General features: G+C 68.9%; 59 protein-coding genes, 1 tRNA gene and 6 pseudogenes (2 of these 66 running past the window's edge). 34 read left to right on the forward strand and 32 right to left on the reverse strand.

The window, feature by feature from the left end; all coding sequences use genetic code 11:
* Positions 1-19, reverse strand: partial view of a hypothetical protein gene (locus L2X99_RS08855; protein ID WP_236123982.1) — the 5' end (the start) only. 137 nt of this gene lie to the left of the window's left edge; the window shows 19 of its 156 coding nt (coding positions 1-19); it begins with the start codon at positions 17-19; its stop codon lies off the left edge, out of view.
* A 149-nt stretch (positions 20-168) separates the two neighbouring features.
* Here L2X99_RS08855 and L2X99_RS08860 point away from each other — a divergent pair, with 149 nt between their 5' ends.
* The 3 genes from L2X99_RS08860 to L2X99_RS08870 all read left to right on the forward strand — a co-directional run bounded on the left by L2X99_RS08860 (position 169) and on the right by L2X99_RS08870 (position 3,051).
* On the forward strand, positions 169-1,407 hold the full coding sequence (locus tag L2X99_RS08860) for an MFS transporter (protein WP_236123980.1): 1,239 nt from the start codon (positions 169-171) through the stop codon (positions 1,405-1,407).
* On the forward strand, positions 1,404-2,420 hold the full coding sequence (locus L2X99_RS08865; RefSeq protein WP_236123978.1) for a DUF2804 domain-containing protein: 1,017 nt from the start codon (positions 1,404-1,406) through the stop codon (positions 2,418-2,420). Before L2X99_RS08860 ends, L2X99_RS08865 begins: the two co-directional genes overlap by 4 nt.
* A 133-nt stretch (positions 2,421-2,553) precedes the next feature.
* A complete protein-coding gene (locus L2X99_RS08870; RefSeq protein WP_236123976.1) occupies positions 2,554-3,051 on the forward strand; it encodes a DUF6328 family protein in 498 nt (165 codons plus the stop codon).
* Here L2X99_RS08870 and L2X99_RS08875 read toward each other — a convergent pair.
* A complete protein-coding gene (locus L2X99_RS08875) occupies positions 3,033-3,851 on the reverse strand; it encodes an Fpg/Nei family DNA glycosylase (RefSeq protein ID WP_236123974.1) in 819 nt (272 codons plus the stop codon). The two genes, L2X99_RS08870 and L2X99_RS08875, sit on opposite strands and share 19 nt — an antisense overlap.
* 195 nt (positions 3,852-4,046) lie before the next feature.
* Here L2X99_RS08875 and L2X99_RS08880 point away from each other — a divergent pair, with 195 nt between their 5' ends.
* Complete coding sequence (locus L2X99_RS08880) at positions 4,047-4,343, forward strand: Fe-S cluster assembly protein HesB (RefSeq protein ID WP_236123971.1); 297 nt, start codon at positions 4,047-4,049, stop codon at positions 4,341-4,343.
* 50 nt (positions 4,344-4,393) lie between these two features.
* Here the strand turns inward: L2X99_RS08880 and L2X99_RS08885 are convergent, their stop codons facing one another.
* The 3 genes from L2X99_RS08885 to L2X99_RS08895 form a co-directional block, all read right to left on the reverse strand.
* Positions 4,394-5,434, reverse strand: coding sequence for a tellurite resistance/C4-dicarboxylate transporter family protein (locus L2X99_RS08885; protein ID WP_236135877.1), 1,041 nt, complete (start codon positions 5,432-5,434; stop codon positions 4,394-4,396).
* Positions 5,435-5,495: 61 nt separating this feature from the next.
* Entirely contained in the window at positions 5,496-5,855 is a 360-nt protein-coding gene (locus L2X99_RS08890; RefSeq protein WP_236135878.1) for a DUF488 domain-containing protein, read from the reverse strand.
* A 271-nt stretch (positions 5,856-6,126) separates the two neighbouring features.
* Entirely contained in the window at positions 6,127-6,690 is a 564-nt protein-coding gene (locus tag L2X99_RS08895) for an alpha/beta fold hydrolase (RefSeq protein WP_236123967.1), read from the reverse strand.
* 251 nt (positions 6,691-6,941) lie between these two features.
* On the opposite strand from L2X99_RS08895, the gene L2X99_RS08900 reads away from it, so the two are divergent.
* Both L2X99_RS08900 and L2X99_RS08905 read left to right on the forward strand, forming a co-directional pair.
* Positions 6,942-7,598, forward strand: coding sequence for a dihydrofolate reductase family protein (locus L2X99_RS08900; protein ID WP_236123966.1), 657 nt, complete (start codon positions 6,942-6,944; stop codon positions 7,596-7,598).
* A gap of 16 nt (positions 7,599-7,614) precedes the next feature.
* Entirely contained in the window at positions 7,615-7,956 is a 342-nt protein-coding gene (locus L2X99_RS08905; RefSeq protein WP_236135879.1) for a YciI family protein, read from the forward strand.
* Here the strand turns inward: L2X99_RS08905 and L2X99_RS08910 are convergent.
* Positions 7,950-8,345 (reverse strand): ribosomal maturation YjgA family protein, encoded by a 396-nt coding sequence (locus L2X99_RS08910; protein WP_236123962.1) that lies wholly within the window; start codon positions 8,343-8,345, stop codon positions 7,950-7,952. The two genes, L2X99_RS08905 and L2X99_RS08910, sit on opposite strands and share 7 nt — an antisense overlap.
* A 26-nt stretch (positions 8,346-8,371) precedes the next feature.
* Entirely contained in the window at positions 8,372-8,686 is a 315-nt protein-coding gene (locus tag L2X99_RS08915) for a hypothetical protein (RefSeq protein ID WP_236123961.1), read from the reverse strand.
* Between the two features lie 134 nt (positions 8,687-8,820).
* Here L2X99_RS08915 and arfB point away from each other — a divergent pair, with 134 nt between their 5' ends.
* The 3 genes and pseudogenes from arfB to L2X99_RS08925 all read left to right on the forward strand — a co-directional run bounded on the left by arfB (position 8,821) and on the right by L2X99_RS08925 (position 10,381).
* A complete protein-coding gene (arfB, locus tag L2X99_RS08920; RefSeq protein ID WP_236135880.1) occupies positions 8,821-9,264 on the forward strand; it encodes an alternative ribosome rescue aminoacyl-tRNA hydrolase ArfB in 444 nt (147 codons plus the stop codon).
* Between the two features lie 84 nt (positions 9,265-9,348).
* Positions 9,349-9,516, forward strand: a pseudogene (locus L2X99_RS18260) (LD-carboxypeptidase); the annotation flags it as partial.
* A 64-nt stretch (positions 9,517-9,580) separates the two neighbouring features.
* Positions 9,581-10,381 (forward strand): LD-carboxypeptidase, encoded by an 801-nt coding sequence (locus L2X99_RS08925; RefSeq protein WP_329608159.1) that lies wholly within the window; start codon positions 9,581-9,583, stop codon positions 10,379-10,381.
* Here L2X99_RS08925 and L2X99_RS08930 read toward each other — a convergent pair whose 3' ends face one another.
* From L2X99_RS08930 to L2X99_RS08945, 4 genes are all read right to left on the reverse strand, one after another.
* The gene (locus L2X99_RS08930; RefSeq protein ID WP_236123957.1) at positions 10,382-10,711 is read right to left on the reverse strand and encodes a winged helix-turn-helix domain-containing protein; all 330 of its coding nucleotides are present in this window, start codon (positions 10,709-10,711) and stop codon (positions 10,382-10,384) included.
* Positions 10,708-11,145 (reverse strand): hypothetical protein, encoded by a 438-nt coding sequence (locus L2X99_RS08935; protein ID WP_236123955.1) that lies wholly within the window; start codon positions 11,143-11,145, stop codon positions 10,708-10,710. The genes L2X99_RS08930 and L2X99_RS08935 overlap by 4 nt, the downstream gene beginning before the upstream one ends.
* 156 nt (positions 11,146-11,301) lie before the next feature.
* Positions 11,302-11,592: a hypothetical protein gene (locus L2X99_RS08940; RefSeq protein ID WP_236123953.1), complete on the reverse strand. Its 291-nt coding sequence runs from the start codon at positions 11,590-11,592 to the stop codon at positions 11,302-11,304.
* Between the two features lie 11 nt (positions 11,593-11,603).
* Positions 11,604-12,083 (reverse strand): carboxymuconolactone decarboxylase family protein, encoded by a 480-nt coding sequence (locus L2X99_RS08945; protein WP_236123951.1) that lies wholly within the window; start codon positions 12,081-12,083, stop codon positions 11,604-11,606.
* Between the two features lie 125 nt (positions 12,084-12,208).
* On the opposite strand from L2X99_RS08945, the gene L2X99_RS18540 reads away from it, so the two are divergent.
* Complete coding sequence (locus L2X99_RS18540) at positions 12,209-13,144, forward strand: LysR substrate-binding domain-containing protein (RefSeq protein ID WP_442923524.1); 936 nt, start codon at positions 12,209-12,211, stop codon at positions 13,142-13,144.
* Positions 13,145-13,234: 90 nt separating this feature from the next.
* On the opposite strand, the pseudogene L2X99_RS18545 reads toward L2X99_RS18540, so the two are convergent.
* Positions 13,235-14,050, reverse strand: a pseudogene (locus L2X99_RS18545) (LysR family transcriptional regulator); the annotation flags it as partial.
* 139 nt (positions 14,051-14,189) lie between these two features.
* Between L2X99_RS18545 and L2X99_RS08955 the strand changes: the two are divergent.
* The 3 genes from L2X99_RS08955 to L2X99_RS08965 all read left to right on the forward strand — a co-directional run bounded on the left by L2X99_RS08955 (position 14,190) and on the right by L2X99_RS08965 (position 15,541).
* Positions 14,190-14,603, forward strand: a complete 414-nt coding sequence (locus tag L2X99_RS08955; protein WP_236123945.1) for a VOC family protein — start codon at positions 14,190-14,192, stop codon at positions 14,601-14,603.
* Positions 14,604-14,679: 76 nt separating this feature from the next.
* Positions 14,680-15,114 carry a YdeI/OmpD-associated family protein gene (locus L2X99_RS08960; protein ID WP_236123943.1) on the forward strand — a complete coding sequence of 145 codons (435 nt, stop codon included), beginning with the start codon at positions 14,680-14,682 and terminating at the stop codon, positions 15,112-15,114.
* A 37-nt stretch (positions 15,115-15,151) separates the two neighbouring features.
* Entirely contained in the window at positions 15,152-15,541 is a 390-nt protein-coding gene (locus tag L2X99_RS08965) for a VOC family protein (protein ID WP_236123941.1), read from the forward strand.
* An 80-nt stretch (positions 15,542-15,621) separates the two neighbouring features.
* On the opposite strand, the gene L2X99_RS08970 is transcribed toward L2X99_RS08965, so the two are convergent.
* The gene (locus L2X99_RS08970) at positions 15,622-16,473 is read right to left on the reverse strand and encodes a hypothetical protein (RefSeq protein ID WP_236135882.1); all 852 of its coding nucleotides are present in this window, start codon (positions 16,471-16,473) and stop codon (positions 15,622-15,624) included.
* On the opposite strand from L2X99_RS08970, the gene L2X99_RS08975 reads away from it, so the two are divergent.
* Positions 16,472-17,263 (forward strand): hypothetical protein, encoded by a 792-nt coding sequence (locus L2X99_RS08975; RefSeq protein WP_236135883.1) that lies wholly within the window; start codon positions 16,472-16,474, stop codon positions 17,261-17,263. The genes L2X99_RS08970 and L2X99_RS08975 overlap by 2 nt on opposite strands.
* Here L2X99_RS08975 and ychF read toward each other — a convergent pair.
* Together ychF and L2X99_RS08985 are read right to left on the reverse strand one after the other, a co-directional pair.
* Positions 17,215-18,288 carry a redox-regulated ATPase YchF gene (ychF, locus tag L2X99_RS08980; protein WP_236123935.1) on the reverse strand — a complete coding sequence of 358 codons (1,074 nt, stop codon included), beginning with the start codon at positions 18,286-18,288 and terminating at the stop codon, positions 17,215-17,217. The two genes, L2X99_RS08975 and ychF, sit on opposite strands and share 49 nt — an antisense overlap.
* A gap of 37 nt (positions 18,289-18,325) precedes the next feature.
* Positions 18,326-19,069, reverse strand: coding sequence for a class I SAM-dependent methyltransferase (locus L2X99_RS08985; RefSeq protein ID WP_236123933.1), 744 nt, complete (start codon positions 19,067-19,069; stop codon positions 18,326-18,328).
* Between the two features lie 59 nt (positions 19,070-19,128).
* Between L2X99_RS08985 and L2X99_RS08990 the strand changes: the two genes are divergently transcribed.
* Together L2X99_RS08990 and L2X99_RS08995 are read left to right on the forward strand one after the other, a co-directional pair.
* Complete coding sequence (locus tag L2X99_RS08990; RefSeq protein WP_236123931.1) at positions 19,129-19,722, forward strand: 3'-5' exonuclease; 594 nt, start codon at positions 19,129-19,131, stop codon at positions 19,720-19,722.
* 206 nt (positions 19,723-19,928) lie between these two features.
* Entirely contained in the window at positions 19,929-21,509 is a 1,581-nt protein-coding gene (locus tag L2X99_RS08995; protein WP_236123929.1) for a DNA recombination protein RmuC, read from the forward strand.
* Between the two features lies 1 nt (position 21,510).
* On the opposite strand, the gene L2X99_RS09000 is transcribed toward L2X99_RS08995, so the two are convergent.
* Positions 21,511-21,804, reverse strand: a complete 294-nt coding sequence (locus L2X99_RS09000) for a hypothetical protein (protein ID WP_236123927.1) — start codon at positions 21,802-21,804, stop codon at positions 21,511-21,513.
* Positions 21,805-21,945: 141 nt separating this feature from the next.
* Positions 21,946-22,932 (reverse strand): class II fructose-bisphosphatase, encoded by a 987-nt coding sequence (gene glpX / locus L2X99_RS09005; protein WP_236123925.1) that lies wholly within the window; start codon positions 22,930-22,932, stop codon positions 21,946-21,948.
* A 184-nt stretch (positions 22,933-23,116) separates the two neighbouring features.
* On the opposite strand from glpX, the gene fbaA reads away from it, so the two are divergent.
* Complete coding sequence (fbaA, locus tag L2X99_RS09010) at positions 23,117-24,145, forward strand: class II fructose-bisphosphate aldolase (protein WP_236135884.1); 1,029 nt, start codon at positions 23,117-23,119, stop codon at positions 24,143-24,145.
* 98 nt (positions 24,146-24,243) lie between these two features.
* Here fbaA and L2X99_RS09015 read toward each other — a convergent pair whose 3' ends face one another.
* On the reverse strand, positions 24,244-25,005 hold the full coding sequence (locus L2X99_RS09015; protein WP_236135885.1) for a GntR family transcriptional regulator: 762 nt from the start codon (positions 25,003-25,005) through the stop codon (positions 24,244-24,246).
* 240 nt (positions 25,006-25,245) lie between these two features.
* On the opposite strand from L2X99_RS09015, the gene ehuB reads away from it, so the two are divergent.
* The 4 genes from ehuB to ehuA all read left to right on the forward strand — a co-directional run bounded on the left by ehuB (position 25,246) and on the right by ehuA (position 28,329).
* Entirely contained in the window at positions 25,246-26,130 is an 885-nt protein-coding gene (ehuB, locus tag L2X99_RS09020; protein ID WP_236123922.1) for an ectoine/hydroxyectoine ABC transporter substrate-binding protein EhuB, read from the forward strand.
* A 220-nt stretch (positions 26,131-26,350) separates the two neighbouring features.
* Positions 26,351-26,974 carry an amino acid ABC transporter permease gene (locus tag L2X99_RS09025; RefSeq protein ID WP_329608160.1) on the forward strand — a complete coding sequence of 208 codons (624 nt, stop codon included), beginning with the start codon at positions 26,351-26,353 and terminating at the stop codon, positions 26,972-26,974.
* The gene (gene ehuD, locus L2X99_RS09030; RefSeq protein WP_236123920.1) at positions 26,868-27,530 is read left to right on the forward strand and encodes an ectoine/hydroxyectoine ABC transporter permease subunit EhuD; all 663 of its coding nucleotides are present in this window, start codon (positions 26,868-26,870) and stop codon (positions 27,528-27,530) included. Before L2X99_RS09025 ends, ehuD begins: the two co-directional genes overlap by 107 nt.
* Positions 27,514-28,329 carry an ectoine/hydroxyectoine ABC transporter ATP-binding protein EhuA gene (gene ehuA, locus L2X99_RS09035; protein WP_442923507.1) on the forward strand — a complete coding sequence of 272 codons (816 nt, stop codon included), beginning with the start codon at positions 27,514-27,516 and terminating at the stop codon, positions 28,327-28,329. The genes ehuD and ehuA overlap by 17 nt, the downstream gene beginning before the upstream one ends.
* A 22-nt stretch (positions 28,330-28,351) precedes the next feature.
* Here ehuA and L2X99_RS09040 read toward each other — a convergent pair whose 3' ends face one another.
* Together L2X99_RS09040 and L2X99_RS09045 are read right to left on the reverse strand one after the other, a co-directional pair.
* On the reverse strand, positions 28,352-28,861 hold the full coding sequence (locus L2X99_RS09040) for a DUF6264 family protein (protein ID WP_236123919.1): 510 nt from the start codon (positions 28,859-28,861) through the stop codon (positions 28,352-28,354).
* Positions 28,858-29,899, reverse strand: a pseudogene (locus tag L2X99_RS09045) (4-hydroxy-3-methylbut-2-enyl diphosphate reductase). Before L2X99_RS09045 ends, L2X99_RS09040 begins: the two are co-directional and overlap by 4 nt.
* Before the next feature lie 256 nt (positions 29,900-30,155).
* On the opposite strand from L2X99_RS09045, the pseudogene xseA reads away from it, so the two are divergent.
* The 6 genes and pseudogenes from xseA (at position 30,156) to L2X99_RS09075 (ending at position 35,791) form a co-directional block, all read left to right on the forward strand.
* A pseudogene (gene xseA / locus L2X99_RS09050) lies at positions 30,156-31,434 on the forward strand (exodeoxyribonuclease VII large subunit).
* 384 nt (positions 31,435-31,818) lie between these two features.
* Positions 31,819-32,043 (forward strand): exodeoxyribonuclease VII small subunit, encoded by a 225-nt coding sequence (locus L2X99_RS09055; RefSeq protein ID WP_442923508.1) that lies wholly within the window; start codon positions 31,819-31,821, stop codon positions 32,041-32,043.
* Positions 32,040-32,681 (forward strand): DUF4245 family protein, encoded by a 642-nt coding sequence (locus tag L2X99_RS09060; protein ID WP_236123916.1) that lies wholly within the window; start codon positions 32,040-32,042, stop codon positions 32,679-32,681. Before L2X99_RS09055 ends, L2X99_RS09060 begins: the two co-directional genes overlap by 4 nt.
* Complete coding sequence (locus tag L2X99_RS09065; protein ID WP_236123914.1) at positions 32,678-33,358, forward strand: carbonic anhydrase; 681 nt, start codon at positions 32,678-32,680, stop codon at positions 33,356-33,358. The genes L2X99_RS09060 and L2X99_RS09065 overlap by 4 nt, the downstream gene beginning before the upstream one ends.
* A complete protein-coding gene (locus L2X99_RS09070) occupies positions 33,355-34,749 on the forward strand; it encodes a class II fumarate hydratase (protein ID WP_236123912.1) in 1,395 nt (464 codons plus the stop codon). The genes L2X99_RS09065 and L2X99_RS09070 overlap by 4 nt, the downstream gene beginning before the upstream one ends.
* Before the next feature lie 862 nt (positions 34,750-35,611).
* Positions 35,612-35,791, forward strand: coding sequence for a hypothetical protein (locus tag L2X99_RS09075; RefSeq protein ID WP_236135886.1), 180 nt, complete (start codon positions 35,612-35,614; stop codon positions 35,789-35,791).
* A 167-nt stretch (positions 35,792-35,958) separates the two neighbouring features.
* Here L2X99_RS09075 and L2X99_RS09080 read toward each other — a convergent pair whose 3' ends face one another.
* From L2X99_RS09080 to L2X99_RS09100, 5 genes are all read right to left on the reverse strand, one after another.
* Complete coding sequence (locus tag L2X99_RS09080; protein ID WP_236123907.1) at positions 35,959-36,144, reverse strand: YbdD/YjiX family protein; 186 nt, start codon at positions 36,142-36,144, stop codon at positions 35,959-35,961.
* Position 36,145: 1 nt separating this feature from the next.
* Positions 36,146-38,380, reverse strand: coding sequence for a carbon starvation CstA family protein (locus L2X99_RS09085; protein ID WP_236123905.1), 2,235 nt, complete (start codon positions 38,378-38,380; stop codon positions 36,146-36,148).
* Positions 38,381-38,449: 69 nt separating this feature from the next.
* On the reverse strand, positions 38,450-39,808 hold the full coding sequence (locus L2X99_RS09090) for a PhoH family protein (protein WP_442923509.1): 1,359 nt from the start codon (positions 39,806-39,808) through the stop codon (positions 38,450-38,452).
* Between the two features lie 170 nt (positions 39,809-39,978).
* Positions 39,979-41,007: an aminotransferase class V-fold PLP-dependent enzyme gene (locus L2X99_RS09095; RefSeq protein ID WP_236135887.1), complete on the reverse strand. Its 1,029-nt coding sequence runs from the start codon at positions 41,005-41,007 to the stop codon at positions 39,979-39,981.
* A gap of 122 nt (positions 41,008-41,129) precedes the next feature.
* Positions 41,130-41,912: an isoprenyl transferase gene (locus L2X99_RS09100; RefSeq protein WP_236123903.1), complete on the reverse strand. Its 783-nt coding sequence runs from the start codon at positions 41,910-41,912 to the stop codon at positions 41,130-41,132.
* An 83-nt stretch (positions 41,913-41,995) separates the two neighbouring features.
* Between L2X99_RS09100 and trhA the strand changes: the two genes are divergently transcribed.
* Both trhA and L2X99_RS09110 read left to right on the forward strand, forming a co-directional pair.
* A complete protein-coding gene (gene trhA, locus L2X99_RS09105; RefSeq protein ID WP_236126863.1) occupies positions 41,996-42,724 on the forward strand; it encodes a PAQR family membrane homeostasis protein TrhA in 729 nt (242 codons plus the stop codon).
* Between the two features lie 80 nt (positions 42,725-42,804).
* Entirely contained in the window at positions 42,805-43,278 is a 474-nt protein-coding gene (locus L2X99_RS09110; protein WP_236123901.1) for an S-ribosylhomocysteine lyase, read from the forward strand.
* Position 43,279: 1 nt separating this feature from the next.
* Here the strand turns inward: L2X99_RS09110 and L2X99_RS09115 are convergent, their stop codons facing one another.
* Positions 43,280-43,522, reverse strand: coding sequence for a hypothetical protein (locus L2X99_RS09115; protein ID WP_236123899.1), 243 nt, complete (start codon positions 43,520-43,522; stop codon positions 43,280-43,282).
* Positions 43,523-43,591: 69 nt separating this feature from the next.
* Here L2X99_RS09115 and L2X99_RS09120 point away from each other — a divergent pair, with 69 nt between their 5' ends.
* Positions 43,592-43,978 (forward strand): DUF4307 domain-containing protein, encoded by a 387-nt coding sequence (locus L2X99_RS09120; RefSeq protein WP_236123897.1) that lies wholly within the window; start codon positions 43,592-43,594, stop codon positions 43,976-43,978.
* A gap of 112 nt (positions 43,979-44,090) precedes the next feature.
* Positions 44,091-44,579 carry a transcription elongation factor GreA gene (gene greA / locus L2X99_RS09125; protein WP_236123896.1) on the forward strand — a complete coding sequence of 163 codons (489 nt, stop codon included), beginning with the start codon at positions 44,091-44,093 and terminating at the stop codon, positions 44,577-44,579.
* Between the two features lie 309 nt (positions 44,580-44,888).
* On the opposite strand, the gene ilvA is transcribed toward greA, so the two are convergent.
* Both ilvA and L2X99_RS09135 read right to left on the reverse strand, forming a co-directional pair.
* The gene (ilvA, locus tag L2X99_RS09130; protein ID WP_236123894.1) at positions 44,889-46,118 is read right to left on the reverse strand and encodes a threonine ammonia-lyase; all 1,230 of its coding nucleotides are present in this window, start codon (positions 46,116-46,118) and stop codon (positions 44,889-44,891) included.
* Entirely contained in the window at positions 46,115-47,314 is a 1,200-nt protein-coding gene (locus L2X99_RS09135) for an AI-2E family transporter (RefSeq protein ID WP_236123892.1), read from the reverse strand. The genes ilvA and L2X99_RS09135 overlap by 4 nt, the downstream gene beginning before the upstream one ends.
* A gap of 118 nt (positions 47,315-47,432) precedes the next feature.
* On the opposite strand from L2X99_RS09135, the gene L2X99_RS09140 reads away from it, so the two are divergent.
* Both L2X99_RS09140 and L2X99_RS18265 read left to right on the forward strand, forming a co-directional pair.
* On the forward strand, positions 47,433-48,296 hold the full coding sequence (locus L2X99_RS09140) for a winged helix-turn-helix domain-containing protein (protein ID WP_329607971.1): 864 nt from the start codon (positions 47,433-47,435) through the stop codon (positions 48,294-48,296).
* Positions 48,242-48,700: a DNA glycosylase AlkZ-like family protein gene (locus L2X99_RS18265; protein ID WP_329607972.1), complete on the forward strand. Its 459-nt coding sequence runs from the start codon at positions 48,242-48,244 to the stop codon at positions 48,698-48,700. The genes L2X99_RS09140 and L2X99_RS18265 overlap by 55 nt, the downstream gene beginning before the upstream one ends.
* Positions 48,701-48,790: 90 nt before the next feature.
* Here the strand turns inward: L2X99_RS18265 and L2X99_RS09145 are convergent.
* The 3 genes and pseudogenes from L2X99_RS09145 to L2X99_RS09155 form a co-directional block, all read right to left on the reverse strand.
* A pseudogene (locus L2X99_RS09145) lies at positions 48,791-49,354 on the reverse strand (LemA family protein); the annotation flags it as partial.
* 93 nt (positions 49,355-49,447) lie between these two features.
* Positions 49,448-50,761, reverse strand: coding sequence for a D-arabinono-1,4-lactone oxidase (locus L2X99_RS09150; protein ID WP_236134990.1), 1,314 nt, complete (start codon positions 50,759-50,761; stop codon positions 49,448-49,450).
* Positions 50,758-51,988, reverse strand: a pseudogene (locus L2X99_RS09155) (alanine racemase). Before L2X99_RS09155 ends, L2X99_RS09150 begins: the two are co-directional and overlap by 4 nt.
* 88 nt (positions 51,989-52,076) lie before the next feature.
* Here L2X99_RS09155 and L2X99_RS09160 point away from each other — a divergent pair.
* A tRNA-Leu gene (locus tag L2X99_RS09160) sits at positions 52,077-52,152 on the forward strand.
* 79 nt (positions 52,153-52,231) lie between these two features.
* Here the strand turns inward: L2X99_RS09160 and L2X99_RS09165 are convergent.
* Positions 52,232-53,805, reverse strand: partial view of an NAD(P)/FAD-dependent oxidoreductase gene (locus tag L2X99_RS09165; protein WP_236123888.1) — the 3' portion only. The gene runs 64 nt beyond the window's last position; 1,574 of the gene's 1,638 nt are visible here — the last part of the coding sequence; its start codon lies beyond the right edge, outside the window; its stop codon occupies positions 52,232-52,234.

Genomic DNA, 53,805 nt, shown 5'->3' on the forward strand with positions numbered 1-53,805 from the left:
TGCTCCCCTGCGTGGTCATCCCTCGATGGTACGCCTCCGCGTGAGTGTCGGCTCCGATCCGCGTTCCGCAACGGCACGTCACGCAATACAGTGAGAGGACCTGACCCGCCGCGCAGCGTCTTGCGCGGCATCCGCCCCGGCGCGACGTCGCGCCTCGAAAGGAGCCCCGTGAGCACCGCCGCTCTCGGAATCCGGATCGCGCGGCAGACCCGACTGCTGACGTGGCTCTTCCTGCTGAACGCCGCGATCCTCACCGTGTACGCCGGATTCATCGTCATCCTGGTTCCAGACCAGGTGGCGGCGATCGACGAGGAGAACAAGGTCGCGAACCTCGCGATCGTCATGACGGCATCGTCGATCGCGACGATCGTCATCCATCCGCTGATGGGCGCGCTCTCCGATCGCACCCGCAGCAGGCTGGGACGCCGGGCGCCGTGGATCATCATCGGCGGAGCCACCGGCGCGCTCTTCACGGTACTGCTCGCCGGTGCGACCAGTCTCTGGGTGCTCTGCCTGTACTGGGTTCTGATGATGCTGTGCGTGAACTCGGTGGCCACCGTCGGCTCGGCCGTCGTTCCCGACCACTTCGCCAGGGAGCGCCTCGGCGTCGCGAGCGCGGTCGTTGCTCTGGGCATCTTCGTGGGAATGGGCGCGGGCGTGGCACTGGCCGGCATCGCGGTGAACAGCATCGGGATCGGCTATGCCGCCTTCGGCATCGGATTCATGATCGTCTGCGTGCTGTTCGTGGTGTTCAACCGCGACTTCTCGTCGCGCGACCTGGAGCGCCCGCCGTTCTCATGGCGATCGTTCCTGGCCGGCTTCTGGGTCGATCCGAAACGCTTCCCCGACTTCTGGTGGGCATTCGCGGGCCGGTTCTTCCTGATCCTCGCCTACCAGAGCGTGCAGTCCTACCTGCTGTACATCCTGCGCGACTACGTCGGACTCTCGAACTCCGAGTCCACAGCGATGAGCACACCTATCACCGCCGTGATGCTCGTCGGCGCACTGTTGACGACGTATTTCGTCGGCCGGGTCTCGGATCGCACCGGACGCCGGAAGGCTTTCGTCTTCCTGGCGTCCGTCATCATGGCCGCCTCGCTCGCGATCCCGTTGCTCGTGCCGTCGGTCGGCGGCATGTTCGCGCTGGCCGCCGTGTTCGGCGTGGGCTACGGCATCTACATGAGCGTCGACATGGCGCTGATGAACGAGGTCCTTCCCGCCGCGGACCAGGCGGCGAAGGACCTCGGCATCCTGAACATCGCGACCGCGCTGCCGCAGGCGTTCACGCCCGCCCTGGTCGGCGTGCTGATCCTGCTCAGCGGCGGGTACACGGCGGTGTTCGTCGCCGGGATCGTCTTCGCAGTGCTCGGCGCGCTCACCGTGATCCCGATCCGGGGCGTGCGATGACCGGCGTCGACCGCGAGATCACGGTTCCGGTCCCCCTGCTCACGGCGCGGGGCCTGCAGAATCCGGATGCGATCGGATGGACGCGCACTCCGCTGATCGACACGGATGCGGTGGGCAGGTGCCCGCGGGGATGGGGTCGCACCAAGCGCTGGGAGTATTGGGCGGTCACCACGCCGACGCACATCATCGCGATGACGATCGGCGCTCTGGACTACGCGAACGTGCGCCAGGTGTGGGTGCTCGACCGGACCACCGGCGAGGAGATCGACGTCTTCGAGATCGGCGCGCTGTCGCGCGGCGTGCACCTGCCGGGCACGATCGGCCGGGGTTCAGCCACGTCGAACGGACGCCGGGTGTCGCTGGAGTTCGCCGAGGACGCCGGCTGCACGCTCCTGGTCGCCCGTTCGCCCCGAGTGCGGGTCGACATCGTCGCGACCCGTCCGTCCGAACACGAGGCGATGGGCACCGCCGCGCCGTTCAGTCCCTTCCTCGCGGAGTTCACCGTCAAGGACGTCGACCGGCCGGCGCACGGCACGATCACCGTCGACGGCGTGGTGCACGAGGTCCCGGCCGGAGCATCCTGGGCGGTGCTCGACCACTTGCGCGGGCGTCTCCCGTACCGCACGCACTGGAACTGGGGCGCAGGCGCAGGGCTGTCACGCGGAAGGCGCATCGGGCTGCAGCTGGGCGGTGGCGGTCCGCTCGCGGTGCGGCACGGGGTCTCCCAGAATGCATTCACTCTGGACGGCCGGGTGCACAAGGTGGCCGGAGCGCTCGAGTGGGACTTCGATCCCGAGGACTGGTCTGCGCCGTGGCACATCACCGGCGACCGCATCGACCTGGCCTTCACGCCGTTCCATGTGCGGGCCGCGAGGACCCAGCTGGTGCTGGTCGGATCGGTGACCCACCAGTGTTTCGGACATTACGACGGGCAGGTGCGCGCTGACGAGGGCGAGTGGATCGCGGTGGCCGGGATCACCGGCTGGGCGGAGGATGTCCACAACCGCTGGTGAGCCGCCTGTCGAGCCCCTTCCGTTCGCGGGCGACCACGAGTACCGTGCCGGGCATGATCATCACTCCTCCCGCTGCCGCAGACGAGTGCCCGGAACTCGACCGGACGATCGCGGCGGCATTGCGAGCCGCGCGATGACGGTGAATGACGGCGACCGCGGTCGCAACGAATCACCGGACAGCCGAGCCGACCGCAACTGGAACGAGCTCATGCAGGAGCTGCGCGTGATGCAGACCGGCACCCAGATCCTGACGGGTTTCCTGCTCGCCGTCGCCTTCCAGCCGCGGTTCGCCGACCTCGACGATGTGCAGCGGACCCTGTACGTCGCCCTCGTGGTGGGCGCGGCCACCGCGACGGTGCTCGCGTTGGCGCCGGTCGGCCTGCACCGGCTGCTGTTCCATCAGCACCGCAAGCCCGAACTCGTGCGCGTGGCCAACCGACTGGTCAAGGCGGATCTGGTGGTCATCGGCGCCGTCACCGTCGGGGTGACCGCGCTCATCCTCGATGTCACCCTGAACCGCACGGCTGCCGTGGTGGCGGCGATCATCGGCGTGATCGTGGTGCTGGTGCTCTGGGTCGCGCTGCCGATCGGCCTGAAGCGGGATCGCCCCGATCAGACGATCTCCGGCTGACACGTGGGACAGAGCTGCGCGGATGCCCCGCCGAACACATGGTCGGCGATCGTGTCACCGCACACGGGGCACGCCTGCCCACCTCTCCCGTGCACGGCCATGGCGGCGATCTTGGCCCGTTTGAGCCCGTCGGCGGGAACCCCGCGACGATCGTCGACCGCTCTGCGCATCACATCGACGACTGCCTGATACAGCCGTGCGCGCTCATCGGTCGTCAGCGCGGCCGCATGCCTCATCGGCGACAGCCGTGCCCGGTGCAGGATCTCGTCCGAGTACGCATTGCCGATGCCGGCGAGGGAGCGCTGCTCCTGCAGCAGCGCCTTGATCTGCTTGCGCCGTGATCCCATCGCCCGCTCGAGATCGGCGGAGTCGAAGTCCGGCGAGATCGGATCGGGTCCGAGGCCGGCGACTCCCGCGACGTCGTCCGGGGCGTCCACCACCCAGGCCGCCGCGGCGAGGAAGTCACCGGTCTCGACGAACTGCATCTGGGCGCCGTCGTCGAGCGTGACCGCGGCGACCGCGTAGCCGCGGTCATCCGGATCGGGAGTCCCGTCCTGGCGCAGGCGGATCCAGCCGTTGCGCCCGAAGCTCAGCACCAGCCACTGCCCATCCAGATCGAAGCCGAGGTACTTGCCGAAGCGCCGCACCCCGTCGATCCGGGCGCCCTCGATGGAGGCCGGCGGCCGGTTCCGGGTCTTCACGATGCGCGGATCCACGCCGGAGATCGCCGTGATCACGTGGCCGGCCATCCGCTCGTCGAGCTGTTCTGCGAGCGCCTGCACCTCGGGGGACTCGGGCATGCGCCCATCCTGCCACTCGGGTGCGACAGAGCCACCGTCGCGGAGCGGAGCCCGCATGGTACGCGTGGCGACCGGCTCTGGGTGTGAATGTCGTCAGAGTCCGTGCCCTGCGGTTGAGGATGACGGCCGATTGCGGCAACGTGGCCGGGACGCCGCGCTGGACGGTGCGGTGCCGCCAACCGGAAGGAGAGCGCAATGCTCACCCTGACCGAGAACGCCAGCACGATCGTGACGACACTCGTCACCCGTCAGACCACCGATCCCGGTGCAGGTCTGCGCATCCACCCCACCGAGTCCGCGACCACGGAGGATCCCCGGTTCATGGTCTCGGTCGCGCCGGCACCGGAGCCCGGCGACGACGTCGTCGACTCCGAGGGAACCCGCGTGTTCCTCGAGCACGGCGCCTCCGAGGCACTCTCCGACAAGGTGCTCGACGCCGGGGTCGACGAGCAGGGATCGGTGTCCTTCACCCTCCTGCCGCAACCGGCCTGAACGATCCACCGGAACCGTCGCCTCCCCCGGGGATGCGGCGGTTCCGTGTTTCACCGGCGATGGCGCAGCCCGCCCCACAGCACCAGCACGAGATGATGCAGCATCCCGGCGAAGACGATCGCCCACACGACGAGCGCCACGGCGACTCCGATCAGGCCGATCTGCTCGACCGCGGGCAGGCTGTCGACGCGTCCGACCAGGATGGAGGCCACCGAGAACATGCCGATCGGGAACACCATCGACCACAGCGTCGGCTCGTAGCGCAGGGGCACGCGGTGCACGAAGTGCCGCCAGACCCCGGCCCCGACCAGCGCCGGGATGAGCCACGCGCAGAACGTCCAGAACACCGCGACGGTCGCCGCCACGAGCGGGCGCACCGCGTCGACCATCGGCGAGTGATCCATGTCGACGACACCGGACCCGGCCACCACGGCGATCGCCAGGGCACCCATGGTGACCCAGAACGTGGGGTCGAAATCCTGGGGTGTGATCCCGAAGTGCACGATCCGCAGCAGTACGAGGATCGCCACCGCGACGTACAGGCTGACGCCGACCGACCACGCCAGCACCGCCAGCATCCCCGCCCACGGCCCGCCGCCGAGCAGCGGCTGCAGCTGCGAGACGGCGACGGCCACCGACTGGCTGGCGACCGCCCAGATGAACCAGCTGCCGTTGGTGCGGGCGAGGATCGGCTTGCCGTCGCGGGTGAGCAGCACCTGCCAGGGCAGCGCGTAGCCGAACACGAACCAGAGCACGACGGCGAACAGCAGCAGCCACAGCGAGATCCCGCCGAACCCGGCCATGCTGAGCCGCACCGCGAGCACGTCGGTACCGGCGATGATCGTGAAGAACCCGAACGCCTTCGCCGGGTCGCGCAGATCGGCCACGAGATGCTTGCGGAACGCCGACGCCCGCCAGATGTACAGCACCCAGAGCACCGCGTATGCGACGATCGCGATCCACATCAGGATGTCGGAGGGCACCTCCCAGCCGGCGTCGTGCAGTCCGACCGAGATGATGCCCGTCCCCATCACCAGGGCGAAGTACCCGGGCGCGAGGTGCGCCACCGCGTCGCGGATCGGCGAGGTCATGCCTGCAGGCTATCGGGTCGCGCTCCACTCACCGGTGCGTCGATCCTCTGCGGTCCGCCCCTCATCCTCCGGCTCCGGAGAGCACCTGCTCGAGCACTGTGGCCTCGCTGATGTCGTCTCGCCTCGAGGCCGTGAGCAGTGTGAGAGGACCCGCTGCGGCGAGCGCCCGCAGCGATGCGAGTGCCTTCTCGCGCTCGGGGCCGGAGAGCTCGGCTCGATAACGCCGCGCGAACTCCTCGAACTTCGCCGGGTCGTGCCCGTACCACTTGCGAAGCTCGGACGAGGGCGCGATCTCCTTGCACCACTCGTCGAGGTCGGCGCGCTCCTTGCTGACGCCCTGCGGCCAGAGTCTGTCCACGAGCACCCGTTTGCCGTCGGATGACTCTGGATCGTCGTAGATCCGCCGCACCTGCACGCTCATGACCGCTCCCCTCGCCGCGCCCAGTCTGCCCCTCTTGCCGGGGATTCGCCAAGCAGCCGGGAATCGCCCAGGAGCACTGTCCGGGCGGGCGGATGCGACGTCGAGGCGGGGCAGGCCGGCCGCACCGTCGGCATGCGCGTGCGGGATGCCGGCCGACTGATCTCACCCCGCCGGAGCAGCCCGTTCACACCCTCGGGTGAGCCGACACGACCTGGCGATCGGCACGATCAGCTACGCACGGATCACCGCCGCTGAGGGATCCTCCTGAGCGTCAGTCCCAGTCGAGGTACTCCTCGATCACGACGGCGGTCTCGATGGGGTGCGTCATGGGGAAGAAGTGGTCGGCACCTGGGATGCTCGTGATGCTGGCGCGATCGGTGGCCGTGGCCTGCAGCGCCTCACCGTTCGCCGGCGGGGTGACGACGTCCGCGGTCCCCTGGATGATCAGGATCGGGATCGCGGGGGCCAGCGGAGCGTCGTTCTCCTCGACGCCCAGCAGCAGCAGGCCGTTCACACGATCGGTGTGCGCGCCGGCGAAGGCGCGGGCGACAGTCCCGCCGGCGCCGTGGCCGCCGATCCAGGCGTCCTCGAGCCCGACGTGGTCCATCACGGCGAGGGCGTCCTCGACGCGCTCCGCCACGGTGCTGTCCTCGGAACGCGCACCGATCCGCAGCACCCGGAATCCGGCCTCCTCCGCGAGGTAGTGACCGATCGATCCCAGCGCTCCGCCGTCCATGCCGACGCCTGGGATCAGGACCAGTGCAACCGGACCAGGACCCTCATCGACGTACGAAACGGAGCGGCCATCCGCCTCGAAGATGCTGTTCTCTGCCACGGGTGCTCCTCCTGGTGCCGTTCGGGATGTGCCTGAACAACCCTACTTGAGGAGGCCCGTGCCGGTTCAGCTGTGCCGCGGATGCCGGCATCTCGTGCGTGCCTTGGCACAGGCAGGCGTCGGGGCGCTCACCGGTGCGATGTGCGAGGCCCCAGCTGCCGAGGGCGACGATCACAGGGTGCACCTGGATGCCGGGTTCGGTACGTTACCGAGATCAGGTTGCAGACTGCAACCACTCTCACGGAGGCATCATGTCGCGGGTCCGCGTGAACAACTTCTCCCTCTCGCTCGACGGCTTCGGCACGGGCGACGGCATCACGACCGAGGCGCCCTTCGGACACGCCGGGGAACGACTGCACGAGTGGATGTTCGCGACCAGATTCTGGCGGACGATGGCCGGCGAGCCGGGTGGCTCGACAGGGGTCGACAACGCCTTCGCCGAGCAGCACGGCGTCGGCTTCGGAGCCGAGATCATGGGCCGCGGCAAGTTCAGCGCGTCGACCGGTCCGTGGACGGACCTCGGCACCGACGACGAGTGGCGCGGCTGGTGGGGTCCCAACCCGCCGTTCCACTCCCCTGTCTTCGTGCTCACCCACCACCTCCGCCCGTCCATCGAGATGGAGGGCGGCACCGTGTTCCACTTCGTCGATGCGACACCTGAGGAGGCGCTCGAGATGGCGCGCGATGCCGCCGGCGATCTCGACGTGCGCGTCGGCGGAGGCGTCACGATGCTGCGGGACTTCCTGGCGTCCGGCCTCATCGAGGTCGCCCACATCGTGCAGGTTCCGATCCTGCTCGGGCGCGGCGAGCGACTCTGGGACGGGCTCGAGGCGCTCGAGGAGCGCTACGAGGTCGAATCAGTGTCCTCACCGAGCGGCGTGACGCACCTGACATTCACCCTTCGATGACGAGAGAGGAACGACCATGACCCAGTACATCATCTACTTCAACCAGCAGTGGGTCGGCGACCACAGTGAGGAGTGGTTCGGGGAGCGGGGTCCGCTCGCCAACGCCGTCGTGAACGACATGCGCGACGCCGGAGTACTGGTGTTCGCGGCCGGCGTGGACGAGGACCTCGACGCGGCGATCACCGCCGACGACACCAGCGGCACGCTGGAGTTCGGATCCGGCCCGTACGCGCCGGGCGAGCAGTACATCGGCGGTCTGACCATCGTGGACGTGCCCGACGAGGAGACCGCGCGGATGTGGGGCGGCCGGATCGCCGAGGCCTGCGGCTGGCCCCAGCAGATCCGCCGGGTCTACTGATCCTGCGGCTGGAGTCTCTTCCGGATTCCGACGACGAGCGTCACACCCACCGCGTACCAGAGCAGATCCCATGGCGAGAAGCCCGTGCCGAACACGAGCCTCAGCGCAGGGACGGTCGCACCCCACTGGCCGGGCAGCGGGGTGAGCTGCAGCAGCTCCACGCCGAAGCACCACCCGAGCGCCACCGCCGCCACCGCCCACCACCGGGCTCGAGGCGCGACGAAGGCGACGAGCAGCACGATCAGCGCGGCGTAGAGGATGTCGCCAGCCGCATCGCTGACGGGGCCCGCCGGGGCCAGCAGATGCACGGCGAGCCCGGCCGCGACGGTCGCGAGCGCGATCAGCGCGAGGACGGGTCGTCGCGTCGGACCGGATCCGGAGTCAGGCATCCGCACGCCTCGTCTTCTCTGGGCGATCACGCATCACGGAGCGCGTCATCGATCAGAGCGCGCAGGTCCGCGTGGGCGGTAGCCCCGTCGTCCGCATACGGCTCCCAACGTTCCAGCTGTGACAGGGCCCACCTCCAGTGCGAGCGCCGCAGCGTGATCGGGAGAAGCTGCTCCGAAGGCGGCCAGCCGTACCGGTCGCGCTCGCACACCGACGCGGCAGATGCCCGCCACCCCGCGTCACGCACGCAGGAGCCGGCGATCACCGTCTCCATGTTCGCGTCCACGACGTCGATGGCCATCGAGTTGTCCGCGCATCCGTCGAGCCGCTGCCACAGGCGCACGGGATCTCGATCGTCAGGTGCTGCATCCCGCCATCCTGGCAGAGGCGGTTCCGACTGAAGACGCCTTCGGCGACGGCGGAGCGCGTCGGCAGCGCGGGCCGTGCACCAGAGAGCCGGTGCGGCAGACTGAACGGATGGAAGACCTGCATGTGCTGCCGGGGCCGGGAGCGCCGCGGGGTCTTGTCATACCCTCAGGCGAGCTGACGGAGCTGTTCTCACGGTCCTCGGGTCCCGGTGGTCAAGGCGTGAACACGACCGACTCGCGTGTGCAGCTGGTCTTCGACGTCGCCACCACCACAGCGCTGACCGCCGCCCAGCGCGAACGCGTCATGAAGCGGCTCGGCGGGCGCCTCGCGGGGACGATTCTGACGATCAGCGCCGCCGAGCATCGGTCGCAGCGCCAGAATCGGCTGGCGGCGAGAGAGCGGCTCGCCGAGCTGCTACGGACCGCGGTGAGGCCGGTTGCCGAGCGTCGTCCGACCCGGCCCACGAAGGGCTCGCAGCGGCGGCGGCTCGAAGACAAGCACCGACGATCGGAGACGAAGGCGGCCCGCCGAAGGCCGGACTCCTCTGGATGATCCTGCGGACGGACAGCAGGGCTGCGACCTGAGGGCGCTCCTCGCGCGGGACGAGCCCACGAGTCCGTTCTGAGAGAATCGGCTATGGCCATCCGCTTCCCCGCCCCGCTCGAACCCGGTGACACGATCGCCGTGACCGCCCCCTCCAGTGGCGTCGCAGACACGCATCGCGCCCGCCTCGACGTCGCCATCGCCGGCCTGAGGGCTCAGGGCTTTCGCGTCGTGGTCGGCGACTGCATGGACGGCACGAGTCATGTCAGCGCTCCGGCATCGGACCGTGCGAGAGAACTCACCCGCTTCCTGACCGATCCCGCCGGTGCGGGCGATCATCCCGCCGTGGGGCGGAGAGACCGCGATCGATCTTCTCCCGCTCCTCGACTGGGATGCCATCAGGTCCGCCGAGCCGACCTGGTTCATCGGATTCTCCGACATCTCCACCCTCCTCACGCCCCTGACGGTGCTGACCGGGGTGGCGACGCTGCACGGCAACAACCTCATGGATACTCCGTATCGTGTGCCGGACGGGCTTCTCAGCTGGACGGACATCAGCACGGGGCGGGCGACGGACACCTTCTCGCAGACATCCCCCGGTCGCTACCGGTCGGAAGGATGGGACGACTACGTCGGCGATCCACATGTGTCGGAGATGACCCTGGACGCGAGCGGAACCTGGACCCGATTCGATCGCGGCAGCGGCGACGTCGACGTGACCGGTCGCCTCATCGGAGGATGCATCGAGATGCTCTGCAACGTCGGCGGCACGGAGTTCGGAGATCTGAACGCCTTCGCCGAGGCGCACGCGCCGGAAGGGCTCATCGTCTATGTCGAGGCGTGCGAAGAGAATGCGCTCGCCATCTGCCGCTACCTGCACGGCATGCGCCTGGCCGGATTCTTCGATCGGGCGAATGCGGTGCTGGTCGGCAGGACCGGCGCGCCGGACAGTCCGACCATGACGCAGAAGGAGGCCGTGCTCGATGCCCTGAGCGACCTCGGCATCCCGATCATCGGCGACGTGGAATGCGGACACGTGCAGCCCTTCATGCCGATCGTCAACGGCGCGCACGGGCGCGTACGCTTCGGCCACGGGCTGAACTCGCTGGAGCAGACCCTGGCCTGATCAGGACGCCGACCCGGACGGGTCGGGCCGCCGATCGGCCGCATCCACGATCTCGCGCAGCGCCGCGATGTACGCGTCGAACGCTGCCCGCCCCTCCGTCGTGAGGGAGTACCAGGTGCGCGGGCGACGTCCTGCGTACCCCTTCGTCACGTCGATGTACCCGGCCGCCTCCAGCGAGGCGAGGTGCTTGGACAGCAGCGAGTCGCTGACCTCCACGGTGTCGCGCAGCAGTCCGAAGTGGACCGCGTCCGCAGAGCGCAGCGCGGCCATGACCGAGAGCCGGACCGGCGAATGGATGACGTCGTCGAGGCGGTGACGCGGGTGCGTCATGCGCGCGCCGTCCGCCATGCGAGGTACAGGAAGGGCAGCGCCGGCAGCAGCGCCGTCAGGACGGCCCACACGGAGAAGCCCTCGGGGAGGATCATCCGGTTCAGAAGCAGCGCCACGACCATCAGGACGGCGCTGACGAGCACCACGCGATTGGTCACCGCAACCGCGCCGGTCGGGATGGTCCGGCCGCTCCAGGCGAGAACGGCGAGAAGCGCGAGAACCACGAGAAGGCCGGGGATGATCACATCGGCCAGACGATCCGGCCAGACTGCCAGGGCGATGGTGAATCCGGCCAGCGCCAGCGCCATCACGAGCGCGCCGGCGATGTACCACCGGCGACGCGAACGGATCCGGCGGGCCACTGCATCGGCCACCTGCAGAGCCTCGGCGGCTGCCGACGGCGACGAGCCGCCGATGTCTTCGGATGTCGGCATGATGCCTCCAGATCGTGCGCGGTACCCGCAGCGGATGCGCCGCGGCCTTGCCATATAAGCATGCACTTGACGATCTTTCAAGTACTCACCGGACTCGCCAGATCGGCGCCGGTGCCCCCGATCGGTTCGAGGGCACCGGCGCCAGTGCGTGCGGTGTCAGCGCTCGTCGAGCACCTCCCCGTCGATGACCGCGTGATCCGCAGTCAGGCTCAGCGTGGCTCCGACCAGCGGGATGCTCCCGGCTGCCTGCGACGCGCGCTGCATGTCCTCAGCGGAGTCCCAGCGCCAGATGTCGAGGTAGGAGCCGTCCTCCAGCTTGATCAGCGTCGCCTCCGCGAAGGCCGGATTGGCGGTGCGGATGCCGTCGATCAGGTTCGTGCGCCGCTCGAGCATCGTGGCCAGGTCACCGGTCTTCACGGTGTAACGGTGGGTTCGTACGGTTGCCATGATCGTGCCTTTCAGTTCCAGGAGCCGCCGGCGAGCTGACGCGTGGTCGCGTTGAGCCGGTTGAAGAGGTTGGTCGTCGCGATGTAGAGGACCAGGGCGGCCAGCTGACGCTCGTCGAAGAAGCTCGCCGCCTCGTCCCACACCTCGTCGGAGACGGCGTCCGGCCGATCGGCCAGCCGGGTGGCGCTCTCCGCCAGTGCCAGCGCGGCGCGCTCCTCGTCGGTGAAGTAGGGCGTCTCGCGCCAGGCGACGACCGCGTGCAGGCGCTCGTCGGTCTCGCCTGCCTGCTTGGCGGACTTCACACCGGAGTCGACGCACGGGCTGCAGCCGTTGATCTGACTGACCCGCAGATGCACCAGTTCGAGGGTCGAATGCTCCAGGTCGGTCTGCCGAGCGGCCTTCATGAGTGCGAAGATCGCGCCCGAGGCGCCGTCGAGGATCGCGGCCGGGTTGGACATCCGGGGCGTCGTCGCGAGTGTGGTCGAAGTCATTTCCTGTCTCCTTGCCGTGAGGCTGTTCGTTGTGTCTCAAGCCTCGCGACCCGCCAGAATCCGAACAATGTCCAGTCGCGAAAGGCCTCTTGCGCTCGGGGTTAACGATCGGAAGGATGACGTGGATGGAACTGCGTGACATCGAGATCTTCCTGACTCTCGCCGAGGAACTGCATTTCGGACGCACGGCGGAGAAGCTGTACATCTCGCCGCCACGGGTCAGCCAGTCGATCGCGAAGCAGGAGAAGCGGATCGGTGCTCCGCTGTTCGAGCGCACCAGTCGCAAGGTGGTCCTGACCCCGCTCGGCGTCCAGCTGCGGGACGACTTGGAGGCCGGTTACCGGCGCATCCTCGACGGTGTCGAAGCGGCGAAGAGCTCCGCGCTCGGCGGTCCGGACACTGTCACGTTCGGGGTGATGGGTCCGATGTGGCAGGATCTGGCGCCGATGACCGCCGTCTTCCGGAGCCGCTTCCCGCAGGTCGACTTCCGCCTCCGCGAGATCCGCATCGACGATCCGTTCACGCCGCTCCGGGACGGCGACGCGGACGTCGCACTCCTCTGGCTGCCGGTCGACGAGTCCGACCTTCACGTCGCCGCTGTCGCGTTCACCGAGCCGATCGTGCTGATGGTCGCGCCCACGCACGAGCTCGCCGGCCGCGCATCCGTCTCTCTCGATGACCTCGAGACGTACGACATCCTGCCCTCGGGTCTGCCCGTGCCCGCGTACTGGGAGGCGGCGATCTCGCCGGCCCGCCGGGCCGCCGAGCGGGTTCGGCCCGCGCTCACGCGCGAGGAGGTGCTGTGGGCGCTGGCGAACGATGAGAAGTCCGTGGCCTTCGCGTGCGGCCAGGGCCTCAAGTACTACGACCGAGGGACGGCCGCGTACGTGCCGTTCGACGAGCAGCCGACGCTGCAGTGGGGCCTGGTGCATCGCGCAGGCAAGGTCGGCCGCTGGGTCCGGGAGTTCATCCGCCTCGCCGAGGAGATCGGTCCGATCAGCCTCTCGCTCGAGCTGGAGCTCGACCCGCGCTGGCTGCACCGCCTCGAGCCGGCGGGCTGAGCGCCGCTCAGCGCAGACCGTCGACAACAGGCCCAAGATCCGCAATCGTCCGGGCGAAGGCCCGGACTGCGGCGCTCCCCCATCCGTGCGCCAGACGAGCGCATAGGTGAGCCGGGGCAGGTCGGGTATCGGCAGCCAGCGGATCTGAGGCAGGGACCAGTAGTGGATGACGTGCGCCGGGAAGGGATGGATGATCTCACCCGTGCTCACGAGCTGCAGGAGCTCGTCGGCGTTCGTCACGGACTCGACCCGCTCGATGCTCTTGCCGCCCGGCGTGTAGAAGGGCAGATAGCCGTTCTCCCAGGCCTCCGGAGCGCCCGGCACCCGGATGTGGGCGTAGTCGGCCAGCTCCTCGACCGACACGGATGACCTGCTCGCCAGCTCGTGGGTGGCGGCCACCGCAAGCACGCGAGTGTCGGTGAACAGCGTCGGTCCGACCGTCAGATCGTCCTCCTCGATCGGAAGCCAGGTGACCAGGACGTCGATCTCGCCCCTGCGCAGGCTGCCGAACGGGTCGGTGAACGAGGCGTAGCGCACGAGCAGCTCGTACTCCGGATGGCGCGCGCTGAACGCATCCCAATGGCCGTGCAGGGCGGGCACGTTGTACGGCATCAGTCCGACGCGCAGCTGGGCCTCGACCCCGCGGGCAGCGACTCTCGCACGCTGAAGGCCGTCGACGATCCGTGCGTAGGCGGGCGCGAGGTCGTCGCGCAGCGCTGCACCCACGGACGTGAGACGCACGTCACGGCGATTGGAACGGTCGAACAGTGCGCCGCCGATCTGCTGCTCGTACTGGGCGATGACCTGGCTGACCCGCGCCTGCGACACGTGCAGCCGCTCCGCCGTGCGCCCGAAGTGCAGTTCCTCGGCAAGGGTGAGGAAGATCTCGATGTCTCGAAGGTCCACGGCGCGAGCCTATCCCGGCGCCGACATAAGCGCGGCTGATCGATCTGCCACGACATCTCCCGTTGATCGGCTTCCTGTGCGATCGGATGCTGGAATCACGATCCCAAGGGGAAACACCCCATGGGAGAAGGAGCACAGCATGAAAGCACACGTCAGCTCGATTCTTCTCGGCGTGCAGGATATGGACCGGGCCAAGAAGTTCTACACCGAGGGACTCGGGTGGAAGGTCCAGAGCGACTTCGGCATCTCGGTGTTCTTCGAATCGGACGGCGCCTCACCGGTCGGCTTCTACGGCCGTGACGGGCTGGCCGCGCAGGTGGGCACGAGTCCGGAGGGCAGCGGGTTCAGCGGCGTGGTGCTGACCTACGTCGTCCGCAGCGAAACGCGCGTCGATGAGGTTCTCGCAGAGGCGCAGGCAGCCGGCGCAACCGTCCTCAACCCCGCCGGGGCACTGCCGTGGGGAGGATACGGTGCCACCTTCGCCGACCCGGACGGCTACATCTGGAGCCTCGGGTACAGCGATCACGCACCGGACCAGCCGTTCGCCGAGTAACAGCGCACCAGCCTCCGGGGCGATGCGGCACCCGCCGTGGTCGCCCCGGATGCGGGTTGCCGAGCAAGGAGAGATCATGAAGTTCCCAGCCGTGGTCGAGCCACCCGAGCCCATGCGCGGGCTGGAGGTTCCGCCCGACGTGGTGAAAGCGCTCGACGGAGGCGCTCGCCCTCCGGTGACGATCACCGTCAACGGTCATTCCTGGCGGAGCCGGATCGCCATCATGCGGGGCCGTCACCTGATCGGCCTCAGCAACGCCAACCGGAAGGCGGCGGATGTCGCGATCGGCGAAGTGGTCGAGGTCGAGGTGGTGCTCGACACCGAGCCGCGCGTCGTCGCCGAGCCCGGCGACCTGGCCGCCGCGCTGGACGCGGATCCGGATGCCCGCGCCGCGTTCGACGCGCTGCCGCCGGGCCGCAAGCGCGAGCTCGTCCGCTCGGTCGAGAGCGCGAAGAGGCCCGAGACCCGGCGACGGCGTGTGGAGCAGGCGGTCGCGGCCCTGCGGGGCTGACGAACGCCGCCCCTGCCGCGCCTGAGAGACTGGCGGCATGGCTCTCTTCAGAACGCCGCAGACAGTCCTGTTCACGCGTGATATCGACCGGGCAGCGTCCTTCTACCGCGCACTCGGCTTCGCAGAGGTGTTCCGCACGCCGTCATCAGGAACGCCGATACACGTCGATCTCGAACTCGACGGCTGTCGTCTCGGCCTCGCCACCGAGGCCAGCACTCGCGACGACCACGGGCTCGACCCCATCGCCCGTGGTCAGCGGGCAGCCGTGATCCTCTGGACCGACGATGTCCGGTCTGCTTACGAACTGCTGATCGAACACGGAGCGGCCCCCGTCAGGGCGCCGTCTCCTTGGCTCGATCGACTGCTGATCGCCTGGGCCGAGGATCCCGACGGCCATCTCGTCCAGGTCGTGCAGACGGTCGAGTGATCGCGGGTCTCACACGTTGAAGCGGACCTCCACCGGGTTGCGTCACGGATAGGCGTTTGCGCTCGGGCAAGCTGTCGGCCTCAGGAGAAGAGCTGTCGCAGTCCGTCCGGGTCTCCCGAGTCCACCACCTTCTGCACGGCGGTGATGGTCTCCTGATTGGTGAACATGGGCCGCAGCGTCTCGTTCCAGATCTTCCGCACGGTGGCCACGTCACCGGCATCGACTGCCCTGCCTGCCGCCTCGATGGCCTGCTGATAGGGAATCTGCTTGAAGCCAGCAGGCGCATCATCAGGGTTGTAGTAGGGAATCCACGGGAGGTTGGGATCAGGCGTGAGCCAGAGCACCTGGCCGGGGTGAATGTCGCGCCTGTGATTCATCGAGTCGAGAGTCGGGTATGCGCAGAGCCGCTCAGCAACCACGGCCATGACGTCGCCAGCCTCAACCGTGTAAGTCGCGGGTACGCCCTCAGCATCAAGCGTCACTTTGCCCCGAGCGAACTCTCGTGCGCCCAGATCCTTGAGGGTGCCTCCCCGCTCCAGGTACAGCCCCCCGCCGTCGCCGTAGACCTGAGACATGCCGGAGCAGCGTTCCGCTTCCGGCGAAGCGCTCGGCGCGGTCTCGGTCACCGGCTGGGCGACAGCCGTGGCGCTCGAGTTCGGGGTTCCCGCTGCCTGTGGTGCTGTGGCGGCCGTGCACCCGGCGAGCGCGAGGGCGGCCAGCCCGAGAGAGGCGATGATGCTGGAGAGCTTGGCTGTGGACATGATGCCCATATTCGCAGACCCCTCGCCGCGCGAACATGGATCAGTGGTGGAGTGCACGCAGAGCACGCGATGCGTTGAGTCCTGAGCGCTGAACCGGTAGCGTGAACCCAGCGCGACCGAGGCGCAACTGGAGAGTCCGGGAAGGGCGATGCCCACTCGTTCATCGATCATGAATGAACTTGAGAATCCCAGGAAGCGTGCAAAACTTCTCGTACGCCAGCACCGAGCCGGTCTGTACACGGTGGCCGCACGCCTGCGTCAGTCGTTGCCTCGGTTTGCCGGCATGACTGATCGCGAGGTGCTCGCAGCGAAATTCGCACTTCACGACGCGCAAGAGATCATCGCATCCGAACTCGGGTTCAGTTCCTGGTCCGAACTGAAGGAGAGCCCACCAGTGTCTGTCACCGATACATCCGCACATCGGCTTCAGCGAGCGACCGCGCAGCTGTTCGTCACCGATTTCGCGCGAGCGATGACTTTTTATCGTGTCCTTCTGGGGTTTGAGATCGTCTTCACCTATGGCGAGCCTCCGTTCTATGGCGAGGTCCGCCGGGACGATGCCGGATTCAACGTGCGCCACGTCGACGAGTCACCGTTCGTGGCGGATGCGCGAGAACAGGAACAGCTGTTGTCGGCCAGCATTGTCACCACCGGCGCCAAGAGTCTCTTCCTCGAGTTCGAGGCCGCGGGGTCGACTTTCAGGAACGGCTGCAGAAGAAGCCCTGGGGAGCGACTGAGTTCGTTGTCCGCGACCCGGACGGCAACCTCATCCTCTTCGGGACGCCGTCGCCTCGTGCCCGATGACACTCGAAGTCGACGCTTCGCCGACGATTCTCGAGCAGCGCCGACACATAAGACGTTGAGGCGGAACTCCACCAGGTTGAGTTACGGACCAGAACAACCAGACAAGAGTCAGTTCGAGAACCGGAACTCCACCACGTCGCCGTCCTGCATGACGTAGTCCTTGCCCTCGAGGCGAGCCTTGCCCTTCGCACGTGCCTCGGCCACGGAGCCGGTGTCGACCAGGTCCTGGAACGAGATGACCTCGGCCTTGATGAAGCCCTTCTCGAAGTCGGTGTGGATCACGCCGGCGGCCTGCGGGGCCTTGTCACCCTTGTGGATCGTCCAGGCGCGCGCCTCCTTCGGACCCGCGGTGAGGTAGGTCTGCAGGCCGAGGGTGTCGAAGCCGATCCGTGCGAGCTGGTCCAGGCCGGATTCGTCCTGGCCGGTCGAGGCCAGCAGCTCCGCGGCATCCTCCGGGTCGAGGTCGATCAGCTCGGACTCGATCTTCGCGTCGAGGAAGATCGCCTGCGCGGGGGCGACGAGCTCGGCGAGCTCGGCCTTGCGCGCAGCATCCGTCAGCACGGCCTCGTCGACGTTGAACACGAAGATGACCGGCTTCGAGGTGAGCAGGCCCAGCTCCTTGATCGGCGCGAGGTCGATGCCGCTGATCGAGAGCAGCTGGCCGCGCTCGAGTGCGTCCTTCGCGGCGGTCGCCGCCTCGAGAACCGAGGGATCGGCCTTCTTGCCGCGGACCTCCTTCTCGAAGCGCGGGATCGCCTTCTCGAGGGTCTGCAGATCGGCGAGCATCAGCTCGGCGTTGATCGTCTCGAGGTCGCCCTGCGGGTTGATCGCACCGTCGACGTGCACCACGTCGTCGTCGGAGAAGCCGCGCACCACCTGCGCGACGGCGTCGGCCTCGCGGATGTTGGCGAGGAACTGGTTGCCCAGCCCCTCCCCCTCGCTCGCGCCGCGCACGATGCCGGCGATGTCGACGAACGACACGGTCGCGGGCAGGATGCGCTCGCTGCCGAAGATGTCCGCGAGCGTGTTCAGCCGCGAGTCGGACAAGCTCACCACGCCGACGTTCGGCTCGATCGTCGCGAACGGGTAGTTCGCCGCGAGCACGTCGTTCTTGGTCAGCGCGTTGAAGAGGGTGGACTTGCCGACGTTGGGCAGGCCGACGATTCCGATAGTGAGAGCCACGGGAGTCGATTCTACCGGGGCCGCCCCGCTGTGCTGCTCAGCCGCGCACCGCGCGGTAGGCCGCCGTCACGTACGGCAGATCGATCGTGCGGTCGCCCTCGACGCCCAGTTCGTCGAAAAGGTCGCGCATGCCGTTTTCGATGCTCGCCTTCTTCTCGTCGGATGCCGTGATGATGTAGCTGCGGGAGCGCGCCATGTGCAGCAGCTGCTCGCGGGTCATCGCACGCGTCCACTCCCAGCGCCGGCTCTCGATCTCGGTGAAGGGCGGGGCGATCGTCGGCCCGTCGCCCGCGATCATCTGCTCGGCGGGGCTGCCGCTCATGATGAGCGTGAGCCTGCGCACCCAGTCGACGCGCTCGTCGCGCACGTTCCAGATGAGACCGAGCACGCCGCCGGGACGGACGACGCGACCGATCTCGGCCGACGCCGGTTCGGGGTCGACCCAGTGCCAGGCCTGCCCCATGACCGCGGCGTCGACCGAGGCATCCGGCAGCGGCAGCGATTCCGCGGTGCCGATGAACGTCGGCACCTGGGGCGACTGCACGTGCAGAGCCGCCAGCATCTCTGAATCGGGATCCACGGCGACGACCTCGCCCTCGGCCGCCTCGGTGAGCACCCGCGTCAGCTTGCCGGTCCCCGCGCCCACGTCGACGATGCGACGCGCTCCGTCGGTCAGCCGATCGAGCATCCAGGCGACGGCCTCGAACGGGTAATCCGGTCGGCCCGCCTCATAGCTGCTCGCCGCCGTTCCGAAGGATGTCGCGCGCTCGCTCATGCTCATGTCGTCAGCCTACGGCGCGCCTCGGACGCTCGCGAGAGGCGGGAGGAGAGAGTTGATGCGTGCCACTGGATTTCACTGCGATCGACTTCGAGACCGCGAACTCCAGCCCGGCGTCCCCCTGCCAGGTGGGCCTCGTCCGCGTACGCGGTGGAGAGGTCGTCGCGCAGACCGGATGGCTCATCCGTCCGCCCGCTGGGCACGACGACTTCCAGGAGTGGAACATACGCATCCACGGCATCCGGCCGGAGGATGTCGTGAGCGCGCCGACGTGGGAGGCGCAGATCGACCGTCTGCACGCCTTCGCCGGCGGCGACGTGCTCGTCGCGCACAACGCCGGGTTCGATCTGAACGTGCTCCGCCGCTCCTGCGCGGCGACCGGGCTCGACGCGCCGCCGTACCGCTCGCTGTGCTCGCTGGCCGTCGCCCGCAAGACCTACCGGCTCGAGTCGTACCGGCTGCCCAAGGCGGCCGCGGCCGCGGGCTTCGGCGAGTTCCCGCACCACGACGCGCTGGCGGATGCCCGGGCCTGCGCTCAGATCGTCATCGATGCCGCCCGTCGCGCCGATGCGGTCGACATCGGGGCGCTGTCCGACGCACTGAGCGTACCGGTGGTCGAGTTCGAGCCTCTGGTCGCGGAGCGGGCCGCGGCCTGAGCGCGTCTCTCCCGGTGTCAATTCGTCCTGCTCGCTGTGCTCTTCCTCTGCCCAGGTCGCAGCCCGTCCCGCTCTACGCAACCGAGAGCGTGACCAACTGCGACCGGAACGCTCTGGAACACCGGCTGCAGGGCGATGTCGGAGGCCTCTCATAGAGTGCGTTCTGAGGCAACGCCCCTCCGACAACCGACCGACTGGATGCGCCCATGGAAGTTCTGCTCGTCGTCCTCTGCCTGCTCACGCTGGCGCTGCTCGCGCTCGTCCTCTTCCTCCTGCTCGCACTGCGGGCCCGGCTCGCGTCGGGCGGGAACGGCGGTGATGGACTCAACGCCGAAGTGCGCTCCGAGCTCGCCGCCCAGCGACGTGAGCTGGTCGACACCATCGCCCAGGGGCAGAACCTGCTGGATCAGCGCATCATCCATCTCGCGCAGACGCAGGCGTCAGAGGGCGATCGTGAGCGCACCGCGCGACGTGACGATCACCGAGAGCTCCAGACCGATGTCACGTCGGCTCTGAACATGCTCGTCGAGCAGTTCCGTGCGCATGCGCAGGCGAGCACCACCGCTCACTCCGAGTTCCGCGCCGACGTGGATGCACGGGTGAACGCCCTGCGTCTGACGACGGACGACAAGCTCGAGAAGATCCGGCTGACGGTCGACGACCGGCTGCAGGGCACCCTGAAGGTCGCGCTCCAGGAGAACGCGGAGAAGATCCAAGCGCTGAACGAGGCGAACACCGCCAAGCACACCGAGATGCAGACGCTGCTTCGAGAAGAGCTCGACAAGCTCCGCACCGGCAACGAGGCGAAGCTCGAGAAGATGCGCGAGACGGTCGATGAGAAGCTGCAGGGCACGCTCGAGAAGCGCCTGGGCGAGTCGTTCGCACTGGTCAGCGAGCGCCTCGAGCAGGTGCAGAAGGGCCTCGGTGAGATGCACACCCTGGCATCGGACGTCGGGGGGCTCAAGCGCGTCCTCACGAACGTGAAGAACCGCGGCAGCTGGGGCGAGGTGCAGCTCTCGCGCCAGCTCGAAGACCTGCTCACTCCCGGCCAGTACGCGGAGAACGTGGTGATCAAGCCGGGTTCTCAGGAGAGCGTCGAGTTCGCCGTGAAGCTCCCCGGCCGTGAGGACGACTCACCGGTCTACCTGCCGATCGACTCGAAGTTCCCCCAGGAGGACTACGAGCGCCTGCTCGAAGCACAGGAGAACGGAGACAAGGCCGAGATCGAGACCGCGATCAAGCGCCTGGAGAAGGCGATCCTCGCCCAGGCGAAACTGATCTCCTCCAAGTACATCGCACCGCCACAGAGCACGGACTTCGCCATCATGTACCTGCCGACGGAGGGGCTCTTCGCAGAGGTGGCGCGCCGGCCGGGCCTGACGAGCAGGCTCCAGAACGACCTGCGCGTCATGGTGACCGGCCCCACCACGCTGATGTCGTTGCTGAACAGCCTGCAGATGGGGTTCCGGACCCTCGCCATCGAGAAGCGCAGCTCCGAGGTGTGGAAGGTGCTGGCCGCCGCGAAGAACGAGTTCCAGAAGTACGGCCAGGTGTGGGACAAGCTCGACAAGCAGCTCAAGACCGCCCAGCGCACGGTACAGGAGGCGGGAGTGCGCACCCGCGCCGTCGAGCGCAGGCTTCGCGACGTCGAAGACTTCGACGCCATCGCCGCGCCCGCGTCGATGCTCGATGTGCTGGATGCGACGCAGGCGGACGCTGACGAGGTCACGCCTTACGAACGCGGCGCCGAACTCGACGGCGTCGTGGCGCGGCTCGACGAGAGCTGAGTCAGGCTCCGCCCGGCACCCACCAGAGCAGGGTGATCACGAGCCCCGAGGCGAACAGGAACGCTCCGATCATCCACCAGACGCTGACCTCGTGCCCCTCATCGAGGCGCTTGCGGAACAGCACGTCGGCACGGCGCGCCGGATCGACGGCGGGGGTCTGCGCTCCGGGCTTCGGCGTGGACAGCTTCACCACGGTGCCCTCGGGCAGGTCACTGACCCGCAGGATGCGACCGGTCTCGGTGGTCACGTGCGTCACAGGGGCAGCCTTGCCGGTCTGATCCTTCTGCGATGTCATCGTGCGTCCTCCTCGTTCCGACCGCGAAAGCGCGATCGCGACCTGCCTATTCTGCCAGCCGCACCTGGAAAAGTCCGTACCGTGGGCCGTGTCAGGCCCCTCGGCGGCGCGGGGCCACGGGGAAGGTGCTCGATCAGGTGGTCAGAGCCACTTCGAGACGAGGTGCTCCGACGAGATCCGGCGCAGGGTGCCCGACGCCCCGCGCAGCACCACGCTCTCGGTGTAGACGTACCCGCCCTCACGGCGGACGCCCGAGACCAGCTGACCGTCGGTCACCCCCGTCGCGACGAACAGCGTGTTGTTGCCCTTGACCAGGTCATCCGCCTCGTAGACCTTGTCCATGTCGAGGCCCGCGTCGATGCCGCGCTGACGCTCGGCGTCGTCGCGCGGCCAGAGACGGCCCTGGATGTGACCGCCCAGCGCCTTGATCGCGCACGCCGTGACGATGCCCTCCGGGCTGCCGCCGACGCCGACGCACATGTCGGTGCGGGCGTTGTGCCGTGCGGCGTTGATCCCGCCGGCGACATCGCCGTCGCTCATCAGGCGGGTGCCGGCCCCGGCCTCGCGGATGTCCGCGATGAGCTTCTCGTGCCGGGGACGATTCAGCACCGAGACGACGATCTCGTCGACCGGCTTGTCGAGGGCCGCAGCGAGACGACGGATGTTCTCGCCGATGGGCAGGCGGATGTCCACGACGCCGACGCCCGCGGGGCCGGTGACGAGCTTGTCCATGTAGAACACGCTCGAGGCATCCAGCATCGTGCCGCGATCGGAGACCGCGATCACGGAGAGCGCGTTCTGCCGGCCGGCTGCGGTCAGCGAGGTGCCGTCGATCGGATCGACCGCGATGTCGCACTCCGGCCCGCTGCCGGTGCCGACGGTCTCACCGTTGAACAGCATCGGGGCGTTGTCCTTCTCGCCCTCGCCGATCACGACGCGCCCCTGGAAGTGCACGGTGCCGAGGAACGCGCGCATGGCGTCGACGGCGGCGCCGTCCGCCGCCTCCTTGTCGCCTCGGCCGATGAACGGCACCGCGCGGATCGAGGCGGCCTCCGTGGCGCGCACCAGTTCGAGTGCGAGGTTACGGTCGGGGCGGAGGGGGCTGAGATCAGCAGTGAGGCTCACCATGCCGGTCAGCATAACCAGGCAGGGCGGCAGAAACGACGAGTTTCACACTCTCGCAAGCGAAGGATCATGCATTCTTAACACTCATGAAGAGCGCGGTGATTTCCGAGCGCTTCACGGGGAAAGCATCCGCGCTCCTCCCCGGCTAAAGTGAGGCTGAACCCGCTCATCGATCGCAGGAGTTTTCATGCCCGTTGCCACCCCGGATCAGTACGCCGAGATGCTCGATCGCGCGAAGGCCGGCGGTTTCGCCTACCCCGCGTTCAACGTCTCCAGTTCGCAGACGATCCACGCCGTCCTCCAGGGGCTGACCGAGGCCGGCTCCGACGGCATCATCCAGGTCACCACCGGTGGTGCCGACTACTTCGCCGGCCAGACAGTGAAGGCACGCGCCACCGGCGCCCTCGCCTTCGCCAAGTTCGCCACCGAGGTCGCGAAGTCGTACCCCGTGACCGTCGCGCTGCACACCGACCACTGCCCGAAGGACGCCCTCGCCGGCTTCGTCGAGCCGCTCATCGCGGCATCCGAGGAAGAGGTGAAGGCCGGGCGCAACCCGATCTTCCAGTCGCACATGTGGGACGGCTCGGCCGTCCCGCTCGCCGAGAACATCGAGATCGCAGGAGACCTGCTCCCCCGGATGAAGGCGATCAACGCCATCCTCGAGGTGGAGATCGGCGTCGTCGGCGGCGAGGAGGACGGCGTCGCGCACGAGGGCTCGAACGAGGCCCTGTACACGACTTTCGGCGACGTCGACCAGGCTGTGCAGGCGCTCGGCCTCGGCGAGCAGGGCCGCTACATCGCCGCCCTCACCTTCGGCAACGTGCACGGCGTGTACAAGCCGGGCGGCGTGAAGCTGCGCCCCGAGCTGCTCGGTGAGATCCAGCAGCAGGTCGCCGCGAAGTACGGCACCGGCGCCAAGCCGCTCGACCTCGTCTTCCACGGCGGCTCGGGCTCGACCGACGAGGAGATCGCCCTCGCGGTCGCGAACGGCGTCGTCAAGATGAACATCGACACCGACACGCAGTACGCGTACACCCGTGCCATCGCCGACTACATGTTCAAGAACTACGACGGCGTCCTGAAGGTCGACGGCGAGGTGGGGAACAAGAAGCAGTACGACCCGCGCGCCTGGGGCAAGGTCGCCGAGACCGCCATGGCCGCCCGCGTCATTGAGTCGACCCGCCAGCTCGGCTCGTACGGCCAGTCGAAGAGCTGACCAGAGTTCAGCTCGCGAAACTGCACGCCCGCGCCGAGACTGTGGCTTCACCGCCCCGTTTCGGCGCGGGCTTGCTGTTTCGAGGGCGCCGACGGCCGTCAGTCTCCGGTGATCGGGGTGATCGGCTCGAAGTCGACCGGTCCCCCGTCATCGTCCGGCTCGACCAGATCGACCGACGGCCCGTGTCCGTGCAGCCGCGCGACGGCCTCGTCGAACTGGGTCCGCAGGGCCGCCACCGCGGACGCAGGGTCTCCGGCGCCCAGCGCGTCCAGCAGCTCACGATACGTGGGCGACACCGAGCGGCGAACACTGTAGCCGTCCGGTGCGCTGAAGCTGACGATGCGGGTCTGCATCACCAGCGTGGCCATGAAACGAGTGAGGCGCTCGCTGGCGGCAGCGTCGACCAGCACCTGATGGAACTCCAGATCGGCGTCGCCGATCGCGCGGGCGTCCTCGCCCTCGCTGGCCGCGACCAGCTCGCCGAGCTCGTGTTCCAGCCGCTTCAGCACCGCGGCATCCTGCGTCGCGGCGATCCGCCGCACAGCCTGGGCCTCGATGGCGAGACGGGCCTGGTAGACGTCGTCGATCTGGTCGCCCTCGAGGACGGCGACGCGCATCCCCCGGCCGGGCACGGAGATCAGCAGCCCCTCCTGCACGAGGCGCTGCGCCCCCTCGCGGAAGGGGCTGCGGCTGACGCCGAGCTGGGTGGCGATCTCGACCTCGCCCAGAGGCGAACCGACCGGCAGCGCGCCGGAGAAGATCGCCTTGCGCAACTCGATGGCGATCAGGTCCACCGTCGACATCCGCGGCACGCGCGGCACGGCCGCGCGCCCCACCGATCTGGGCATGTCACGGGCCATCCTGCCTCCTTCTGCGCTCGGACGCTGCGCGTCTGAACCATTCTCTCCGCAGAGCCTGCCGCCTGTGGCATCGGTCCGTGCGGTCGTGTCGATCGTCGGCAACATTTCTGTCACATTGTCGACAATCTGCGCGTCTGATTGTACTTGGAAAGACACCTTCCGTATCGTGAGTGTCCGTTACCGCACGGTCAGGACCCGCCCCGTGCGGACGAGATCTGCGATACGAAACGGAAGAAGACGATGGCACAGCGACACACACTCACCCGATACTCCCTGGCGATCACGGGAGTGCTCGCCCTCGCCCTCACGGGATGCGCCTCCGGCGGCGACAGCGGCAGCGACCAGAACACCCTCGAGAAGGCACAGGAGTCCGGCACGATCACGCTCGCCGTGGCATCCGAGCGCCCGTACTCGTGGGTCGAGGGCGGCGAGCCGACCGGCGCCACGATCGCGATGCACAAGAAGATCTTCAGCGCGCTCGGGATCGACGACATCAAGGTCGAGGAGGTCGAGTGGAACTCGCTCATCCCCGGTCTGAACGCCGGCCGCTGGGACGTCGTCAGCGCGGGCATGTCGATCCTCCCCGACCGCTGCGAGCAGGCCGCGTTCAGTGATCCCGAGATCATGTACACCACCACGCTCGCCGTGCCGAAGGGCAACCCCGACGACCTCAGCGACCTCGACTCGGTCAAGAAGGCCGGTGACGTGAAGCTGGCCGTGCAGTCCGGCGCGATCGAAGAGGGTTACGCCGACGACCTCGGCATCGGGGACGTCATCAAGGTCGACAGCGCGACCGCCGGTCTCGAGGCGGTGCAGTCGGGCCGTGCGGATGCCTTCGCCCTGACCGCCGTGTCGCTGAACTGGATGACCAAGGACAGCGACGACCTCGAGACCACCGGCGCGTTCGTGCAGGAGATCGACGGCGTCGAGCAGATCGGCGCCGGCGCCACCGTCTTCCGCAAGCAGGACAAGGAGCTGCTCGAGGCATACAACAAGGAGCTCGCCAAGATCACCGGTGACGAGAAGAGCTACCTCGACCTCGTCGAGCCGTTCGGCTTCACGGCCGAGAACCTGCCGCCGGCCGACCTCACGACCGAGCAGCTGTGCGCCGGTGACCTCGGCTGATCGCGCCGCTCTGACGTGACCGAGAATCTCGAGGCGCTCCAGCGGGCGCTGCCCTACCTGTGGGACGGGTTGCTGATAACCCTGCAGCTCACGGTGGGCGGCGCCCTGCTGGCGCTCGTCATCGCCATCGGCCTGGGCCTGCTGGCGCGATCCCGCCACATCGTGCCGCGCGGCTTCGCCCGCACCGTGATCGAGGTGTTCCGTCGGCACCTCGCTGCTCGTGCAGCTGTTCTTCCTGTTCTTCGTGCTGCCGCTGCCGCCGTTCAACATCGAGCTGCCGCCGCTCTTCGTCGGCATCCTCGGACTGGGCCTGAACTACGGCGCCTACGGCGCTGAGGTGGTGCGCGGGTCGATCAACTCGGTGGCCCGCGGGCAATGGGAGGCGACGACGGCGCTCAGCCTGTCACGCACCCAGCGCATGTGGCGGGTGATCTTCCCGCAGGCCTGGGCGCTGATGATCCCATCGCTCACCAACCTCTTGATCCAGCTGCTCAAGGGCACCGCGGTGGTCTACCTCATCACGATCGTCGATCTCACCGCCGAGCTGAACAAGCTGCGCGTGAACACCGACGTGTTCTTCGCCTACTCCCTGGGACTGGCCGTCTACTTCGTGATCGCCTACATCCTCACCATCGCCATGAACGCCCTGGAGGCGCGCGCCAAGCACCGCCTCGGCCAGGGCACCCGGCTGCGTGAAGCCGTCGCCGCCCCCGCCGTCGACGCAGAGGGGACATCCCGTGAACGACGACCGAGTGATCTGGAACTGGGATCACGTCTTCGCCGCCCTTCCCGACATGCTGTGGGCGTTCCTGACCGTCACGCTGTACGTGACCGTGCTCGGTAGCGTCATCGCCGCGGTGCTGGGCCTGATCATCGCCCTGGCCCGCAGGAGCACGCCGCGCCCGGTCGCCGGCACGCTGACGTTCGTGATGAACTTCATCCGCATGACGCCACTCGTCGTGCAGCTGCTGTTCGCTTACTACGCGTTCACCACGGTGCCGCCGCTCACCCTCGGCGTCATCATCTTCGGCATCCACTACGCGACCTACATGGCCGAGGTGTACCGCGCCGGGATCGACGCGGTGCCGCGCGGCCAGTGGGAGGCGTCGACCGCCCTGTCGATGTCGCGCAGACGCACCTGGACCGCGGTGATCATCCCGCAGGCGCTGCGTTCGACCCTGCCGGCCCTCGGCAACTACGTCATCTCGATGTTCAAGGAGACGCCGTTCCTCGCGGTCATCACCGTGACCGACATGGTGCGCGCAGCGCAGGAGTACGGCGCATCGCACTTCCGGTTCATCGAAGCCATCATCATGGCGGGGATCCTGTTCCTCGTCGCCAGCTACCCGACCTCACTGCTCATCGGGCGAATGGAGAAGCGCCTTGCCTACACGACCTGACACCCACACCGGAGCCATCGCCCTGAACGACGGCGAGCTGCCCGCCATCCGCTTCGACAGGGTGGAGAAGCGCTTCGGCGACCACGTCGTGCTGCACGACCTCGACTTCACCGTGCGCAAGGGCGACCGCGTCACGCTCATCGGGCCGAGCGGTTCGGGCAAGACGACGATCCTGCGGCTGGTGATGACGCTCGAGGAGGCCGACAGCGGCTACATCTACATCGACGAGCAGCCGCTCACCCACGTCGAGCGCGGGGACAGACGGGTCGAGCTCAAGGAGAAGCACAAGAACGAGATGCGCAAGCGCATCGGCATGGTGTTCCAGCAGTTCAACCTGTTCCCGAACATGACCGTGCTGGAGAACATCATCGAGGCGCCCGTGCACGTGCTGAAGGTGCCGAAGGCGCAGGCCGTCGCCCGTGCGCACGAGCTGCTCGAGATGGTCGGTCTGCCCGACAAGGCCGGCGCCCATCCCACACAGCTCTCCGGTGGTCAGCAGCAGCGGGTGGCGATCGCACGCGCCCTCGCCATGGAGCCCGAGATCCTGCTGCTCGACGAGGTCACCAGCGCGCTGGATCCCGAGGTGGTCGGCGAGGTGCTGAACATCCTGCGCGACATCGCACGGGACACGGATGTCACGATGCTGATCGTCACGCATGAGATGCAGTTCGCGCGCGACGTCTCCAACAGGGTGCTGATGTTCGACGGCGGGCGCATCGTCGAAGAGGGCGCGCCGGAGCAGATCTTCTCCGACCCGCACGAGCAGCGCACCAAGGACTTCCTCTCGGCCGTGCTGTGACGCCCGGCCGGGCCCCGAAGCGTCAGCCGCCGAGCGAGGCCTGCATGAAGGCCGGGTCTCCCATGATCGGCACCATCATGCAGAGCGAGACGATGAACATGGTGACGACGACCCCGACGAGCGGAACCCACCAGGCGGGCTTCGCCGCGCGGATGCGGCGGAAGGCCACGTAGACGGTTGCGGCGAAGCCGGCCACCATCACGACCACGGCGACGACGCCCCAGGTGCGCGCGGGACCGACGTTGGTGAACTCTGCGGGGATGCCGAGCATCTTCATCGCCTGGGTGAGCGCGTCGGCCAGGTTCAGGAACTGCGGGATCGCGGAGAACACGTTGACCAGCCCGTACGCCAGCATGGCGATCGTGAGCAGCCGGTCGACCGGGCGCGCCTTCGGCGCCTCGGCAACCGGAACGGCGACCGGCGGCGGAGCGGGCGTCACCGGCGGCGGAGGCGGCACAGCGGGGAGGCCCGCCGCGCGGCGCTGCTCCTCGGGAGTGGCGTACTCGCCGTACTGCGGGCGGTCCCCGCTCATGCGTCACCGGCCGAGCTGCGGCCGCCGAGGGCGCGCGCGTCGCGCTGCCCCGCGGCATCCTGGCGCAGCTCCTTCGGCAGCGAGAACATCAGGTCCTCCTCCGCGGTGCGCACCTCCTCGACATCCGCATAGCCGGCGCCGGCGAGCTGCTCCAGCACTTCCTGCACGAGAACCTCGGGGACGGATGCTCCGCTGGTGACCCCCACGGTGCTCACGCCGTCCAGCCACGCCTGCTGCACCTCGTCGGCGTAGTCGACGCGGTAGGCGGCCTTCGCGCCGTGCTCGAGCGCGACCTCGACCAGACGCACACTGTTGGACGAGTTCGCCGAGCCGACGACGATCACCAGATCCGCCTCCGCGGCGACCTTCTTGATCGCGACCTGTCGGTTCTGCGTGGCGTAGCAGATGTCGTCGGACGGGGGGTTGTGCAGCTCGGGGAACCGCGTGCGCAGCCGGTTGACCGTCTCCATGGTCTCGTCGACCGAGAGCGTGGTCTGCGACAGCCAGACGACCTTCGAAGGATCCTTCACCTGCACGGTGTCGGCCTCTTCCGGCGAGTTCACGACCGTGACGTGGCCGGGCGCCTCACCCGTCGGTGCCCTCGACCTCCTCGTGCCCGTCATGACCGATGAGCAGGATCTCGTAGTCGTCACGCGCGAAGCGGACGGCTTCGCGGTGCACCTTCGTCACCAGCGGGCAGGTCGCATCGATGGCGTGCAGGCCTCGGTCGGAGGCCGCATCCACCACAGCCGGTGAGACGCCGTGCGCGCTGAAGACGACGTGGGCGCCCTCCGGCACCTCGTCGACCTCGTCGACGAAGATCGCGCCCTTGGCCTCGAGCTCGGTGACGACGTGGATGTTGTGCACGATCTGCTTGCGCACGTACACAGGGGACCCGAAGCGGTCGAGAGCCTTCTCGACGGCGACCACTGCGCGGTCGACCCCGGCGCAGTAGCCGCGCGGAGCCGCCAGCAGCACGCGCTTGGCGCCGTCCACCGGGACGTCGCGAAGCGGTTCGGTCCGCAGCGGGCGGGGCATGCGGGGCACGGGCAGGGAAACGGCGCTCACGGGTCCGAGTCTATCCGTCGGGGCCTGTGAAGAGGGCCGGGAGAGCGGGCCTCCCGGGTCTGCGGGGAGTCCAGCACGGGAGGGACATCTGCACGATCCGGGAACGGACGCACGACCGGATCGCGGGTTCGGCCGTGCATCCGTTCCGCGATCGTGCAGCCGTACCAGCAAACCCGGGCCGGCTGACGACCGCTCGGTGTCGGCACCGGGTGCGAGAATCGATGCGATGACCGTCTTCGAAGCAGCCGCCGTCCCCGGCGAAGCGCCTCCGCCCGATTCCGTCGCGCCGCGGGAATCGTCGGCGGACGCGCCGACGTCGGTGGCCCGGCTCAACGCGACGATCCGCGACTTCGTCGCCCAATGGGGCACGGTGTGGGTCGAAGGCGAGATCACCTCATGGAACCTCCGTGCGGGCAACGTGTTCGCCCGCATGAAGGACAGTCGCTCCGAGGCGCAGATCTCGCTGCGCATCTGGTCGAAGGTGCGCGCCCGCATCCCCGCCGACCTCGGCGTCGGCGATCACGTGATCGCCGCGGTCAAGGCGGACTACTTCGTCAAAGCCGGCGACTTCAGCTTCCAGGTCTCGACGATGAAGCACGTCGGGCTGGGCGATCAGCTCGAGCGTCTCGAGAAGCTGCGCGCACAGCTGCGCGCCGAGGGGCTGTTCGACCCGGCCCGCAAGAAGCCGCTGCCGTTCCTGCCGCACGGGATCGGTCTGATCACCGGCGAGAGGTCCGATGCCGAGAAGGACGTGCACCGCAATGCCGAGCTGCGCTGGCCGCAGGTGCGCTTCCGCACCGAGTACGCCGCGGTGCAGGGCGACCGGTGCGTGCCCGACACGCTCGCCGCGCTGAAGCGGCTGGACGACGACCCCGACGTCGACGTGATCATCATCGCCCGCGGAGGCGGCGACCCGCAGACGCTGCTCGGGTTCAGCGACGAGCGGCTGGTTCGGGCGGTGGCCGTCGGCATCCACGCCGATCGTGAGCGCGATCGGTCACGAGAACGACCATCCGCTGCTCGACGACGTCGCCGACCTGCGCGCGTCGACCCCGACGGATGCCGCGAAGCGGGTCGTCCCCGATGTCGGAGAGCAGCGGGCTGTGATCGCTCAGCTGCGCTCCCGCGCGACCAGCCGCCTCACGCAGCGCGTGTCGCACGACCTCGCCCAGCTCGCCCAGCTGAGGTCGCGCCCGGTGCTGCGCTCCCCCGATCCGATCATCGACTCCCGGGCGCAGGAAGTGCTGCTGCTGTCCGCGCGCGGACGCGACACGGTCATCCGCCGGCTGGATGCCGCGAGCCGGACCACGTCCGAGCTGCGGGCTTCGCTGCGCGCGCTGTCGCCCGCCGCCACGCTCGCCCGGGGCTACGCGATCGCCCACCTCGCGGACGGCGCGATTCTGCGGGATGCCGCCGATGCTCCCGCAGGCACCGCACTCACGATCACCGTCGACCGCGGATCGGTCGCCGCGCACTCCGACGGCGAGATCCCCGAGAACTCCTGACCCAGCCACCGGTCGTCGAGCGAGCGCAGCGAGACGAAACGCCCCAAGACGCCCGAAGAACGTCACCACGTCTCGTCTCACTCCTGCGTCGCTCGCTCGACGACCTGGGCGGTCGCACTTCCCCCGGGTCGTTGAGCGAGCGCAGCGAGACGAAACGCCCCAAGACGCCCGAAGAACGTCACCACGTCTCGTCTCACTCCTGCGTCGCTCGCTCGACGACCTGGGCGGTCGCACCTCCCCCGGGTCGTTGAGCGAGCGCAGCGAGACGAAACGCCCCAAGACCTCCGAAGAACGTCACCACGTCTCGTCTCACTCCTGCGTCGCTCGCTCGACGACCGGAGCCGCCGGACGGCGGCACCGCGACGCGCCGGTAGGATGGAGGGCGTGACTGCGTCCGAGACCCCCGTGGAATCGCTGTCGTTCGAGGCGGCGCGCGATGAGCTGGTGAAGGTCGTCGCCGAACTGGAGCAGGGGGCGCCGACCCTCGAGCAGTCCCTCGCCCTCTGGGAGCGCGGCGAAGCCCTCGCCACGCGCTGCGAGGACTGGCTGCTGGGCGCGAAGCGCCGCCTGGACGCCGCACGCCCCGCGGCATCCGAGGATGAGTCATGAGCAAGGACGCCCCGATCGTCGCCGAGCTCGGCCGTCCCGAGACCGTGCAGGAGACCGCCGACCGCAAGGCCGAGTCCAGCCGCATCTACCGCTCCAGCCAGACCTTCCGCAATCTCATCGCCGCTCTCATCGCCACGATCGGCGTGGTCGTCGTCATCGTGCTCTCGGTGCCGCGCGGCGAACCGGTGGCGCAGCCGCCGATCGACCTGGCCGGCATCGCGAAGAACGCCGCGACCTCGCTCGACCGCCCGGTGATCGTGCCCGAACCGCCGGAGGGCTGGCGTGTCACCGCCGCAGAGGTCACCGGCGGCGCCGTCACCGTCTGGAACGTCACGCTCGCGCCCACCGCCGACGATGAGCGCGGTTTCCTCAAACTGGGCCAGGCGGCGGACGCCGACAGGGTGTGGGCCGCGGCCCTGCGCGGTGCACAGCCGTCGGGCACCGTCGACGTCGGCGGCGTGGACTGGGACGTGTACAAGATCGCCAAGCCCGAGGCATCCGGCAACGTCTCCTACGCGCTCGGAACGCAGGCCGGAACCGACTACGTGCTGCTCTACGGCTCGCGCAGCGCCGATGACACCGCCGCATTCGCGAAGACGCTCGTACCGCAGATCCGCATCCTGAAGGAGAACAGATGATCGAGGAGCCTCTGCCCACACCCGACGAAGCCTGGCAGCGCATGCTGGAGGGCAACCGGCGATTCGTGGGCGAGGCTCCCGAGCATCCGCACCAGGACGTGAGCTATCGCGCGGAGCTGACTGACGGGCAGCGGCCGGTGGCCGCGCTGCTGGGCTGTTCGGACTCGCGCCTCGCGGCCGAGATCATCTTCGATCTGGGCCTCGGCGACCTGTTCGCCATCCGCAACGCCGGGCAGATGGCGACCGACTCGGCGGTCGCCAGCATCGAGTACGCGGTCGAGCTGCTGCAGACCCCGCTGCTCATCGTGCTCGCCCACGACTCGTGCGGAGCCGTTCGCGCAGCGGTGGACAGCACGGCGCTGAACGCCGATCCGCTGCCCCCGCACATCTGGAAACTCGTCGCACCGATCGTGCCGTCGGCGCGCCGTGTGCTGCGCCGGTCCGGCGGCACCTCGGTCGCCGACATCGACGCCGAGCTGGTCGGACTGGAGCACCTGCGAGGCACAGTCGCCGAGCTGCTGGAGTCCTCGGAGATCATCAGCCATGCTGTCACCTCGGGACGACTCGCCATCGTCGGCGCCAAGTACCGCCTGGCCGACGGCCTGGCCATCCCCGTGATCCAAGTGGGGTTGTCAGACCCCGACATCCCCACCCTCGTGAAGGAGCAGAGCAAGTGACCGACACCGAGTACCGCATCGAACACGACACCATGGGCGAGGTGCGCGTTCCCGTGAACGCCCTCTACGGCGCGCAGACCCAGCGCGCGGTGGAGAACTTCCCGATCTCGGGCAAGGGGCTGGAGTCGACCCAGATCGCTGCCCTGGCGCGCATCAAGAAGGCCGCGGCCCTGGCGAACAAGCAGCTCGGCACGCTCGACGGCGCCATCGCCGACGCGATCGCCCGGGCCGCCGACGAGGTCGCCGCGGGCGAGCACGACGGCGAGTTCCCGGTCGACACGTACCAGACCGGCTCGGGCACGTCGTCGAACATGAACATGAACGAGGTGCTGGCGACGCTCGCGACCGGCATCCTCGGCGCTCCCGTGCACCCGAACGATCACGTGAACGCGTCGCAGTCGTCGAACGACGTGTTCCCCACCTCGGTGCACATCGCCGTCACGCAGGCGCTCATCGACACCCTCATCCCGTCGCTGGACCACCTGGCCGTCGCGCTCGAGGCGAAGGCGGACCTGTGGAAGTCGGTCGTCAAGTCGGGTCGCACCCACCTGATGGACGCCACGCCCGTCACCCTCGGCCAGGAGTTCGGCGGCTACGCCCGCCAGATCCGCCTCGGCATCGAGCGCGTGCAGTCGGCACTCCCCCGCGTCGCAGAGGTCCCGCTGGGCGGCACCGCCGTCGGCACCGGCATCAACACCCCGCTCGGCTTCCCGCAGAAGGTCATCGAGCTGCTGGCCACCGAGACCGAGCTGCCGATCACCGAGGCCAGGGACCACTTCGAGGCGCAGGCGAACCGCGACGGTCTCGTCGAGGCGTCCGGAGCCCTGCGCACCATCGCGGTCTCACTGACGAAGATCAACAACGACCTGCGCTGGATGGGCTCCGGCCCGAACACGGGGCTCGGCGAGCTGCACATCCCCGACCTGCAGCCGGGGTCCTCGATCATGCCGGGCAAGGTCAATCCCGTCGTCCCCGAGGCCACCCTGATGGTGTGCGCCCGTGTGATCGGCAATGACGCGACCGTCGCCTGGGCCGGCGCCTCCGGCTCGTTCGAGCTGAACGTGGCGATCCCGGTGATGGGCACCGCACTGCTCGAGTCGATCCGCCTGCTCTCGAACGCCGTGCGCGTGCTGGCCGACAAGACCGTCGACGGCCTCGAGGCCAACGTCGAGCGCGCCGCGGCCTTCGCCGGCATGAGCCCCTCGATCGTCACCCCGCTGAACAAGGTCATCGGCTACGAGGCCGCGGCGAAGATCGCCAAGCACGCTGTCGCCAAGGGCATCACGGTGCGCGAGGCCGTCATCGACCTCGGCTACGTCGAGCGCGGCGAGATCACTGAAGAGGTGCTCGACCAGAAGCTCGACCTGCTCTCCATGACGCACGCCGGCTGACCCTGCTCGGTTCTCCGGACGGCACACTTGCACGGCCCGGGAACAGTTGCACGACCGACCACGCGCTCGGCCCGTGCATCCGTTCCCGGGTCGTGCGTCTGGGTCCGCGAGACTCGTCCTCCACAGGGGAGCGGATGCCGACGCATCTCCACAGACCCGCGGATCACGGCATCCGCGAGTCTGAGGATGAGGGAGGGTCGGAGGATGCTCGATCCCGGAACTCTTCTCGAACGGCTCGGCGGCGTCGCACGCGGACGCGTGCTGCAGCGCCATGGGATCTCCAGAAAGGCTCTGGCCGCGCACGCCGCCATCGGCACCATCCAGCGGGTGCGTGCCGGGGTCTTCGCATCGGCCGGCGCAGATCGCGACCTGGTGAGAGCAGCTGCTCACGGTGGGATGCTCACCTGCGAGGCTGCGCTGAAGCGCCACGAGATCTGGACAGTCACCGAAGACCCCGTCCCCCATGTCTGGATGGGCGAGAACGGACGTCGACATCCACATCCGAAGTGCGAGTGCGTCAATCACTTCTTCGCAGGCCCCACGCGCTTCGGGATCGCCTCGCCTGAGACCGCGCTCATCCACCTCTTCGACTGCGCCGGCGAGGAGGCGTTCTTCGCCGGCTTCGAATCAGCGTGGCGGAAGCGGAGACTCTCGAAAGCTGCCAGAGCGCGAATACGCGAGGCGCTTCCAGATTCCGCGCGCTGGCTCGTGGACCTGGCTCGTCCGGATGCGGACAGCGGCCTGGAGTCGCTGCTGAGGCTGCGACTGCACCTGCTCGGCATCCGCCTGGACTGCCAGGTCATGATCGATGGAGTCGGCAAAGTCGATTTCGTCATCGGCGGGCGATTGATCATCGAGGTGGATGGCAAGGAGAATCACGACGGCTCGACGAATCGGCACAAAGACCTCGTGCGGGATGCCGCCGGCATCCGCCCTCAGCTACGAGACTCTGCGTTTCGACTACGCCCAGATCGTGCACGACTGGAAGACGGTGCAGCCGGCGATCCTCGCAGCGCTGGGCCGCGTGCGAGCCCGGATCTGACTCCCAGACAGGTACACCTGCACGACCCGGGAACATCTGCACGGCCAAACGGGCGATCCCGCCGTGCATCCGTTCCCAGGTCGTGCAACTGTTCCCCGAAAGGCGTCCGCGGTGAGGTGCAACTGTTCCCGAAGGGGCGGCCGCACCCGGGCGGCCGCCGCCCCGCCTCAGCAGCAGCGGGCGCCGGGGTTCGCGTCCTGGTCGGCGTAGTGCCGGCGCCAGAAGTCGCGCTCCGACATCGGCGAACGGTCCGGATGCACCGCCCGTTCGTGCTCCAGGTAAGAGGCGTACCTCGACTGGCCCGTCACGCCGTTGACGTACCAGGCCAGTCTTCGCCACGCTCGACGCAGCATGTCAGTGCCCCTGCACCGGCTTGAGATCGGCGGGCAGCTCGTCCCACTGCTTCTCCAGCGCCTTCTCCGCACGCGAGGCGAACAGCCCTGCCGGGGCGTATCGCCGCGATGGCACCGCCGGATCCTCGTGGTCGATCACCTCGGTGGAGCGGAACGCCTGCGCCACCCGCACCAGCGAGACGATGATGACGATAACCGACAGCACGAGGAAGATGATCGACAGCGACCCCTGGATGAAGGTGTTCCGCACGACCGCCTCCATCGCCTCGACCGAGGTCGCCGTGCCGAAGCTCGTCTCCCCGGCATCCAGTGCAGCCCTGAACGTGAAGTGCTGCGCCCAGTAGCCGACTGCGGGAACGGTCGAGAAGATCTTCTCCAGCGAGGCGGTCACGGTGATCACCGTGACGAACGCCAGAGGCAGGGCCACGATCCAGAGCTGCCGGAACGTGCGCCTTCGGGCGACGATCGTGAGCACGACGGCGAGCGCGATCGCCGCGAGCAGCTGGTTCGCGATGCCGAACAGCGGGAAGAGCGTGTTGATGCCGCCGAGCGGATCCGTCACTCCCATGATCAGCACGGCGCCCCATCCGGCGACCATGATCGCCGTGCAGATCCACGCTCCCACCCGCCACGAGGTGTCCTTGAACCGCGGCACGAAGTTGCCGATCGAATCCTGCAGCATGAACCGCGCGACGCGCGTGCCGGCGTCCACAGCGGTGAGGATGAACAGCGCCTCGAACATGATCGCGAAGTGGTACCAGAACGCCACGAGCGCAGGCCCGCCGAGCCACTGGTGCATGATCTGCGAGAGCCCGAGTGCGAGGGTGGGCGCGCCGCCCGTGCGCGAGATGATGGTCTCCTCGCCGACCGCCGCCGCAGTCTTGGTGAGCATCTCCGGTGTGAGGTTCACCCCCGTGATGCCAAGGCTGTTCACCCACGCGACCGCGCCCTCCACGGTGCCCTGCGTGGCCGCGGGCGAGGAGTTCATCGCGAAGTAGATGCCCTGGTCGATCGACACCGCCGCGACGAGCGCCATGATCGCGACGAACGACTCCATCAGCATTCCGCCGTAGCCGATGAAGCGCGTCTGCTTCTCCTTCTCGACCATCTTCGGCGTCGTGCCCGAGGCGATCAGCGCATGGAACCCCGACAGGGCGCCGCAGGCGATCGTGACGAACAGGAACGGGAACAGCGCTCCCGCCCACACCGGTCCGGTCTCGCCCGACGCGAACTGGCTGAACGCCGGCACCGTGATCTCGGGGCGCACGAAGATGATCGCCACGGCGAGGGCCGCGATGACACCGATCTTCATGAAGGTGGAGAGGTAGTCGCGCGGCGCGAGCAGGATCCACACCGGCAGCACCGCGGCGATGAAGCCGTAGATGATGATCGCCCAGGCGATCGTGATCCGGTCGAGCGTGAAGATCGCCTGGCCCCAGTCCGTGGCCGCGACGGCCCCGCCGCCCACGATCGCGGCCATCAGCAGCACGAACCCGATGATCGAGACCTCGGTGATCTTGCCCGGCCGGATCCAGCGCAGGTACGCGCCCATGAACAGCGCGATCGGAATGGTCATCGCCACCGAGAACACGCCCCACGGGCTCTCGCCGAGGGCGTTCACGACGACGAGGGCGAGGATGGCGGTGATGATGATCATGATGAGCAGCGTGGCCAGGATCGCCGCGGCTCCTCCGAACCGGCCGAGTTCGTCGCGCGCCATCTGTCCGAGCGAACGGCCACCGCGGCGCATGGAGAAGAACAGCACCAGGTAGTCCTGCACCGCGCCGGCCAGCACCACGCCGATGATGATCCAGATCGTGCCGGGCAGATAGCCCATCTGCGCGGCGAGCACCGGGCCGACCAGCGGACCTGCACCCGCGATCGCCGCGAAGTGGTGGCCGAACAGGACGCGCCGGTCCGTGGGCACGTAGTCCTTGCCGTCCGCCCGGTACTCGGCCGGCGTCGCGCGCCGATCATCCGGTCTCGCGATGTGCTTCTCGATGTACTTCGAGTAGAACCGGTAGAAGATCAGGTACGTGCAGACGGCCGCGAACACGAACCAGATCGCGTTCACCGTCTCGCCGCGCACGATCGCCAGCATGGTCCAGGCGACGCCGCCGAGCAGCGCGACGGCCGCCCAGATCACGATCTTCAGCGGGGTCCACTTCGGCTTCTCATCGACGGACACGGGCGGCAGCTCGCGCTCGTCGACGGTCGTATCCGCGTTCTCGCTCATCAGCTCTCACTCCATCGTCAGGGCCCCAGCGCTACGAGAGACACTAGCGCGGGACCCGTCGGATGCCGGTCAGCTGAGCTCTCCGCCCTCCAGGAGGTCGGTCACGAGGGCGGCGATCGCGGACCGCTCCGAGCGGGTCAGCGTGACGTGCCCGAACAGCTCGTGTCCCTTGAGCGTCTCGATCACCGAGGCGATGCCGTCGTGCCGGCCTACCCGCAGGTTGTCGCGCTGGCCGACATCGTGGGTGAGCACGACGCGCGAGTTCTGCCCCATCCGGCTGAGGACGGTCAGCAGCACGTTGCGCTCCAGCGACTGCGCCTCGTCGACGATCACGAAGGCATCGTGCAGCGAGCGCCCGCGGATGTGCGTGAGGGGCAGCACCTCGAGCATCCCGCGCTCGACGACCTCTTCGACGACATTGCCCGAGACGACGGAGCCGAGCGTGTCGAAGACCGCCTGACCCCAGGGGTTCATCTTCTCCTCGCGATCGCCGGGGAGGTAGCCGAGCTCCTGCCCGCCGACCGCGAACAGGGGCCGGAAGACGATGATCTTCTTCTGCTGCTGCCGCTCCAGCACGGCCTCGAGGCCGGCGCAGAGCGCGAGAGCCGACTTGCCGGTGCCGGCACGCCCGCCGAGCGAGACGATGCCCACCTCGGGGTCGAGCAGCAGATCGATCGCGATGCGCTGCTCGGCGGAGCGACCGTGCATGCCGAAGATCTCGCGGTCGCCGCGCACCAGCCGGTACTCTCCGTCGCCCGTGACCCGGCCGAGCGCCGAACCGCGTTCGGAGTGGATGATCAGCCCGGTGTTCACCGGCACGCCGCGGACGTCCTCGCTGAGGCCGATCTCGCTCTCGTACAGGTCGCTCATCTCGTCGCCGGAGAGGTCGACGGTCGCGATCCCGGTCCAGCCGGAGTCGACCGCCTGCTCGGCGAGGTACTCCTCGGCATTCAGCCCGAGCGACGCCGCCTTGACACGCATCGGCAGGTCCTTCGACACGATCGTGACGTCCTGGCCGTCCTGCGCGAGCTGAGCGGCGATAGCGAGGATGCGGCTGTCGTTGTCGCTGAGCCGGATGCCTGCCGGCAGCACCGAGAGGTCGGCATTGCCCAGCTCGACGCGCAGCGTGCCGCCCGCGCCGACCTCGACGGGGAAGTCGAGGCGCCCGTGCTCGACGCGCAGCTCGTCGAGGTGCCGCAGCGCCCTGCGGGCGAAGTAGCCGAGTTCCGGGTCGTGCCGCTTCGCCTCGAGCTCGGTGATCACGATCACCGGCAGCACGATCGAATGCTCCGCGAAGCGGAACAGCGCCTGCGGATCGCTGAGCAGCACCGAGGTGTCGAGCACGTAGGTGCGGAGGACGGTGGCGTCGTCCTGCGTGCGGGCGGTGGCCCGGCCGGTGGACTGCTGCTGCGCGGTGCGTGTGGTCACGATCGATCCCCCGATCCGGGCTTGACCCGGTTCTGCTGCGAGTCGACCAGGGGCCACGAGTCGCGAACCTGGAGGCCGACCCGATCGGGCGAGGTGCCCGATGCCTGTACCGTACGACCCGTGTCCCGTCGCGCCCGTGCACGACACGCGAGCAACCTGTGTCGTGCGTCTTAACGGGAGGCGAACGCGGCGAGCGCCTCGCCGAGCAGGTCGATCGTCGCCTCGTCGGTGCCGGCGTGCGCGGCGACGCGCACCGCTCCCCCGCGCGCCGTCGCCGAGACGCCCGCGTCCGTGAGCGCGGCGGAGAGACCGTCGACATCGTCCGGCGCGAGCGACACGATGCTCGCTCGGTGCGCGCGCTCGCGCGGCGACGCCACCGGGAGGTCGTGCTCGTCGGCGAGGGCGATGATCCGGTCGATGTGCTCGGCGATCCGCGTCTCGATCGCGGCGACGCCCGCAGCGCGGATCTCGCTGACGCCGGCGGCCAGGCGCACGGCGGCGAGGTGGTCGGGCTGGCTCACGGTGAACGCCCGGGCGGATGCCGCTGCGGCCGGCAGCTCGTCGAGGAAGAGTCCCTCCGAGACGGTGCCGGTGATGCCGCTGAGCACCGGACGGATGCGGGAGCGGGCCTGCTCCGAGTAGCGCGCGAAGCCGGCACCGCGGCCGGCGCGGAGCCACTTGTAGCCGTGTCCGGCGATGACGTCGGCGGCCTGCCAGTCGATGTCGACGATGCCGAAGGACTGCACGGCGTCGACGATGAGCAGGCGATCGGGACCGATCAGCTCGCGCAGGGCCGCGAGGTCGGCGCGGTAGCCGGTGCGGAAGTCGACGTGGCTCACGGCGACGGCGGTGACCTCGTCGCTGAGCGCCTCGGCCACCGCATCCGTCGTGACGAGGCCGCCGGGAGGGCTGATCCAGCGCGGGGTCAGCGCACCGTGCGACGCCTGGGCCGCACGCTCGACGGTGAGGCTGACGCTGGGGAACTCCGCGGTCGAGGCGATCACCGTCCCGGAGACGCCGTACAGCGCCTGGGCGAGCCCGTGCGTCGCGGAGCCCTGCAGGACGACCTCGTCGGGTGCTGCGCCGAGCAGCTCCGCGATCTCCTCCGCGGCGCGATCGGCTCGCGCGAAGACCGGGCCGTGCGCGGCGGGGTCGGCCTTCGAGAGCTGGTCGAGCGCCCAGATGCTCTCCGCCCGCACGGCCGGGAGATGGGTCCGAACGCCGCCCAGTTCAGGTATCCGGGTTCGCCGTCGAATGATGCCAGGTACTCGTCGAAAGCGGTCATCGGCTCAGTCTTGCACCACTCCGGGCCGTTGAGGGCTCACCGCCCGAAGCGCCGGTCACGGTCCGCGAAGTCGCGGATCGCGCGCAGGAAGTCGACCCGGCGCAGGTCGGGGCCCAGCGCCTCGACGAAGTAGAACTCGCTGTGCGCGCTCTGCCAGAGCAGGAAGTCGCTGAGCCGCTGCTCGCCGCTGGTGCGGATCACCAGATCGGGATCGGGCTGGCCGCCGGTGTAGAGGTGCTCGCCGATCATCTCTGGTGTGAGCTGCTCGGCGAGGTCCTCGAGGGTGCCGCCCGAGGCCTCGTGCTGGGAGATGATGCTGCGCACCGCGTCGACGATCTCGTTGCGTCCGCCGTATCCGACGGCGAGGTTCACGTGCAGCCCCTTGTTGTCGTTGGTGCGCTCCTGTGCCTCGGCGAGCACGCGCGCGAGCTCGGGCGGCAGGATGTCGGCGCGGCCCACGTGCTGCACCCGCCAGTCCTTCTCGCGGGAGAGCGAGTCGGCCAGCTCGGCGATGATCTCGATCAGGTCGTCGATCTCCTTGGAGTCGCGCTTGATCAGGTTGTCGCTGGAGAGCAGGTAGAGCGAGACGACCTTCACACCGAGCTCGTCGCACCAGCCGAGGAACTCGCGCATCTTCGCTGCGCCGGCGCGGTGCCCGTCGGCGACCGAGCCGTAGCCCAGCTGCCGCGCCCAGCGCCGGTTGCCGTCGATCATCATCGCGACGTGGTGCGGAACGGAGGCCGCGTCCAGCTGCCTTCGCAGCCGGTTCCCGTACAGCCGGTAGAGCGGGCCCCGGCCATCACTCGTGCGTGCGTTCACGGCTCAACGCTACCGCCGCCGGCTGTGAGCCCGGTCATGTGCCGCGCAAGGAATACGGCGAAGCCTAGAGTGAGCACGTGAGCATGCGCCCCTCCGAACCCGCAGACGTCCCGCAGCTGCCGCTGCTCGAGGCAGCCGCGCAGGACGCCGCCGTCGAGATCAGGCCGACCTGGCGCGGATGGATCCACGCGGCGACGTTCCCCGTCGCGATCGCCGCCGGCATCGTGCTGATCGTGCTCGCACAGGGCGCTCCGGCGAAGTGGGCGGCCGCGGTGTTCATGGCGACCTCACTGCTGCTGTTCGGCAACTCGGCGCTCTACCACCGGTTCGACTGGGGTCCGAAGACCAAGATCGTGCTCAAGCGCATCGACCACGCGAACATCCTGCTGCTGATCGCCGGCACCTACACCCCGATCGCCGTGCTCGCGCTGCCTCCGCAGAAGGGCACCCTGCTGCTCGTCCTGGTGTGGAGCGGCGCGCTCCTCGGCATCCTGTTCCGGGTCTTCTGGATCCACGCACCGCGCTGGCTGTACGTCGCGCTGTACCTGCTGCTCGGCTGGGCCGCGGTGATGTACATGGTCGACCTCGTGCAGGCGAACGTCGCGATGATGGTGCTGGTGTGCGTCGGAGGACTGCTGTACACGGCGGGCGCCGTCATCTACGCGCTGAAGAGGCCCAACCCGTGGCCGGGTCATTTCGGCTTCCACGAGATCTTCCACGTATGCACGGTGCTGGCGTTCCTGTGCCACTGGACCGCCTGCCTGCTCATCTCCCTGCAGCCGTACTCGCCCTCGCTCGGCCTCCCGGCCTGACTCACGCGGACGCACACGGCCGTCGCCGCTGCGCGGCTCGATAGCATCGGAGCACCCGCATCCGATCAGAGGAGCACGCCATGGCCGAAGTCGAGAGCTTCACGCTGGACCACACCGCCGTCAAGGCACCGTACGTACGACTGATCTCGGTCGAGCGCGGCCCGCGCGGCGACGCCATCTCGAACTTCGACGTGCGTTTCGTGCAGCCGAACGAGGGCGAGATCCCGACGGCCGGGCTGCACACGATCGAGCACGTGATAGCCGCACAGCTGCGCGATCACCTCGACGGCGTGATCGACATCTCGCCGTTCGGCTGCCGTACCGGCTTCCACCTGATCGTCTGGGGCGAACCTGCCGTGTCGGGCGTCGTGGCAGGCATCCGCGAGAGCCTGCGGTTCATCGCCGAGAAGGCGGAATGGGCGGATGTCCCCGGTGTCTCGGCCGTGGAGTGCGGCAACTACCGCGATCACAGCCTGCACAGCGCCCGTGAGTGGGCGCGGGTCATCCTCGACCAGGGCATCAGCCTGGACGCGTTCGAGCGCGTCGGGGTCTGAGTCAGGCGTCAGTGTCGCCCTGCTCGGCCTCGCGGGCCGCTGCCTCCTCGGCGTCGAGCTCCTCGCGCACCTCTTCGCGGTACCGCACGCGGCGGATGCGTCGGTTCATGTCCCAGATCAGCAGGATGACCGCGACCACGAGGACGGCCACGATCGCGAAGCCGACGAACCCCGGGGTCACCAGGTTCGGATCGACGGTCGACGTGGGCGTCGGCATCGGGGTCTGGTCCGCGAACGGGAGCATGTGTGCGCCTTTCATAGACAGGTCGAATAGCCTTGTCACAACCAAGCCTAACGACGCAGCAGGAGAGCCGTGACCACCGCCCAGGAGCTCGATGAGCGCTACGGCCGCACCCGGAGGCGCCGGCTGCCGTGGATCATCGCCGGGTCCGTCGCCGTACTGCTGGTCGGGGCGTTCGGCTGGATGACGGTCGTCAATGAGATGAACTCCGTCGCAGCCGACGATCTGGGCTTCGAGCTCACCGATGAGCACACCGTCACGGTGTACTACCAGATCACTCCGCCGCGCGGTCAGGACGTGATCTGCGTGGTCGAGGCACTCGACGAGGAGTTCGGCATCGTGGGATGGAAGGTCGTCGAGATCCCGGCGATCGAGAAGCACTCGAAAGCGATCACGACCGTCGTCCCGACCGTCGCACAGGCGACGACCGGTTTGGTGAACTCCTGCCGAGTCGCCTAGACTCGGTGCCAGAACAACCGACGCCCCGGCCAGTGCCGGGGCGTCTTGGCATATCCCCGGCCCGTAACGGGCCGCCCATGCCCCTGAAGGGGCCAGAACGAAGGAGCACGCTGTGTCCACAGACGCCCAGGTGCCGTTCCTCACCCAGGAGGCCCACGACCGGCTCGTCGCCGAGCTCGAGCACCTCTCCACCATCGGCCGTGACGAGATCGCGAAGCGCATCGAAGCGGCACGCGAAGAGGGCGACCTCAAGGAGAACGGCGGCTACCACGCCGCCAAGGACGAGCAGGGCAAACAGGAGGCCCGCATCCGCACTCTCGAGCAGCTGCTGAAGACCGCGAAGGTCGGCGAAGCTCCCGCGAGCCGCGGGATCGTCGAGCCCGGCACCGTCGTCACCGCCGTCGTGGCCGGCGGCGAGGAGACCTTCTTGCTCGGCAGCCGCGAGATCGCCGGTGGCACCGACCTCGACGTCTACAGCGAGGCCAGCCCGCTGGGCACGGCCATCATCGGCCTCAAGGTCGGCGACAAGACCAGTTACGAGGCCCCGAATGGCCGCTCGATCTCGGTCGAGGTCACCGGAGTGGAGACCTTCACCGGCTGATCCCGGAAACACGCAGAACCGCCGGCTTCGTCACGGGGTCGGCGGTTCTCGTATGTTCGGAGCCCGCCTCCCTGCATCCGTCCGCGCGTCTCGCCCTCGCGGATGCAAGGAGGAGAACGCCGGGGACGGCCGCCGCCCGGCGACGAAAACCTCCTCGCATCCCTCCGGCCCCACGCACTCTCCCGCATCCCGTCGGATGCAACGAGGAAAAGGCCGGGGACACCCGCCGCCCGGCGACGAAAACCTCCTCGCATCCTGTCTGCGGATTCTCGTGGGTAGGCGAGACGGCCCGAAACGCGGCGCGGCTGCTCAGTCGGGGACGACCTGCGGCTCGTACCCGGCCGCGCGCAGCGTGTCCAGGGTGAGCTGGGTGTGCTCCGGCCCACGGGTCTCGATCGAGAGCTGCAGGATCATCTCGTCGATCTGCAGTCCCTGCCCGTGCCGGGTGTGCAGCACCTCCATGACGTTCGCGCCCACCTGCGCCAGCAGCTCCGAGACGCGCGCCAGCTGACCCGGGCGGTCCGGCAGCGGGATGCGCACGGTGGCGTACCGGCCGGATGCCGCGAGGCCGTGCGAGACCACGCGCTGGAGCAGCATCGGGTCGATGTTGCCGCCGGACAGGACCGAGACCGTCTTGCCGGTGCCGCGCACCTTGCCGGCCAGGATCGCGGCGACGCCCACTGCGCCGGCGGGCTCGACGACGACCTTCGCGTGCTCGAGCAGCACCAGCAGCGCGCGCGCGATGTCGTCCTCCGAGACGGTGACGACCTCGTCGACGAGTTCGCTGATGATCTGGAACGGGATCTTCCCCGGCCTGGCGACCAGAATGCCGTCGGCGATGGTCGGGTGCGTGGTGATCTCCACCGGGTGCCCGACCTCGAGAGAGGGCGGTACGGCGGCGGCGTTCTCGGCCTGCACGCCGATGACCCGCACGGTGCGCCCGGCCTCGGCCGCGGCCTGCTCGACGGCGGCAGCGACGCCGGCGATGAGTCCGCCTCCGCCGACGCCCAGGATCACGGTGTCGAGATCGGGCACGTCCTCGATGATCTCCAGGCCCAGCGTGCCCTGTCCGATCACCACGTCGCGGTGATCGAACGGCGGGATCAGCACGGCGCCGGTGCGCTCGGCGAACTCGGCGGCCAGCCGCAGTGACGTGGCGACGGTCTCGCCCTCGAGCACGACCTCGGCGCCGTAGCCGCGGGTGGCGAGCAGCTTGGGCACCGGAACGCCCAGCGGCATGAAGATGGTCGCCGGGATGCCGAGTGCCTGCGCAGCGAGGGCGACGCCCTGGGCGTGGTTGCCGGCCGACGCGGCGACGACGCCGCGGGCGCGCTCCTCAGCGGTGAGCTGCGCCAGCCGGTAGCTGGCCCCGCGGATCTTGAAGGACCCCGTGCGCTGGAGGTTCTCGAGCTTGAGCACCACGGGCGAGCCGAGAATGTCGCTGAGCGCCCTGGACTGCTCGGCGGGCGTGTGCGAGATCACCCCCGACAGGCTCCGAGCCGCTTCTTCGAACTCCGCCAGCGTGGGGACTGCGCTCATCGATTCCTCCGTCGCCGCTCCCGCGGCACTGTGCTCCAGATAAGGTCTGCGTCGGGTGTCTTCTTCCCAGTCTTCCACGACCCCGAACCGAGTGTGACCGCCACGACGTTGACGAACGCTGCCAGGGGCACGGCGAACAGGGCACCCGGTATGCCGGCGATCATCGCGCCTCCGGCCACGACCAGCACCACGGCGAGCGGATGCACCTTGACCGCCGATCCCATCAGCAGCGGCTGCAGGATGTGGCCTTCGAGCTGCTGCACACCGAGCACGACGGCGAGCATGATGATGGCGATCCACAGGCCGTTGTAGACCAGGGCGAGGAACACGGCGATCGCCCCCGTGACGACGGCGCCGACGATCGGCACGAAGGAGCCGAGGAAGACCAGCACGGCGACCGGCAGCGCCATCGGCACGCCCAGCAGTGCCGCGCCGATGCCGATGCCTGTGGCGTCGATCGCGGCGACGAGCAGCTGCGTCCGCGCGTAGTTGATGACGGTGGCCCAGCCGGCACGGGCGGATGCGTCGGCGGCAGGACGGGCGGCGCGAGGGAAGAGCTTGACCGTCCAGCGCCAGATCCCTGCGCCGTCGGCGAGCAGGCAGATCAGGATGAACAGCGCGAGCACGGCGCCGGTGAGCACGTGCGCGGTCGTCGTCGCGACGCCGAGGGCACCCGACCAGAGCAGCGACGCCTGGTCGTTGAGGAGCTCCATCCCCTGGTCGATCCATTCCTGGATCTGCTGCTCGGTCAGGTTGAGCGGCCCGTCGAGCAGCAGCTGCTTGAGCTGCTCGATGGACGCCGCGGTCTTCGCCTGCACGTCGGGCAGCTGCTGCTTGATCTGCCAGACCACCAGCGTCATCAGGCCGCCGACGATGGCGGCGACGCCGATCAGCGAGGTCGCGACCGCGAGCCAGCGGGGCCAGCGGTGCCGCAGCATCCAGCCGAACGCCGGCCACAGCAGCGCGGTGACGAGGATGCCGACCAGGAGCGGCACCACCAGCAGCTTCAGCAGCATGACGAGCCAGATGAACACCGCGATGACCGCGACGATCACCAGGATCCGCCAGGAGTAGCCGGCCGTCACGCGCAACGGCATCGGCACGTACTCGTCGGCCGGCGTGGAGACGGTGCGTTCCGTCGAAGGCGGCTCGGCACGGAACGGATTGCGGAATCGCGGCCTGCGCTCGTCGCTCATCGCCTCAGTTTACGGGGCACGCGAGACTGCACCACCGCGCCGAGACCGGGCTGCTCCGCCCCCGTCTCGGCGCGGGCGTGCATTCTCGACGTCGGATGCCGCCGGATACGCTGGCGGCATGACCGCCAGCCTGAGCGCCGCCGAAGCCCGCCGCATGACGCTCGGCGCCCAGGGGTTCTCCCGGCGCCGCCCCGAGGCGGTGTCATCGCGGCACCTGCACCGGGCGATGGAGCGCATGGGCGTGCTGCAGATCGACTCGGTGAACGTCTTCGCCCGATCGCACTACCTGCCGGTGTTCGCCCGGCTCGGCGGCTACGATCCGGCGCTGTTCGACCGAGTGTTCTTCTCGCCGTCGAGCCGGTACGTCGAGTACCTCGCCCATGAGGCGGCGTTCATTCCCGCCGACGACTGGCCGCTGTGGCGATTCCGGATGGACGACTTCCGCGGCAAGTGGGAGCGCGACCCGGATTCCTGGCTGAACGCGAACGGCCGGACTCTGGAGTGGGTGCGTTCCGAGCTGCGGGATCGCGGACCGCTGCGCCCGGCCGACCTGCGCGAGGACGCGCCACGGGAGCGCGGCGGATGGTGGGACTGGGACGACGTCAAGATGGCACTGGAGCACCTCTGGCGCCTCGGCGATGTCGCCGTGTCGGGCCGGCGCGGCTTCGAGCGCAGCTATGCGCTCGCCGACCAGGTGATCCCCGGCGACGCGCTCGCGCGCGAGGTGACCAGGGGTGCAGCGATCCGCGAGCTCGTCCTCAGGGCGGCGCGCTCCTACGGCGTCGCAGCCGAGTCCGACCTCGCCGACTACCACCGCATCCGCGACCGCGCGGCGGTGCGCCGGGCGATCGACGACCTCACCGACGCCGGAGAGCTCGCGCCCGTCGTCGTGCGCGGCTGGGAGCGCGGTGGCCGGCCGGTGGCGGCGTGGATGCACACGGGGGCGGCGCTCCCCGCCGCATCGACGGTGCCGCTCTGCTGACCCCGTTCGATCCCGTGGTGTGGTTCCGCGACCGCGCGCTGCGGGTGTTCGATCTCGACTACCGGATCGAGATCTACGTGCCGGCCGACAAGCGCCGCTTCGGGTACTACTCCCTGCCGGTGCTGGTCGGCGACAGGATCGTGGCGCGCATCGATCTGAAGGCCGATCGCCAGACGTCCGCCCTTCTCGTGCAGTCGGCGTGGTGGGAGCCGCAGTCCAGGGCATCCGACGCCGACGAGATCGCGGGCGAGCTGGTGCGTGCGGCCTCCTGGCAGGGGCTGGAGCGCATCAGCGTCTCAGGCTGGGGCGATGCAGCAGAACCGCTCGCACAGGCCCTGCACGAGGGCGTGGTGGCAGTGGAGCGGCACCGGCATCCGCGGGAGAGCGCCCTGGCGGGTCGTTGAGCGAGGGAGCGCAGCGACCGAGACGAAACGCCTCCAGCGAACTGAAGGCGTTTCGTCTCGCTCCGCTCGCTCAACGACCGGATGATGTCGAAACTGCACGCGGGGCGGCTCCGAGACGGCGCTGCCGTCGGCGACCTCGAAGAACTCGCGCTCGGTGAACCCGAGTCCGCGGGCGAAGAGGTTGTTCGGGAACACCTTGATCTTGGTGTTCAGCTCGCGCACTCCGCCGTTGTAGAACCGGCGCGAGGCCTGGATCTTGTCCTCGGTGTCGACCAGCGACGACTGCAGATGGAGGTAGTTCTGGCTGGCCTGCAGCTGCGGGTACGCCTCGGCGACCGCGAACAGTCCTCGCAGCGCCTGCTGCATGTGCCCCTCCGCGATACCGGCCTCCGCCGGCGCGGTCGCGGAGAGCGTCTCGGCCCTGGCGCGGGTGACGCTCTCGAAGACCGACTTCTCATGCGCGGCGTAGCCCTTCACCGTCTCGATGAGGTTCGGGATCAGGTCGGCCCGTCGCTTGAGCTGCACGGTGATGTCGCTCCACGCCTCATCGACGCGGACGTTCGCCTGCACGAGCGAGTTGTAGGTCGACCACAGATAGATGCCGACGAGCACGAGCACGCCGACGACGATCAGTACCGGTACGAGCCATTCCATGGGACAGACCTTTCCACACGAGTGCTCTCAATCCTGAAGCGCGACCGACTGCACGGCCGCTGGGTGTCGCGCAGCGGCGCGGCATCCGCCGGTTCAGGCGCCGAGGATGCGCTCCAGATGCCGGTTCCCGAACATCCGATCCGGGTCGAGCCGGTCGCGCAGCGCGACGAAGTCGTCGAAGCGGGGGTAGCGCTCGCGCAGCTGGTCCGCCGTCAGCGAGTGCAGCTTGCCCCAGTGCGGCCTGCCGCCGTAACCGGCCATGATCTGCTCGACCGCGTCGAAGTACTCCCGCGGATCGGTGCGCCAGTAGCGGTGCACCGCGATGTAGGCGCTGTCACGCCCGGACGCCGTGGACAGCCACAGGTCGTCGGCCTTCGCGAAGCGCACCTCGACCGGGAACTCGATCCTCCAGCCCCTGTCGGCGATCAGCTGCTGCACCTCGCGGAACGCCGGCACGACGTTCTCGGCCGGGATGGCGTACTCCATCTCGCGGAACCGCACGGTCCGGCGGTGGATGAGCACCCTGTGGGACCGGTCGGAGTAGGTCGCATCACCGGTGAGCTTCACCGCGAGCCGGTTGAACGGCGGGATGATGCCCGGTGCGAATCGGCTGCTCGCGCAGAACACCCGGAACACGCCGTTGCTCAGCACGGTCTCGTCGACCCAGTGCCCGAAGGCGGGCAGCGGTTCGCGCCGGGTCGACTCCGGCAGCCGGGTCTGCGTCTTGGTGAGCGCGACGTCGGTGTGCGGATGCCAGTAGAACTCGAGGTGGTCGGATGCCGCGACTTGCTCGTGGACCGTCTCGAGGGTCGCATCCAGCGGCTGCGGTGCATCGACAGCCTGGAGAACGAACGCGGGCACGCACTGCAGAGTGACCTCGACGACGATTCCGAGAGCGCCGAGCCCGACGACCGCGCCGGGCAGGAGCTCGCTGTTCTGAGTGCCGTCGATGCGCAGGAACTCGCCGTCGGCGGTGATGAGCGTGAGCCCGCGCACCTGCGTGGCGATGCCGCCGAACTGCGCGCCGGTGCCGTGCGTCCCCGTCGAGATCGCCCCCGAGATCGACTGCCTGTCGATGTCGCCGAGGTTCTCCATCGCGAGACCGAAGGGCGCGAGCAGCCCGGGGATGCGGTGCAGCCGCGTGCCGGCGAGGAGCGTGACCAGCCCGGTCTCACGGTCGGCCGAGACCAGCCCCTGCATGTCGTCCAGTTCGAGCAGCACTCCGGGCGCGACGGCGATGCCGGTGAAGCTGTGTCCGGCGCCGACCGCCTTCACGGTGAGGCCCTGCTTCGCGGCCGCCTTCACCGCTCGCTGCACGCCCTCCGGGGTGCGGGGACGTTCGACCCGCACGGGACGGATCTGCGCGGACCGCCCCCAGTTCTGCCAGGTTCCGCCCGGTCGTGTCACAGGAAGGCCTTTCCTTCGCCTCGGTAGGTGGGGATCTCGTCGATGACGGCGTCGTGTGACACGACCTGGTACGCGGCGATGCGCTCGGCCGGCTCACCGCTCTTGGAGTGCCGGAACCAGACCCGGTCGCCGATGCGCAACGCACGGGCCTCGGGTCCCTGCAGCGGCGTCTGGACCTCGCCCGCGGCCTCCCGGGGAAGCGTACGGAGCCCCGCGGGCCAGGCGGGGATCGGCTGACGGGACGCCACGGCGGGGCCGGAGGCGATCCAGCCGCCGCCGAGCACCGTGGCGATGTCGGCGGTGGGCTTCCGCACCACGTCGAACGCGAACGCGGTGGCGGGCGCGGGCCGGAACGACCGGTACCCGTCGAACAGATGCCCCGCGAGAAGTCCGCTGCCCGCGGTGGCCTCCGTGACGGCCTCGTCGCTGCCGGTGAACTCCAGGGAGCCGGTGCCTCCGCCGTTGATGAACTCGAGCGGGGCGATGTCGAGCACGGCCGCGGAGATCGCGGCGCGGCGAACGCGGAGCTCTTCGCGGGATCGCGCCTGCATGAGCCGGATGACCGGGGCATCCGCTCCGGCGTTGTCGGGCTGCCCGGCGATCTGCGCCTCGTACATCTGCAGGCCGATCAGCCGGAAGCCGGGGCGCTTCACCACCTCGGCGGCGAAGCCGGCGACATCCGCTGCGGTGAACAGCGGCGAGCGGCGCACCCCGAGGTGCCCGAGGGCCGGGGCGCGGTACGAGGCGTCCACGTCGATCACGACGCGGATCTCGGGGCGCGAGCCGGGCGCGGCGATGCTGTCGATCAGATCGAGTTGCTCGGTCTCATCGACCATCAGCGCCACCCGCGACGCGAGGCGCTCGTCATGCAGCAGTCGCTCGAGATTCGCCCGGTCGACGCTGGGATAGCCCACCACGATGTCGTCGTGCGTCTCGGCGAGCCACAGCGCCTCGGCGAGGGTGAAGGCGAGGATGCCGCCGGAATCCCGGGATGCGCAGGACGGCATCGAGGACGCCGCGCACGCGCACCGACTTCGAGGCGACGCGGATCGGGATGCCGCCGGAGCGCACCAGCAGGTCCATCGCGTTGTGCCGCAGCGCTTCGCGTTCGATGACCCCCACGGGGGCGGGCAGGTGCGACGTCGCCTCGGTGAGCCCGCGCCAGAAGCGGGCGGGCTCCTGCCAGGGCTGGCGGTCGGGGCTCAGTTCGTCGATGAGGTCGAGCACTCCCCCACCTTACGATGACTTCGGACGGCGAATCATCTCGGATGGCACCCGGTCGCACCGTCATCGTCGTCGCTAGGCTGGCGACCGGGCCCCCATAGCCCAACGGCAGAGGCAGGCGTCTTAAACACGCTTCAGTGTCGGTTCGAATCCGACTGGGGGCACCAGCGTCATGCGGCCGGATGGCGGATGGCGCTGAACGACGAACGCCCCGGCTCGCGGAGCCGGGGCGTTCGTGTGGTCGGATCACTTCGCGGCGGAAGTCTCCTTCACTTCGGCAGGCTCAGTACGACGCGCGGCAGCGGGCTTGCGCGCCGGGGCCTTCTTCGCCGGTGCTTTCTTGGCCGGTGCGGCGACGGTCGCCTTGTCGTCGGCGGCCGCGTCGGCGACGGCATCCGTCTTCGCGGAGGCCTTCTTCGCTGCCGGAGCCTTGGCGGCCGGCGCCTTGGCGGCGGGCTTCTCCTCGGCGGGCTTCTCCGGGGCCTTGGCCGGCGCGGGCGCCGGAGCGGGCGCATCCGCCGCCGGGCGCGGGCGAGCCGCGAACTCCTCGAAGACGTAGCGCGGGTTCTGCACGGTCTGCAGGTTCACCAGGTCGCGGCCCAGCCAGAGGTTGTTCCACCAGCCCCACAGCACGCGCCACTTGCGCTCCCACGACGGCATGGCCAGGCCGTGGTAGCCACGGTGCGCGAGCCAGGCGATGAAGCCCTTCAGGGCGATCTTGCCGGACTGGAACACACCGTTGTAGAGACCGAGGCCCGCGACGGCGCCGAGGTTCTTGTGGAAGTAGTCCTTCGTGCCCTCGCCGCGCAGCACGGCGACGAGGTTCTTCGCGAGCAGCTTCGCCTGGCGCACGGCGTGCTGGGCGTTCGGCACGCAGTAGCCGCCGACGCCGCCGCCGGTCAGGTCGGGCACGGCCGAGACGTCACCGGCCGCCCAGGCGCCCTCGACGGGCTCCTCGGCGGTGCCGACGCGCAGGTCGGCGCGGGTGCGGATGCGACCGCGCTCCTCGACCGGCAGGTCGCCGCCGCGCACGACGGTCGGGTTGGCCATGACGCCGGCGGTCCACACGATGAGGTCGGTCGGGATGACCTCGCCGGTGGAGAGCTCGACGTTGCCGTCGATCGCACCGGTGACCTGAGTGTCGAGGTGCACGTTGGCGCCGCGCTTGGCGAGGTCCTTCAGCACCCACTCGCTGGTCTTCAGCGAGACCTCGGGCATGATGCGGCCCATCGCCTCGATGAGGTGGAAGTGCGTGTCCTCGAACGACAGCTGCGGGTACTTCGAGATCAGGGCCGATGCCAGCGAGCGCAGCTCGGCGAACACCTCGATGCCCGCGAAACCGCCGCCGACGACGACCGTGGTCAGCAGACGATCGCGCTCGGGGCCGGCCGGCACGGATGCGGCCTTGTCGAAGTTCGACATCAGCTTGTCGCGGACGGCGACGGCCTCTTCGATGGTCTTCAGGCCGATCGCGTTGTCGGCGATGCCGGGGATCGGGAACGTGCGCGACACGGCGCCGGCGGTGACGACGATCTGGTCGTACGCGAATTCGTAGGAGTCGCCGACCGGCGGAGTGATCGTGGCGACCTTGTTCGCGTGGTCGATGCCGGTGATCTTCGCCGTGATGACGTTGGTGCGCTTCAGGTGGCGACGGTGCGCGACGACCGCGTGACGCGCCTCGATCGAGCCGGCCGCGACCTCGGGCAGGAACGGCTGGTACGTCATGTACGGCAGCGGATCGACCATGGTCACGTCTGCTTCGCCCTTGCGGAGGTGCTTCTCGAGCTTCCACGCGGTGTAGAAGCCCGCGTAACCACCGC

This window comes from Microbacterium sp. KUDC0406 (genome assembly GCF_021582875.1).
In the GTDB taxonomy this organism is placed as follows: domain Bacteria; phylum Actinomycetota; class Actinomycetes; order Actinomycetales; family Microbacteriaceae; genus Microbacterium.

What these genes read in the sequence shown, in the direction of transcription:
- L2X99_RS08865 (WP_236123978.1), top strand. Translation starts at nt 1,404, where the DNA reads ATGACCGGCGTCGACCGCGAGATCACGGTTCCGGTCCCCCTGCTCACG.
- L2X99_RS08870 (WP_236123976.1), top strand. Translation starts at nt 2,554, where the DNA reads ATGACGGTGAATGACGGCGACCGCGGTCGCAACGAATCACCGGACAGC.
- L2X99_RS08875 (WP_236123974.1), bottom strand. Translation starts at nt 3,851, where the DNA reads ATGCCCGAGTCCCCCGAGGTGCAGGCGCTCGCAGAACAGCTCGACGAG.
- L2X99_RS08880 (WP_236123971.1), top strand. Translation starts at nt 4,047, where the DNA reads ATGCTCACCCTGACCGAGAACGCCAGCACGATCGTGACGACACTCGTC.
- L2X99_RS08885 (WP_236135877.1), bottom strand. Translation starts at nt 5,434, where the DNA reads ATGACCTCGCCGATCCGCGACGCGGTGGCGCACCTCGCGCCCGGGTAC.
- L2X99_RS08890 (WP_236135878.1), bottom strand. Translation starts at nt 5,855, where the DNA reads ATGAGCGTGCAGGTGCGGCGGATCTACGACGATCCAGAGTCATCCGAC.
- L2X99_RS08900 (WP_236123966.1), top strand. Translation starts at nt 6,942, where the DNA reads ATGTCGCGGGTCCGCGTGAACAACTTCTCCCTCTCGCTCGACGGCTTC.
- L2X99_RS08905 (WP_236135879.1), top strand. Translation starts at nt 7,615, where the DNA reads ATGACCCAGTACATCATCTACTTCAACCAGCAGTGGGTCGGCGACCAC.
- L2X99_RS08910 (WP_236123962.1), bottom strand. Translation starts at nt 8,345, where the DNA reads ATGCCTGACTCCGGATCCGGTCCGACGCGACGACCCGTCCTCGCGCTG.
- arfB (WP_236135880.1), top strand. Translation starts at nt 8,821, where the DNA reads ATGGAAGACCTGCATGTGCTGCCGGGGCCGGGAGCGCCGCGGGGTCTT.
- L2X99_RS08930 (WP_236123957.1), bottom strand. Translation starts at nt 10,711, where the DNA reads ATGACGCACCCGCGTCACCGCCTCGACGACGTCATCCATTCGCCGGTC.
- L2X99_RS08935 (WP_236123955.1), bottom strand. Translation starts at nt 11,145, where the DNA reads ATGCCGACATCCGAAGACATCGGCGGCTCGTCGCCGTCGGCAGCCGCC.
- L2X99_RS08940 (WP_236123953.1), bottom strand. Translation starts at nt 11,592, where the DNA reads ATGGCAACCGTACGAACCCACCGTTACACCGTGAAGACCGGTGACCTG.
- L2X99_RS08945 (WP_236123951.1), bottom strand. Translation starts at nt 12,083, where the DNA reads ATGACTTCGACCACACTCGCGACGACGCCCCGGATGTCCAACCCGGCC.
- L2X99_RS18540 (WP_442923524.1), top strand. Translation starts at nt 12,209, where the DNA reads ATGGAACTGCGTGACATCGAGATCTTCCTGACTCTCGCCGAGGAACTG.
- L2X99_RS08955 (WP_236123945.1), top strand. Translation starts at nt 14,190, where the DNA reads ATGAAAGCACACGTCAGCTCGATTCTTCTCGGCGTGCAGGATATGGAC.
- L2X99_RS08960 (WP_236123943.1), top strand. Translation starts at nt 14,680, where the DNA reads ATGAAGTTCCCAGCCGTGGTCGAGCCACCCGAGCCCATGCGCGGGCTG.
- L2X99_RS08965 (WP_236123941.1), top strand. Translation starts at nt 15,152, where the DNA reads ATGGCTCTCTTCAGAACGCCGCAGACAGTCCTGTTCACGCGTGATATC.
- L2X99_RS08975 (WP_236135883.1), top strand. Translation starts at nt 16,472, where the DNA reads ATGAATGAACTTGAGAATCCCAGGAAGCGTGCAAAACTTCTCGTACGC.
- L2X99_RS08970 (WP_236135882.1), bottom strand. Translation starts at nt 16,473, where the DNA reads ATGATCGATGAACGAGTGGGCATCGCCCTTCCCGGACTCTCCAGTTGC.
- L2X99_RS08985 (WP_236123933.1), bottom strand. Translation starts at nt 19,069, where the DNA reads ATGAGCATGAGCGAGCGCGCGACATCCTTCGGAACGGCGGCGAGCAGC.
- L2X99_RS08995 (WP_236123929.1), top strand. Translation starts at nt 19,929, where the DNA reads ATGGAAGTTCTGCTCGTCGTCCTCTGCCTGCTCACGCTGGCGCTGCTC.
- L2X99_RS09000 (WP_236123927.1), bottom strand. Translation starts at nt 21,804, where the DNA reads ATGACATCGCAGAAGGATCAGACCGGCAAGGCTGCCCCTGTGACGCAC.
- glpX (WP_236123925.1), bottom strand. Translation starts at nt 22,932, where the DNA reads ATGGTGAGCCTCACTGCTGATCTCAGCCCCCTCCGCCCCGACCGTAAC.
- fbaA (WP_236135884.1), top strand. Translation starts at nt 23,117, where the DNA reads ATGCCCGTTGCCACCCCGGATCAGTACGCCGAGATGCTCGATCGCGCG.
- L2X99_RS09015 (WP_236135885.1), bottom strand. Translation starts at nt 25,005, where the DNA reads ATGGCCCGTGACATGCCCAGATCGGTGGGGCGCGCGGCCGTGCCGCGC.
- ehuB (WP_236123922.1), top strand. Translation starts at nt 25,246, where the DNA reads ATGGCACAGCGACACACACTCACCCGATACTCCCTGGCGATCACGGGA.
- L2X99_RS09040 (WP_236123919.1), bottom strand. Translation starts at nt 28,861, where the DNA reads ATGAGCGGGGACCGCCCGCAGTACGGCGAGTACGCCACTCCCGAGGAG.
- L2X99_RS09060 (WP_236123916.1), top strand. Translation starts at nt 32,040, where the DNA reads ATGAGCAAGGACGCCCCGATCGTCGCCGAGCTCGGCCGTCCCGAGACC.
- L2X99_RS09065 (WP_236123914.1), top strand. Translation starts at nt 32,678, where the DNA reads ATGATCGAGGAGCCTCTGCCCACACCCGACGAAGCCTGGCAGCGCATG.
- L2X99_RS09075 (WP_236135886.1), top strand. Translation starts at nt 35,612, where the DNA reads ATGGCAAGGAGAATCACGACGGCTCGACGAATCGGCACAAAGACCTCG.
- L2X99_RS09080 (WP_236123907.1), bottom strand. Translation starts at nt 36,144, where the DNA reads ATGCTGCGTCGAGCGTGGCGAAGACTGGCCTGGTACGTCAACGGCGTG.
- L2X99_RS09085 (WP_236123905.1), bottom strand. Translation starts at nt 38,380, where the DNA reads ATGAGCGAGAACGCGGATACGACCGTCGACGAGCGCGAGCTGCCGCCC.
- trhA (WP_236126863.1), top strand. Translation starts at nt 41,996, where the DNA reads ATGCGCCCCTCCGAACCCGCAGACGTCCCGCAGCTGCCGCTGCTCGAG.
- L2X99_RS09110 (WP_236123901.1), top strand. Translation starts at nt 42,805, where the DNA reads ATGGCCGAAGTCGAGAGCTTCACGCTGGACCACACCGCCGTCAAGGCA.
- L2X99_RS09115 (WP_236123899.1), bottom strand. Translation starts at nt 43,522, where the DNA reads ATGCTCCCGTTCGCGGACCAGACCCCGATGCCGACGCCCACGTCGACC.
- ilvA (WP_236123894.1), bottom strand. Translation starts at nt 46,118, where the DNA reads ATGAGCGCAGTCCCCACGCTGGCGGAGTTCGAAGAAGCGGCTCGGAGC.
- L2X99_RS09135 (WP_236123892.1), bottom strand. Translation starts at nt 47,314, where the DNA reads ATGAGCGACGAGCGCAGGCCGCGATTCCGCAATCCGTTCCGTGCCGAG.
- L2X99_RS09140 (WP_329607971.1), top strand. Translation starts at nt 47,433, where the DNA reads ATGACCGCCAGCCTGAGCGCCGCCGAAGCCCGCCGCATGACGCTCGGC.